This window comes from Streptomyces sp. NPDC048479, assembly GCF_040651435.1.
Classification (GTDB): Bacteria; Actinomycetota; Actinomycetes; order Streptomycetales; family Streptomycetaceae; genus Streptomyces.
Genome location: NZ_JBEZKA010000020.1, coordinates 111,482 through 168,014, shown reverse-complemented (window position 1 = coordinate 168,014; position 56,533 = coordinate 111,482). Strand labels below are relative to the sequence as shown.

53 protein-coding genes, 1 tRNA gene and 2 pseudogenes (2 of these 56 cut by a window edge) are annotated in these 56,533 nt (G+C 69.5%); 42 read left to right on the top strand and 14 right to left on the bottom strand.

Annotated elements, in window-relative coordinates; translation table 11 throughout:
* The 16 genes from AB0D12_RS28430 to AB0D12_RS28355 all read left to right on the top strand — a co-directional run.
* A protein-coding gene (locus AB0D12_RS28430; protein ID WP_362688691.1) for a hypothetical protein crosses the window boundary here: on the top strand, positions 1-22 show its 3' end. It extends 758 nt beyond the left edge of the window; only the last 22 of its 780 coding nucleotides appear in the window; the start codon falls outside the window, past its left edge; it ends in the stop codon at positions 20-22.
* A 236-nt stretch (positions 23-258) separates the two neighbouring features.
* Complete coding sequence (gene uvrC, locus AB0D12_RS28425; protein WP_362688662.1) at positions 259-2,256, top strand: excinuclease ABC subunit UvrC; 1,998 nt, start codon at positions 259-261, stop codon at positions 2,254-2,256.
* Positions 2,253-3,191, top strand: a complete 939-nt coding sequence (gene rapZ, locus AB0D12_RS28420; protein ID WP_362688661.1) for an RNase adapter RapZ — start codon at positions 2,253-2,255, stop codon at positions 3,189-3,191. The genes uvrC and rapZ overlap by 4 nt, the downstream gene beginning before the upstream one ends.
* Positions 3,188-4,222: a uridine diphosphate-N-acetylglucosamine-binding protein YvcK gene (gene yvcK / locus AB0D12_RS28415; protein WP_362688658.1), complete on the top strand. Its 1,035-nt coding sequence runs from the start codon at positions 3,188-3,190 to the stop codon at positions 4,220-4,222. Before rapZ ends, yvcK begins: the two co-directional genes overlap by 4 nt.
* Complete coding sequence (whiA, locus tag AB0D12_RS28410) at positions 4,213-5,202, top strand: DNA-binding protein WhiA (RefSeq protein ID WP_215093490.1); 990 nt, start codon at positions 4,213-4,215, stop codon at positions 5,200-5,202. The genes yvcK and whiA overlap by 10 nt, the downstream gene beginning before the upstream one ends.
* A gap of 164 nt (positions 5,203-5,366) precedes the next feature.
* Positions 5,367-8,315: a M14 family zinc carboxypeptidase gene (locus AB0D12_RS28405; protein WP_362688654.1), complete on the top strand. Its 2,949-nt coding sequence runs from the start codon at positions 5,367-5,369 to the stop codon at positions 8,313-8,315.
* A gap of 216 nt (positions 8,316-8,531) precedes the next feature.
* A complete protein-coding gene (gap, locus tag AB0D12_RS28400; protein WP_362688651.1) occupies positions 8,532-9,536 on the top strand; it encodes a type I glyceraldehyde-3-phosphate dehydrogenase in 1,005 nt (334 codons plus the stop codon).
* Between the two features lie 99 nt (positions 9,537-9,635).
* On the top strand, positions 9,636-10,847 hold the full coding sequence (locus AB0D12_RS28395) for a phosphoglycerate kinase (protein ID WP_362688648.1): 1,212 nt from the start codon (positions 9,636-9,638) through the stop codon (positions 10,845-10,847).
* Positions 10,848-10,854: 7 nt separating this feature from the next.
* Positions 10,855-11,643 carry a triose-phosphate isomerase gene (tpiA, locus tag AB0D12_RS28390; protein ID WP_362688645.1) on the top strand — a complete coding sequence of 263 codons (789 nt, stop codon included), beginning with the start codon at positions 10,855-10,857 and terminating at the stop codon, positions 11,641-11,643.
* A gap of 107 nt (positions 11,644-11,750) precedes the next feature.
* A complete protein-coding gene (secG, locus tag AB0D12_RS28385; protein WP_360873765.1) occupies positions 11,751-11,987 on the top strand; it encodes a preprotein translocase subunit SecG in 237 nt (78 codons plus the stop codon).
* A gap of 135 nt (positions 11,988-12,122) precedes the next feature.
* Complete coding sequence (locus AB0D12_RS28380; protein WP_078947476.1) at positions 12,123-12,458, top strand: RNA polymerase-binding protein RbpA; 336 nt, start codon at positions 12,123-12,125, stop codon at positions 12,456-12,458.
* A 102-nt stretch (positions 12,459-12,560) separates the two neighbouring features.
* Entirely contained in the window at positions 12,561-13,772 is a 1,212-nt protein-coding gene (locus AB0D12_RS28375; RefSeq protein WP_362688640.1) for an MFS transporter, read from the top strand.
* A gap of 51 nt (positions 13,773-13,823) precedes the next feature.
* Positions 13,824-15,473: a glucose-6-phosphate isomerase gene (pgi, locus tag AB0D12_RS28370; RefSeq protein ID WP_362688637.1), complete on the top strand. Its 1,650-nt coding sequence runs from the start codon at positions 13,824-13,826 to the stop codon at positions 15,471-15,473.
* A 4-nt stretch (positions 15,474-15,477) separates the two neighbouring features.
* Entirely contained in the window at positions 15,478-15,978 is a 501-nt protein-coding gene (locus AB0D12_RS28365) for a PH domain-containing protein (protein WP_362688634.1), read from the top strand.
* A complete protein-coding gene (locus AB0D12_RS28360) occupies positions 15,975-17,528 on the top strand; it encodes a PH domain-containing protein (protein WP_362688631.1) in 1,554 nt (517 codons plus the stop codon). The genes AB0D12_RS28365 and AB0D12_RS28360 overlap by 4 nt, the downstream gene beginning before the upstream one ends.
* Positions 17,525-17,935 (top strand): DUF3052 domain-containing protein, encoded by a 411-nt coding sequence (locus tag AB0D12_RS28355; RefSeq protein WP_362688628.1) that lies wholly within the window; start codon positions 17,525-17,527, stop codon positions 17,933-17,935. Before AB0D12_RS28360 ends, AB0D12_RS28355 begins: the two co-directional genes overlap by 4 nt.
* A gap of 203 nt (positions 17,936-18,138) precedes the next feature.
* Here AB0D12_RS28355 and pgl read toward each other — a convergent pair whose 3' ends face one another.
* From pgl to tkt, 5 genes are read right to left on the bottom strand one after another with little or no spacing between them, the layout of a single operon-like run.
* Entirely contained in the window at positions 18,139-18,921 is a 783-nt protein-coding gene (gene pgl, locus AB0D12_RS28350) for a 6-phosphogluconolactonase (protein ID WP_362688625.1), read from the bottom strand.
* Positions 18,918-19,958: a glucose-6-phosphate dehydrogenase assembly protein OpcA gene (opcA, locus tag AB0D12_RS28345; RefSeq protein WP_362688622.1), complete on the bottom strand. Its 1,041-nt coding sequence runs from the start codon at positions 19,956-19,958 to the stop codon at positions 18,918-18,920. Before opcA ends, pgl begins: the two co-directional genes overlap by 4 nt.
* On the bottom strand, positions 19,955-21,487 hold the full coding sequence (gene zwf / locus AB0D12_RS28340; protein WP_362688619.1) for a glucose-6-phosphate dehydrogenase: 1,533 nt from the start codon (positions 21,485-21,487) through the stop codon (positions 19,955-19,957). The genes opcA and zwf overlap by 4 nt, the downstream gene beginning before the upstream one ends.
* 5 nt (positions 21,488-21,492) lie before the next feature.
* Positions 21,493-22,611, bottom strand: coding sequence for a transaldolase (tal, locus tag AB0D12_RS28335; RefSeq protein ID WP_362688616.1), 1,119 nt, complete (start codon positions 22,609-22,611; stop codon positions 21,493-21,495).
* A gap of 34 nt (positions 22,612-22,645) precedes the next feature.
* Positions 22,646-24,766: a transketolase gene (gene tkt / locus AB0D12_RS28330; RefSeq protein WP_362688613.1), complete on the bottom strand. Its 2,121-nt coding sequence runs from the start codon at positions 24,764-24,766 to the stop codon at positions 22,646-22,648.
* Positions 24,767-25,083: 317 nt separating this feature from the next.
* Here tkt and AB0D12_RS28325 point away from each other — a divergent pair, with 317 nt between their 5' ends.
* From AB0D12_RS28325 to AB0D12_RS28315, 3 genes are all read left to right on the top strand, one after another.
* Positions 25,084-26,031, top strand: a complete 948-nt coding sequence (locus AB0D12_RS28325) for a heme o synthase (protein WP_362688610.1) — start codon at positions 25,084-25,086, stop codon at positions 26,029-26,031.
* Between the two features lie 144 nt (positions 26,032-26,175).
* The gene (locus AB0D12_RS28320) at positions 26,176-26,496 is read left to right on the top strand and encodes a hypothetical protein (protein ID WP_362688607.1); all 321 of its coding nucleotides are present in this window, start codon (positions 26,176-26,178) and stop codon (positions 26,494-26,496) included.
* Between the two features lie 65 nt (positions 26,497-26,561).
* Positions 26,562-27,647, top strand: a complete 1,086-nt coding sequence (locus AB0D12_RS28315) for an amidohydrolase family protein (RefSeq protein ID WP_327322855.1) — start codon at positions 26,562-26,564, stop codon at positions 27,645-27,647.
* A gap of 136 nt (positions 27,648-27,783) precedes the next feature.
* Here AB0D12_RS28315 and AB0D12_RS28310 read toward each other — a convergent pair whose 3' ends face one another.
* The 4 genes from AB0D12_RS28310 to AB0D12_RS28295 form a co-directional block, all read right to left on the bottom strand.
* Entirely contained in the window at positions 27,784-28,752 is a 969-nt protein-coding gene (locus AB0D12_RS28310) for a COX15/CtaA family protein (protein ID WP_362688688.1), read from the bottom strand.
* 63 nt (positions 28,753-28,815) lie between these two features.
* Positions 28,816-29,925 carry a hypothetical protein gene (locus AB0D12_RS28305; protein WP_362688605.1) on the bottom strand — a complete coding sequence of 370 codons (1,110 nt, stop codon included), beginning with the start codon at positions 29,923-29,925 and terminating at the stop codon, positions 28,816-28,818.
* 49 nt (positions 29,926-29,974) lie between these two features.
* Positions 29,975-30,760 carry an ABC transporter permease gene (locus tag AB0D12_RS28300; RefSeq protein ID WP_327322852.1) on the bottom strand — a complete coding sequence of 262 codons (786 nt, stop codon included), beginning with the start codon at positions 30,758-30,760 and terminating at the stop codon, positions 29,975-29,977.
* Between the two features lie 88 nt (positions 30,761-30,848).
* Positions 30,849-31,775: an ABC transporter ATP-binding protein gene (locus AB0D12_RS28295; RefSeq protein ID WP_362688603.1), complete on the bottom strand. Its 927-nt coding sequence runs from the start codon at positions 31,773-31,775 to the stop codon at positions 30,849-30,851.
* Positions 31,776-31,923: 148 nt separating this feature from the next.
* On the opposite strand from AB0D12_RS28295, the gene AB0D12_RS28290 reads away from it, so the two are divergent.
* The 9 genes from AB0D12_RS28290 to AB0D12_RS28250 all read left to right on the top strand — a co-directional run bounded on the left by AB0D12_RS28290 (position 31,924) and on the right by AB0D12_RS28250 (position 38,902).
* The gene (locus AB0D12_RS28290) at positions 31,924-32,664 is read left to right on the top strand and encodes an ArsR family transcriptional regulator (RefSeq protein ID WP_362688600.1); all 741 of its coding nucleotides are present in this window, start codon (positions 31,924-31,926) and stop codon (positions 32,662-32,664) included.
* Positions 32,661-34,082 carry a Fe-S cluster assembly protein SufB gene (gene sufB, locus AB0D12_RS28285; protein WP_362688597.1) on the top strand — a complete coding sequence of 474 codons (1,422 nt, stop codon included), beginning with the start codon at positions 32,661-32,663 and terminating at the stop codon, positions 34,080-34,082. The genes AB0D12_RS28290 and sufB overlap by 4 nt, the downstream gene beginning before the upstream one ends.
* Positions 34,083-34,143: 61 nt before the next feature.
* Positions 34,144-35,325 carry a Fe-S cluster assembly protein SufD gene (sufD, locus tag AB0D12_RS28280; protein ID WP_362688594.1) on the top strand — a complete coding sequence of 394 codons (1,182 nt, stop codon included), beginning with the start codon at positions 34,144-34,146 and terminating at the stop codon, positions 35,323-35,325.
* On the top strand, positions 35,325-35,645 hold the full coding sequence (locus AB0D12_RS28275) for a non-heme iron oxygenase ferredoxin subunit (RefSeq protein ID WP_215093443.1): 321 nt from the start codon (positions 35,325-35,327) through the stop codon (positions 35,643-35,645). The genes sufD and AB0D12_RS28275 overlap by 1 nt, the downstream gene beginning before the upstream one ends.
* A 7-nt stretch (positions 35,646-35,652) precedes the next feature.
* Entirely contained in the window at positions 35,653-36,417 is a 765-nt protein-coding gene (sufC, locus tag AB0D12_RS28270; protein ID WP_327322846.1) for a Fe-S cluster assembly ATPase SufC, read from the top strand.
* On the top strand, positions 36,414-37,670 hold the full coding sequence (locus AB0D12_RS28265; protein WP_362688590.1) for a cysteine desulfurase: 1,257 nt from the start codon (positions 36,414-36,416) through the stop codon (positions 37,668-37,670). Before sufC ends, AB0D12_RS28265 begins: the two co-directional genes overlap by 4 nt.
* Positions 37,671-37,681: 11 nt before the next feature.
* The gene (sufU, locus tag AB0D12_RS28260; protein ID WP_362688587.1) at positions 37,682-38,146 is read left to right on the top strand and encodes a Fe-S cluster assembly sulfur transfer protein SufU; all 465 of its coding nucleotides are present in this window, start codon (positions 37,682-37,684) and stop codon (positions 38,144-38,146) included.
* Positions 38,143-38,481 carry a metal-sulfur cluster assembly factor gene (locus AB0D12_RS28255; RefSeq protein WP_326649154.1) on the top strand — a complete coding sequence of 113 codons (339 nt, stop codon included), beginning with the start codon at positions 38,143-38,145 and terminating at the stop codon, positions 38,479-38,481. The genes sufU and AB0D12_RS28255 overlap by 4 nt, the downstream gene beginning before the upstream one ends.
* Before the next feature lie 55 nt (positions 38,482-38,536).
* Positions 38,537-38,902 carry a VOC family protein gene (locus AB0D12_RS28250; protein ID WP_362688584.1) on the top strand — a complete coding sequence of 122 codons (366 nt, stop codon included), beginning with the start codon at positions 38,537-38,539 and terminating at the stop codon, positions 38,900-38,902.
* A 31-nt stretch (positions 38,903-38,933) separates the two neighbouring features.
* On the opposite strand, the gene AB0D12_RS28245 is transcribed toward AB0D12_RS28250, so the two are convergent.
* Together AB0D12_RS28245 and AB0D12_RS28240 are read right to left on the bottom strand one after the other, a co-directional pair.
* A complete protein-coding gene (locus AB0D12_RS28245; protein ID WP_362688581.1) occupies positions 38,934-39,944 on the bottom strand; it encodes a hypothetical protein in 1,011 nt (336 codons plus the stop codon).
* Between the two features lie 118 nt (positions 39,945-40,062).
* Positions 40,063-40,566, bottom strand: coding sequence for a MarR family transcriptional regulator (locus AB0D12_RS28240; RefSeq protein WP_362688578.1), 504 nt, complete (start codon positions 40,564-40,566; stop codon positions 40,063-40,065).
* Between the two features lie 111 nt (positions 40,567-40,677).
* Here AB0D12_RS28240 and AB0D12_RS28235 point away from each other — a divergent pair, with 111 nt between their 5' ends.
* The 4 genes from AB0D12_RS28235 to dapD all read left to right on the top strand — a co-directional run bounded on the left by AB0D12_RS28235 (position 40,678) and on the right by dapD (position 42,988).
* Positions 40,678-40,998, top strand: coding sequence for a multidrug efflux SMR transporter (locus AB0D12_RS28235; RefSeq protein ID WP_327322840.1), 321 nt, complete (start codon positions 40,678-40,680; stop codon positions 40,996-40,998).
* The gene (locus tag AB0D12_RS28230; protein ID WP_362688573.1) at positions 40,998-41,534 is read left to right on the top strand and encodes a TetR family transcriptional regulator; all 537 of its coding nucleotides are present in this window, start codon (positions 40,998-41,000) and stop codon (positions 41,532-41,534) included. Before AB0D12_RS28235 ends, AB0D12_RS28230 begins: the two co-directional genes overlap by 1 nt.
* 50 nt (positions 41,535-41,584) lie before the next feature.
* Complete coding sequence (locus AB0D12_RS28225; RefSeq protein ID WP_362688570.1) at positions 41,585-41,911, top strand: hypothetical protein; 327 nt, start codon at positions 41,585-41,587, stop codon at positions 41,909-41,911.
* Between the two features lie 87 nt (positions 41,912-41,998).
* Entirely contained in the window at positions 41,999-42,988 is a 990-nt protein-coding gene (gene dapD, locus AB0D12_RS28220; protein ID WP_362688567.1) for a 2,3,4,5-tetrahydropyridine-2,6-dicarboxylate N-succinyltransferase, read from the top strand.
* Between the two features lie 318 nt (positions 42,989-43,306).
* Here dapD and AB0D12_RS28215 read toward each other — a convergent pair whose 3' ends face one another.
* Positions 43,307-43,798 carry a hypothetical protein gene (locus AB0D12_RS28215; protein ID WP_362688564.1) on the bottom strand — a complete coding sequence of 164 codons (492 nt, stop codon included), beginning with the start codon at positions 43,796-43,798 and terminating at the stop codon, positions 43,307-43,309.
* A gap of 228 nt (positions 43,799-44,026) precedes the next feature.
* Here AB0D12_RS28215 and AB0D12_RS28210 point away from each other — a divergent pair.
* Positions 44,027-44,494: pseudogene (locus AB0D12_RS28210) on the top strand (ricin-type beta-trefoil lectin domain protein); the annotation flags it as partial.
* Positions 44,495-44,597: 103 nt separating this feature from the next.
* On the opposite strand, the gene dapA reads toward AB0D12_RS28210, so the two are convergent.
* Positions 44,598-45,494 (bottom strand): 4-hydroxy-tetrahydrodipicolinate synthase, encoded by an 897-nt coding sequence (gene dapA, locus AB0D12_RS28205; RefSeq protein ID WP_362688561.1) that lies wholly within the window; start codon positions 45,492-45,494, stop codon positions 44,598-44,600.
* A 254-nt stretch (positions 45,495-45,748) separates the two neighbouring features.
* Between dapA and AB0D12_RS28200 the strand changes: the two genes are divergently transcribed.
* Together AB0D12_RS28200 and AB0D12_RS28195 are read left to right on the top strand one after the other, a co-directional pair.
* Positions 45,749-46,414, top strand: a complete 666-nt coding sequence (locus tag AB0D12_RS28200) for a hypothetical protein (RefSeq protein ID WP_362688558.1) — start codon at positions 45,749-45,751, stop codon at positions 46,412-46,414.
* Between the two features lie 87 nt (positions 46,415-46,501).
* Positions 46,502-47,236, top strand: coding sequence for an antibiotic biosynthesis monooxygenase (locus AB0D12_RS28195; protein WP_362688555.1), 735 nt, complete (start codon positions 46,502-46,504; stop codon positions 47,234-47,236).
* Between the two features lie 42 nt (positions 47,237-47,278).
* Here AB0D12_RS28195 and AB0D12_RS28190 read toward each other — a convergent pair whose 3' ends face one another.
* Positions 47,279-49,129 (bottom strand): endonuclease/exonuclease/phosphatase family protein, encoded by a 1,851-nt coding sequence (locus AB0D12_RS28190; protein WP_362688552.1) that lies wholly within the window; start codon positions 49,127-49,129, stop codon positions 47,279-47,281.
* Between the two features lie 262 nt (positions 49,130-49,391).
* Between AB0D12_RS28190 and AB0D12_RS28185 the strand changes: the two genes are divergently transcribed.
* The 7 genes and pseudogenes from AB0D12_RS28185 to AB0D12_RS28155 form a co-directional block, all read left to right on the top strand.
* Positions 49,392-50,840 (top strand): hypothetical protein, encoded by a 1,449-nt coding sequence (locus AB0D12_RS28185; RefSeq protein ID WP_362688549.1) that lies wholly within the window; start codon positions 49,392-49,394, stop codon positions 50,838-50,840.
* A 568-nt stretch (positions 50,841-51,408) separates the two neighbouring features.
* Positions 51,409-52,857 (top strand): alkaline phosphatase PhoX, encoded by a 1,449-nt coding sequence (locus AB0D12_RS28180; RefSeq protein WP_362688546.1) that lies wholly within the window; start codon positions 51,409-51,411, stop codon positions 52,855-52,857.
* A gap of 188 nt (positions 52,858-53,045) precedes the next feature.
* Positions 53,046-53,115, top strand: a tRNA-Lys gene (locus AB0D12_RS28175).
* A gap of 343 nt (positions 53,116-53,458) precedes the next feature.
* On the top strand, positions 53,459-55,036 hold the full coding sequence (locus AB0D12_RS28170; RefSeq protein WP_362688543.1) for a TROVE domain-containing protein: 1,578 nt from the start codon (positions 53,459-53,461) through the stop codon (positions 55,034-55,036).
* Positions 55,037-55,125: 89 nt separating this feature from the next.
* Positions 55,126-55,782, top strand: a complete 657-nt coding sequence (locus tag AB0D12_RS28165) for a GntR family transcriptional regulator (RefSeq protein ID WP_362688540.1) — start codon at positions 55,126-55,128, stop codon at positions 55,780-55,782.
* A 23-nt stretch (positions 55,783-55,805) separates the two neighbouring features.
* Positions 55,806-56,310 (top strand): annotated as a pseudogene (locus tag AB0D12_RS28160) (pyridoxal-phosphate dependent enzyme).
* A 39-nt stretch (positions 56,311-56,349) separates the two neighbouring features.
* Positions 56,350-56,533 carry the 5' portion of a hypothetical protein gene (locus AB0D12_RS28155; protein ID WP_215093417.1) on the top strand. The gene runs 47 nt beyond the window's last position, so the window shows 184 of its 231 coding nt (coding positions 1-184); the start codon lies at positions 56,350-56,352; its stop codon lies off the right edge, out of view.

The window sequence follows — 56,533 nt, the reverse complement described above, 5'->3', positions numbered from 1 at the left end:
CCGTCTGCGCCGCCGCGCCTGATCACCGGAGGCTGGGCCCCGGACCGCGGACGACCTTCGGTCGTGCCCTCGGACGCCGGACGGGCCGAATTTCAGCCCCTCCGGCGCTTGAGGTGGGGGTCCCCCACGCCCACCAGGCGTAGGGGGGAGGGATTCGGGGCGGAGTCCCGACGAGCCCCGGGCGCCCGGCGCTTCCCCCACGGTGCCGGGCGCCCGGACATGACCGCACTGTCACTGCCCGCCAGTAGGGTGGTCGACATGGCAGACCCCTCCAGCTACCGCCCCAAGCCGGGACAGATCCCCGACTCCCCGGGGGTCTACAAATTCCGCGACGAGCACCGCCGGGTGATCTACGTCGGGAAGGCCAAAAGCCTGCGCCAGCGCCTGGCCAACTACTTCCAGGACCTGGCGAATCTGCACCCGCGCACCCGCACCATGGTCACCACGGCAGCCTCCGTCGAGTGGACCGTCGTCTCCACCGAGGTCGAAGCGCTGCAGCTGGAGTACTCCTGGATCAAGGAGTTCGACCCCCGGTTCAACGTCAAGTACCGGGACGACAAGAGCTATCCGTATCTCGCGGTCACCCTCAACGAGGACTTTCCGCGGGTCCAGGTCATGCGTGGCGCCAAGAAGAAGGGGGTGCGCTACTTCGGTCCGTACGGACATGCCTGGGCGATCCGCGAGACCGTCGACCTGATGCTCCGCGTCTTTCCCGTACGCACCTGCTCCGCCGGGGTCTTCAAGAACCACGCACAGAAGGGCCGGCCCTGCCTGCTCGGCTATATCGGCAAGTGCTCGGCGCCCTGCGTGGGCCGGGTCACCCCCGAGGAACACCGCGAACTGGCCGAGGATTTCTGCGACTTCATGGCCGGCCGCACCGGCACGTACATCCGCCGCCTGGAGAAGCAGATGATGGCGGCCGCCGACGAGATGGAGTACGAGAAGGCTGCCCGGCTGCGCGACGACATAGGGGCCCTCAAGCGGGCCCTGGAGAAGAACGCCGTCGTGCTGGCCGACGCCACCGACGCCGATCTGATCGCCGTCGCCGAGGACGAGCTCGAAGCCGCGGTACAGATCTTCCACGTCCGCGGCGGACGCGTCCGCGGCCAGCGCGGCTGGGTCACCGACAAGGTCGAGGCCGTCGACACCGCCGGCCTCGTCGAACACGCCCTGCAGCAGCTGTACGGCGAGGAGCGCGGCGATGCCGTCCCCAAGGAGGTGCTCGTCCCCGCCCTCCCCGAGGACACCGATGCGGTCACCCAGTGGCTGAGCGACCGCCGCGGCTCGCACGTCTCGCTCCGCATCCCGCAGCGCGGCGACAAGAAGGACCTGATGGCGACGGTCCAGCGCAACGCCGTACAGGCGCTCGGCCTGCACAAGACCAAACGCGCCAGCGATCTCACCACCCGCTCCCGCGCACTGGAGGAGATCGCCGAGGCCCTCGGCCTCGACTCGGCGCCGCTGCGGATCGAGTGCTTCGACATCTCGCACCTCCAGGGCGAGGACGTCGTGGCGTCCATGGTGGTCTTCGAGGACGGCCTGGCCCGCAAGAGCGAGTACCGCCGCTTCCAGATCAAGGGCCGTGTCGGAGACGAGCAAATCTGGCACGGCGAGGGGCAGGACGACGTCCGGTCCATGCACGAGGTGGTCGCCCGCCGCTTCAGGCGGTACCTCGCAGAAAAAGACAAGACGGGGGAGTGGATCGGTGACGACACTCCCGACGACGACGGAAAGCCCAAGCGCTTCGCATACCCGCCCCAGCTCGTCGTCGTCGACGGCGGACAGCCCCAGGTGGCCGCCGCCCAGCGTGCCCTCGACGAGCTCGGCATCGACGATGTCGCCGTCTGCGGCCTCGCCAAGCGCCTCGAAGAGGTCTGGCTGCCGCACGACGCCGACCCCGTGGTCCTGCCCCGCTCGAGCGAGGGCCTGTATCTGCTTCAGCGGGTCCGTGACACGGCTCACGACTTCGCCATCCGCTACCAGCGCTCCAAGCGGCGCCATCGCATCAGGACAAGCCCGCTGGACGCGATCCCCGGCCTCGGCGACACCCGGAAGCAGGCTCTGATCAAGCATTTCGGCTCGGTGAAGCGGCTGAAGCAGGCGACAATCGAGCAGATCTGCGAGGTACCGGGCATGGGCCGGAAGACGGCGGAGGCCGTCGTAGTGGCCCTCGCCCAGGCGGCTCCTGCCGCACCTGCCGTGAATACGGCAACAGGAGAGATCATTGAAGAGAGCGACGGGGGCAGCACGACATGACTGAGCACGATGGAGACGGAGCAGCAGACGTGAGTACGGGCACCACGACCGAGCCCGGCGGAGCCGCTGACGCGGCCATCCCCGAGCTGGTCATCATCTCCGGAATGTCGGGCGCCGGGCGCAGCACGGCCGCGAAGTGTCTCGAGGACCTCGGCTGGTTCGTCGTCGACAACCTGCCGCCCGCGCTGATCCCCACCATGGTGGAGCTCGGCGCCCGCTCGCAGGGCAATGTCGCCCGGATCGCCGTCGTCGTCGACGTACGCGGTCGGCGGTTCTTCGACAACCTCCGCGAATCCCTCTCCGACCTCGACTCCAAGCAGGTCACCCGGCGGATCGTCTTCCTCGAGTCGTCCGACGACGCCCTGGTCCGCCGTTTCGAGTCGGTCCGCAGGCCCCACCCCCTCCAGGGCGACGGCCGGATCGTCGACGGCATCGCCGCCGAGCGTGATCTGCTGCGTGAGCTGCGCGGCGACGCCGATCTGGTGATCGACACCTCCAGCCTGAACGTCCATGAACTGCGCGCCAAGATGGACGCCCAGTTCGCGGGCGACGAGGAGCCGGAGCTGCGCGCCACGGTGATGTCGTTCGGATTCAAGTACGGACTGCCGGTCGACGCGGACCTCGTCGTCGACATGCGCTTCCTGCCGAACCCGCACTGGGTCCCGGAGCTGCGCCCCTTCACCGGCCTCAACGAAGAAGTCTCGAACTACGTCTTCAACCAGCCCGGCGCCAAGGAGTTCCTGGACCGCTACACCGAGCTGCTCCAGCTGATCGCCGCGGGCTACCGGCGCGAGGGCAAGCGGTACGTCACCATCGCGGTCGGCTGCACCGGCGGTAAGCACCGCTCCGTCGCCACGTCCGAGAAGCTGGCCGCCAGGCTCTCCTCGGCCGGGATCGAGACCGTCGTCGTCCACCGGGACATGGGGCGCGAGTGACCGGACGCAATCTCCGTCTGCGGCGGCTGCGCAGGTCCACGCACGCGCTGTCGGGACGGAAACGCGGCGCGCAGCCCAAGGTTGTCGCGCTCGGCGGCGGTATGGGCCTGTCCGCGTCGCTCACCGCCCTGCGCCGTATCACCGGCGACCTCACCGCGGTCGTCACCGTCGCCGACGACGGCGGCTCCAGCGGCCGGCTCCGCGACGAGCTCGGCGTGCTGCCGCCCGGTGACCTGCGCAAGGCCCTGGCGGCGCTGTGCGGTGACGACGACTGGGGCCAGACCTGGGCCCGGGTGATCCAGCACCGCTTCCAGTCCCAGGGCGAACTGCACGAACACGCGGTCGGCAATCTGCTGATAGTGGCCCTGTGGGAGCAGCTCGGCGACCATGTCCTGGCCCTGGACCTGGTCGGCAAACTGCTGGGTGCGCACGGCCGGGTGCTGCCGATGTCCGCCGTGCCACTGGAGCTGCAGGCGTTGGTACGGGGCCATGACCCGGCGCGCCCCGACGATGTGGACACGGTGCGCGGCCAGGCGACCGTCGCGCTGACACCCGGTGAGGTGCAGTCGGTACACCTCGTCCCGCACGACCCGCCCGCCGTCCCCGAGGCCGTTGCCGCCGTCCTGGACGCCGACTGGGTGGTTCTCGGCCCTGGCTCCTGGTTCTCCTCGGTGATCCCGCATCTGCTGGTGCCCGAGCTGCTGGACGCGCTGATCGAGACGAAAGCCCGCCGGGTCCTCTCGCTCAACCTTGCGCCGCAGCCCGGTGAAACCGATGGCTTCTCACCGCAGCGTCATTTGGAGGTTTTGGGACGACACGCGCCTAAACTCGCCCTGGACGTGGTGCTGGCCGACGAGGCCGCTGTGCCCGACCGCGAGTCCCTCGCCGACGCCGCCAGGCGGTTCGGCGCCGCGGTCGAGCTGGCGCCCGTGGCCTCGCTCGACGGAGTTCCGAAGCACGACCCGGAGCTGTTGGCCGCCGCGTACGACCGTATTTTTCGGATGCATGGAAGGATCGGCCCATGGCGATGACGGCAGCGGTGAAGGACGAAATCTCCCGGCTTCCCGTCACCCGGACCTGCTGCAGAAAGGCAGAGGTCTCGGCGATTCTTCGGTTCGCGGGCGGGCTGCACCTGGTCAGCGGTCGCATTGTGATCGAGGCGGAGCTGGACACAGGGATCGCGGCGCGGCGGCTCAAGCGGGACATCCTGGAGATCTTCGGGCACAGCTCGGAGCTGATGGTGATGGCGCCGGGCGGACTGCGCCGCGGCTCCCGTTACGTGGTACGGGTGGTGGCAGGCGGTGACCAGCTGGCGCGTCAGACCGGTCTGGTCGACGGCCGCGGCCGCCCGATCCGCGGACTGCCGCCGCAGGTTGTCTCCGGCGCCACCTGTGACGCGGAGGCCGCCTGGCGCGGCGCGTTCCTGGCGCACGGCTCGCTCACCGAGCCGGGCCGCTCCTCCTCGCTCGAGGTCACCTGCCCCGGTCCGGAGGCAGCCCTCGCCCTGGTCGGCGCGGCCCGCCGGCTCTCCATCGCCGCCAAGGCCCGCGAGGTACGCGGCGTGGACCGTGTCGTCGTACGGGACGGGGACGCGATCGGCGCGCTGCTGACCCGTCTCGGGGCGCACGAGTCCGTACTGGCCTGGGAGGAGCGGCGAATGCGGCGCGAGGTGCGTGCCACCGCCAACCGCCTCGCCAACTTCGACGACGCCAACCTGCGCCGCTCGGCCCGCGCCGCGGTCGCCGCCGGTGCCCGGGTGCAGCGCGCGCTGGAGATCCTCGGCGAGGAGGTGCCCGAGCATCTCGCCGCCGCCGGCCGGCTGCGGATGGAGCACAAGCAGGCCTCTCTTGAGGAGCTGGGGGCGCTCGCCGACCCGCCGCTGACCAAGGACGCGGTCGCGGGCCGGATCCGCCGGCTGCTGGCGATGGCCGACAAGCGGGCCCAGGACCTCGGCATTCCGGGTACGGAGTCCAATCTCACCGAGGAGATGGCGGACGGCCTCGTCGGCTGAGTGTCCGCTGAATGTCAGCCTCCACGTTTCACCGACCGCTGTCGGCGCCCTCGCGGCGCCGACAACGTCGTTGTGTCCACCTGTAAGCACTCTTGACATGATCATGAGGTGACATGAGCCTGGCGTCCGGCCACTTTCGTGGCACACAACAGCAAGGGGGGCTAATGAGACGCAGAGCGAGATCGATCCTCGCAGCGGCTTCACTGCTCGCAGCCGGACTGGCGGCGGCACCGATCGCCCAAGCTCAACAGGGGGGCGAGGGCGGCGACGGACTCTCCGTATGGCACGCGAAAGTCGTTAAGGCGCAGGTGCCGCTGATCCTCGCCGCAGGCGCCGACGCTCATGAACTGACCGAGCAGGTGCCCGACAAGGGCACCGCCACCGTCGAACTGTTCCTCACCAAGAAGCAGGCCGGCGAACTGCGCGGGCAGGGCGTCGACATCACCGAGCACACGGTCTCGGCCAAGTCCGAGAAGCGCGTGGCGGCCGCGGGCGACGGCGTCTTCCGCCCGTACAGCGGCGACAACGGCCTGCAGCGCGAGATCCTCGCCACCGGACAGGCCAACCCGAACCTGACCAAGGTCGTCAGCATCGGCAAGACACTCAAGGGCCAGGACATCCTCGCTCTCAAGATCAGCAAGGGTGCCAAGAAGTACAAGGACGGCTCCAAGCCCTCCACGCTGTACGCCTCCAATCAGCACGCCCGCGAGTGGATCACCCCCGAGATGACCCGGCGGCTGATGCACTACTACCTCGCCAACTACGGCAAGGACCCGCGGGTCACCAAGATCGTGGACTCCACCGAGCTGTGGTTCGTGATCTCCGCCAACCCCGACGGCTACGACTACACCTTCACCGGCACCGACCAGCGCCAGTGGCGCAAGAACCTGCGCGACAACAACGGTGACGGCAAGATCGCCCCCGGCGACGGCGTGGACCTCAACCGCAACTTCGCCTACAAGTGGGGCTACGACAACGAGGGTTCGTCCCCCGACCCGGCCGACGAGACCTTCCGCGGCACCGGCCCTGCCTCCGAGCCCGAGACCAAGGCCCTCGACGCCTTCGAGAAGCGCATCGGTTTCGAGTACGGCATCAACTACCACTCCGCGGCCCAGCTGCTGCTGTACGGAGTCGGCTGGCAGGTCGCGACCCCGACGCCGGACGACGTCCTCTACAAGTCCCTCGCCGGTACGCCCGAGAAGTCCGCGGTTCCCGGCTACCGCCCGCAGGTCTCCTCCGAGCTCTACACCACCAATGGCGAGGCCGACGGACACGCCGCCAACGTCAACGGGATGATGATGTACACCCCGGAGATGTCGACCTGCGGAACCGCCTCGCGCGTCGACCCCAACGACCCCTGGAACGCGGCCGACTGCGCCTCGGTCTTCACCTTCCCGGACGACGAGAAGCTGATCCAGCAGGAGTTCGCCAAGAACATCCCGTTCGCGCTCTCCGTCGCCGAGACCGCCGCCCACGCCGACCAGCCGTCCTCCTCGCTGGGGCTGACGGCCGCGGACTTCACCCCTGACGCCTTCACCACCTCCTACGCGCGCGGCGGCGACCAGGAAGTGTCCGTCGTCGCCCGCAAGTCGGTACGCGACAAGGAGCTCAAGTACCGCGTCAACGGCGGCCGTACGCACGACCAGGCACTCAAGGCCTGGGAGGGCGGCGAGACCTACGGCGGCCATGACAACATCCGCTTCGACGAGTACCGCGCCAAGGTGCAGGACGGCGACGTCGGAGACAAGGTCGAGGTCTGGTTCACCGGCGAGACCAGGGCCGGAAAGCCCACCGCCAGCGAGCACTTCACGTACACGATCGCCGAACGGCCGCGCGGCGACACGCTGGTGCTCGCGGAAGAGGGCGGCACCGTCGCGGCGCAGCACACCGCCGCATACACCAAGGCCCTCGCCGACAACGGCCACAAGGCCGCCGTCTGGGACGTCGCCACACAGGGCGTCCCGAACGCCCTCGGCGTACTCGGCAACTTCGAGACGGTCGTCTGGTACACCGGCGCCAACCAGCCCTCCGCGGCGACCACCCGGGCCGTACGGGACTTCCTCAACGAGGGCGGCAAGCTGATCAACGCCGGTGAGCAGGCCGGCGGCAATATCGACCTCGGCGGCGCCGACTCCAACGACTTCTCGCAGTACTACCTCGGCGCCTACAACCGGATCGGTCTCAAGTCCCCGCCGTCCTTCGCGGGCGCCGGGAAACTCGCGGGTGCGAAGGCCTCTCTCGCCGATGCGCCCGGCAACCCGCTCGACCTGGCCGGTGCGTACACCGTCACCTCGGACACCCTGAAGCCCGACCAGTTCCCGAAGTTCAGGAGCGCGCCCGCGGGCGACTTCCCAGGCATCCGCACCCCGTTCGAGCCGGCCGAAGGCTCCTGGTTCGCGGCGGCGAAGCACCAGGACAACGCGTACATGCGACTGGCACGGACCGTGGACCTGTCCGGGACGGCGGCCGGCGCCAAGCCGAGCCTGCAGTTCCAGCTCAGCTACGACACCGAGCGCGGCTACGACAACGTCATCGTGGAGGCGCACACGGTCGGCCAGGACGACTGGACGACCCTGCCGGACGCCAACGGCGGCACCACCACCACGGTGCCCGTCCAGTGCGAGGAAGGCTTCTATGTGGCGGGCCACCCCTTCCTCGCCCGCTATCTGACCGTCGCCGACAGCGGCTGCACGGCGACCGGCACCAGCGGCGCCTGGAACCGCTTCACAGGCTCCTCCAACGGCTGGCAGCCGGTCTCCATCGACCTCAGCGCCTACGCGGGCAAGCAGGTCGAGCTATCCGTCTCCTATGTCTCGGACCCGGGCACCGGCGGAATCGGCGCCTTCGTCGACGACACCAGGCTCGTCGTCTCCGGGACCGGGCAGGGTTCCGAGGGCTTCGAGACCGCCCTCGGACCGTGGAGCGTCCCCGGACCGCCGGCCGGCAGCCCCGGGAACGCGGGCGACTGGGCGCGTGCCCAGGCGCTCTTCCACGCACAGGCGGCCGTCACCACCCGGGACACCGTGCTGCTGGGCTTCGGTCTGGAGCACGTGCCCGGCGCGGCCGACCGCAAGCAGGTCATCGGAAAGGCGCTGAGCGCCCTCCGGCGCTGACGCTGCGTAGCCGGGACCGGGTCGGCCACAACGCCCTGGTCCCGGCGGAGGTCCGGCGGCTCTCACCCCTACTGGGGGGTAGGTTCCGCCGGGGCACGCACGGACCCTCTCGATGTCACTCCGGCGCCGCCAGGGGGGTAGGGTCGTAGGCGGTCGGGGACATCCCATACAGCTCGCCGGCGTCGAAAACCGGCGTACCAACGAGGAGATCGGTTCGTGACGATCCGCGTAGGCATCAACGGCTTTGGCCGCATCGGTCGTAACTACTTCCGCGCGCTGCTGGAGCAGGGTGCTGACATCGAGATCGTGGCTGTCAACGACCTTGGTGACACTGCGACCACCGCCCACCTGCTGAAGTACGACACCATCCTGGGCCGCCTCAGGGCCGACGTGTCGCACACCGAGAACACCATCACCGTCGACGGCCGCACCATCAAGGTGCTGTCCGAGCGCAACCCCGCCGACATTCCGTGGGGCGAGCTGGGCGTCGACATCGTGATCGAGTCCACCGGTATCTTCACGAAGAAGGCCGACGCCGCGAAGCACATCGCCGGCGGCGCGAAGAAGGTCCTCATCTCGGCTCCGGCCAAGGATGAGGACATCACCATCGTGATGGGCGTCAACCAGGACAAGTACGACGCGGCCAACCACCACATCATCTCCAACGCCTCCTGCACCACGAACTGTGTGGCGCCGATGGCCAAGGTTCTCCTCGAGAACTTCGGCATCGTCAAGGGCCTGATGACGACGGTTCACGCGTACACGAACGACCAGCGCATCCTGGACTTCCCGCACTCGGACCTGCGCCGCGCCCGCGCCGCCGCCGAGAACATCATCCCGACCACCACCGGTGCCGCCAAGGCCACCGCGCTGGTCATCCCGGAGCTGGCGGGCAAGCTCGACGGCATCGCGATGCGCGTCCCGGTCCCCACCGGCTCCGTGACCGACCTGGTCATCGAGCTCGAGCGTGAGGTCACCAGGGACGAGGTCAACACCGCGTTCCAGAAGGCCGCAGAGGGTGAGCTCAAGGGCATCCTGGACTACACCGAGGACGCGATCGTCTCCTCGGACATCGTCAACTGGCCGGCCTCCTGCACCTTCGACTCCTCCCTGACCATGGTCCAGGGCAAGAACGTCAAGGTCATCGGCTGGTACGACAACGAGTGGGGCTACTCCAACCGTCTGGTCGACCTCACGGTCTTCGTCGGCGGTCAGCTCTAATCAGCAACGAGAGCAGCAACATGTGAACGACAGGGCTCGGGCAGCGCAACGCAGCGCAGTCCGAGCCCTGTCGCACGTCCAGCCCGAGGAGCCCTATTCATGAAGACGATCGACGAACTTCTCGCCGACGGGGTCGCCGGCAAGCGGGTATTCGTCCGCGCCGACCTCAATGTGCCGCTCGACGGCACCACCATCACCGACGACGGCCGTATTCGAGCTGTTGTGCCGACTGTCGCCAAGCTCGCCGAGGCGGGCGCGCGCGTCGTTGTCGCCTCCCACCTGGGCCGCCCCAAGGGTGCTCCGGACCCGGCCTTCTCGCTCGCCCCGGCCGCGAAGCGCCTCGGTGAGCTGCTCGGCGCCGAGGTCGCGTTCTCGACCGACACCGTCGGCGCTTCGGCCAAGGCCGTCGTCGCGGGCCTCGCCGACGGCCGGGTCGCCGTTGTCGAGAACCTCCGCTTCAACGCCGGTGAGACGTCCAAGGACGACGCGGAGCGCGGCGCTTTCGCCGACCAGCTCGCCGAGCTCGCGGATGTGTACGTCGGCGACGGCTTCGGAGCCGTACACCGCAAGCACGCTTCGGTGTACGACCTGCCCGCCCGCCTGCCGCACGCCGCCGGCTACCTCATCGCCACCGAGGTCCGTGTCCTCGAGAAGCTCACCAAGGAGGTTGAGCGCCCCTATGTCGTGATCCTCGGCGGCGCCAAGGTCTCCGACAAGCTCGGTGTCATCGACTCGCTGCTCGGCAAGGCCGACCGCATCCTCATCGGCGGCGGCATGGCCTACACCTTCCTCAAGGCCAAGGGTTACGAGGTCGGCATCTCCCTCCTCCAGGAGGACCAGATCCCGACCGTCACCGAGTACATGGAGCGCGCCGAGAAGAACGGCGTCGAGCTGGTGCTTCCGGTCGACGTGCTGGCCTCGGGCGAGTTCCCCGACCTGAAGACCAAGGCCCCGGCCGACTTCATCACGGTCGACGCGGACAAGATCCCCGCCGACAAGGAGGGCCTGGACATCGGCCCGAAGTCGCGCGAGCTCTTCGCGTCGAAGATCGCCGACGCCGAGACCGTCTTCTGGAACGGTCCGGTCGGCGTCTTCGAGCACCCCGACTATGCCGAGGGCACCAAGGCCGTGGCTCAGGCGCTGCTCGACAGCAACGGCTTCACCGTCGTCGGCGGCGGCGACTCGGCCGCTGCCGTACGCACGCTGGGCTTCGACGAGAACGCATTCGGCCACATTTCCACCGGTGGTGGCGCCAGCCTCGAGTACCTCGAGGGCAAGACGCTCCCCGGCCTCGCCGCACTGGAGGACTGACCCCCTTATGACTGATATTGCTCAGGGCCGTTTCCCGTTCATGGCGGGCAACTGGAAGATGAACCTCAACCACCTCGAGGCCATCGCGCACGTCCAGAAGCTCGCCTTTGCCCTGGCGGACAAGGACTACGACGCCGTCGAGGTCGCCGTCCTGCCGCCCTTCACCGACCTGCGGTCCGTACAGACCCTGATCGACGGCGACAAGCTCAAGATCAAGTACGGCGCCCAGGACTTCTCGGCGCACGACTCCGGTGCGTACACCGGTGAGATCTCGGGCTCGATGCTGTCCAAGCTGAAGTGCACCTACGTCGTCGTGGGCCACTCCGAGCGCCGGCAGTACCACGCCGAGACGGACGAGCTCTGCAACGCCAAGGTGAAGGCGGCCTACAGGCACGGCCTGACCCCGATCCTCTGCGTCGGCGAGGGCCTGGACATTCGCAAGGCGGGCAACCAGGTCCAGTACACGCTGGCGCAGCTCGACGGCGGGCTGAAGGACATCCCGGCCGAGCAGGCCGAGTCCATCGTGATCGCGTACGAGCCGGTGTGGGCCATCGGTACCGGCGAGGTCGCGACCCCCGAGGACGCGCAGGAGGTCTGCGGGGCGATCCGCGGGCGTCTTGCCGAGCTGTACTCCCAGGAGCTGGCCGACAAGGTCCGCATCCAGTACGGCGGCTCGGTGAAGTCCGGGAACGTCGCCGCGATCATGGCGCAGCCCGATGTGGACGGTGCTCTGGTGGGCGGTGCGTCGCTGGACGCCGAGGAGTTCGTCAAGATCGTCCGGTTCCGCGACCAGTAAGTATGCGGTAGCGCAGATCCGTCGTACCCTTGCGGGGGCCGAGCAGGCATCATGGATATGCCACTCGGCCCCCGTCATCCATTCAGTCCGAGGAAGTTGGTCCAGCCGTGATTGTCGGGTTCTCGATTGCCCTGATCGTCTTCAGCCTGCTGATGATGCTGCTGGTGCTGATGCACAAGGGGAAGGGCGGCGGTCTCTCCGACATGTTCGGTGGCGGTATGCAGTCCTCGGTCGGTGGTTCCTCGGTCGCCGAGCGCAACCTCGACCGCATCACTGTGGTTATCGGTCTGCTGTGGTTTGCGTGCATTGTCGTACTTGGTCTGCTGTTGAAGCTGGACAGCTGACCCGCGCCTTCCGCGTCCCGGGGTCGGGTGTAACTCCAATCACTGGACGAGCGTTGGGCCTTACGTAGACTGGGGCACTCGCGGCGCAGCCGCTGTGAGACGCTGTGCAGCACCATCACGCAGGGAGTTACGACCGTGGCAAGTGGCAACGCGATCCGGGGAAGCCGGGTCGGAGCGGGGCCGATGGGCGAGGCTGAGCGAGGCGAGTCCGCGCCACGTCTCCGCATCTCCTTCTGGTGCTCCAACGGGCACGAGACGCAGCCGAGCTTCGCCAGTGACGCACAGGTCCCGGATAACTGGGACTGCCCGCGCTGCGGGTTCCCGGCCGGTCAGGACCGGGACAACCCGCCGGACCCGCCGCGCACCGAGCCGTACAAGACGCACCTCGCGTACGTACGCGAGCGGCGCAGCGACGCGGACGGCGAGGCGATCCTCGCCGAGGCGCTCGCCAAACTGCGGGGCGAGATCTAGAAGTTGCGGTCCGGCCGGACACCCAAGGTGCCCGGCCGGATTTTTTGCTTCGGTGTCAGTGGCACCCCTTAGGTTCTGAATCACGGACCGGAAGGGGATGTTGTGACGGCGACCGAAGCGGCACAGGCGCGAACACCCGCATGGCGCGGGGGGTTCGGACGGCTGTGGACGGCGGCCGTCGTCTCGAAGTTCGGCGACTCGCTCCAGATCGCCGCGATGCCGCTGCTCGCCGCCTCACTGACCGACGACCCGCTGCTGATCGCCTCGGTGACGGCCTGCGGCTATCTGCCCTGGCTGCTGTTCGGACTGCTCGGCGGCGCGGTCGCCGACCGGGTTGACCAGCAGCGGGCGATGTGGGCCGTCGATCTGCTGCGGGGCGCGCTGATGGCCGCCTTCGCCGTCGCGGTGTGGCTGGATCTGGGCTCGATGGCCCTGCTGTTCGGACTCGCCTTCGCGCTCACCACGCTCCAGACGCTCTTCGACAACGCAGCCACCGCCCTGCTGCCCTCGCTGGTGCCGACCGAGGCGCTGGGCAGTGCCAACGCCAGGCTGATGACCGCACAGCAGATCGTCGGCGGCTTCCTGGCCGCGCCGGTGGTACCAGTGCTGCTCGTCGTGGGCGCCGCCGTGCCGTACGCGGCGGATGCGGCGACGTATTTCGTGGCGGCGGCCCTCGTCGCCTCACTGCGGGTCACTGCGCCATCGAGGGCTACCGGAGCGACGGGCAGCACCCTGCGCGGCGAGGTCGGGGAAGGGCTGCGGACGCTGTGGCGGGACCGCGCGCAACGCGGACTCTGTATCGCCACCACCCTCTGCAACATCGGAATGGGCGCCCTCATCGCCACCCTCGTCGTCCATGTCACCGGCTGGCTGGACGCCGGGAACGGCGGGTATGCGGCGGTGATCACGGCCGTCGGGGCGGGCAGCGCGGTCGGCGGTCTGCTGGCCCGCAGGCTCTCCGAGCGCCTCGGCAGAATACGGAGCGTGTTCGCCGCCGGAGTCGTGCAGACCGGATGCCTGGTCGCGATGGGATCGGTGCGCGAGCTGTGGGTGACGATCACCGCTATGGCGGTCTTCGGGGTCATGGGCATGGTGTGGAACGTCAATCGGACGACGCTGATGCAGGAGCGCAGTCCAGCGGCGATGCTGGGCCGGATCAGCTCCGCCTTCCGTACGCTCGCGGTCGCCGGAGCCCCGCTCGGCGCACTGCTGGGCGGTGCGGCGGCCGCCGCCTGGGGACCGAACACACCCGCTCTGCTGGCGGCCGGACTCTTCGTGTCGGCTGTCGCGTCGCTGACCCCGCTGATCAATTAGGTTGGAGACGCAGTGGGGCATGCAGGCAGGTACGAGAAGAAGTGGGCTGAGATGAACGCAGAAGGCCGTACCAGGCTCAACCGGACGCCCGAATGGACTGCTCTCGGCAAGCACCGCGAGCAGTTGGGGGAGACGCATCTGCGGGAGCTGTTCGCGGCCGATACGGCGCGTGGCACCGGGTACACCCTCCAGGTCGGCGATCTGTACCTCGACTACTCCAAGCATCTGGTGACCGACGAGACGCTGGCGTTGCTGCGCGAGCTGGCCGTTGCCACCGACGTATCCGGGCTGCGGGACGCGACGTTCCGCGGCGAGAAGATCAACACCACCGAGGACCGCGCCGTTCTGCACACGGCGCTGCGCGCCCCGCGTGACGCCGTGATCGAGGTGGACGGCGAGAACGTGGTGCCCGCGGTGCATGCGGTGCTCGACAAGATGAGCGCCTTCTCCGACCGGATCAGGTCGGGCGAGTGGACCGGGCACACCGGCAAGCGCATCAAGAACGTCGTCAACATCGGCATCGGCGGCTCCGATCTGGGCCCGGCGATGGCGTACGAGGTACTGCGCTCCTACACCGCACGCGAGCTGACGTTCCGCTTTGTGTCGAACGTCGACGGGGCCGATCTGCACGAGGCCGTAAGGGACTTGGACCCGGCCGAGACGCTCTTCATCGTCGCCTCCAAGACCTTCACCACCATCGAGACCATCACCAACGCCACATCAGCCCGCGACTGGCTGCTCACCGGTCTCCAGGCCGGCCAGGAGGCCGTCGCCAAGCACTTCGTGGCGGTGTCGACGAACGCCGGGAAGGTCGCCGGCTTCGGCATCGACACGGCGAACATGTTCGAGTTCTGGGACTGGGTCGGCGGGCGGTACTCCTACGACTCCGCCGTCGGCCTCTCGCTGATGATCGCGATCGGCCCGGACCGCTTCCGGGGGATGCTCGACGGCTTCCACCTGATCGACGAGCACTTCCGTACGGCCCCGGCCGAGGCCAATGCGCCGCTGCTGCTGGGTCTGTTGGGGGTCTGGTACGGCGAGTTCTTCGACGCGCAGACGCATGCGGTGCTGCCGTACTCCCACTATCTGAGCAAGTTCACTGCCTACCTCCAGCAACTCGACATGGAGTCCAACGGCAAGTCCGTGGACCGCGAGGGCAATCCGGTGGACTGGCAGACCGGTCCGGTGGTCTGGGGCACGCCCGGTACCAACGGCCAGCACGCGTACTACCAGCTCATCCACCAGGGCACGAAGATGATCCCGGCGGACTTCATCGGCTTCGCCAATCCGGCCGCGGACCTGGCGCCGGGTCTGGTCGCCCAGCACGATCTGCTGATGGCCAACTTCTTCGCGCAGACGCAGGCGCTCGCCTTCGGCAAGACTCCGGAGGAGGTACGGGCGGAGGGCGTGCCCGAGGAGCTGGTGCCGCACAAGACGTTCCGGGGCAACCACCCGACGACGACGATCCTCGCCGAGGAGCTGACGCCGTCCGTGCTGGGGCAGTTGATCGCGCTGTACGAGCACAAGGTGTTCGTCCAGGGCGCGATCTGGAACATCGACTCCTTCGACCAGTGGGGTGTCGAGCTCGGCAAGGTTCTCGCGAAGAAGATCGAGCCGGTGCTGACCGAAGGAAGGGGCGAGCAGCTGGACAGCTCGACCTCGACGCTCGTCGCCAAGTACCGCACGCTACGCGGTCGTTGAGCCGATGACGGGGGAGGGTGCGGTGCGGCTGAGGCCACCGGACAACACGCTCAATGAGCGGGTCGTCGGCTGGTGGCGGGTGCAGTGGCTGCTGACGACCGCCGTACCGGTGGCGGTCCTGGCCGTGCTGGGCGCACTGATCGCGCCCGTACGGCCGTGGCTGCTGACGGTCGCCTGGGTGCTGGGGGTGCTGGGCCTGGCCTGCACCGCCTTCTTCCCCGCGTGGTGGTTCCGGGTGCACCGCTGGGAGGTCACGGACGAAGCGGTCTATGTCCGTACGGGCGCGTTCTGGCAGGAGTGGCGGATCGCACCCATGTCCCGGATCCAGACCGTGGACACGCTGCGCGGGCCGCTGGAACAGGCTTTCAGGCTCGCCACGGTCATCGTCACCACCGCCTCCTCCAAAGGTGCGATCAAGATCGAGGGGCTCGACCATGAGCTCGCAGCGGAGCTCGCCGAGCAGCTGACCCGGATCACCCAGGCCACGCCCGGGGACGCGACATGAGTTCCCCGCAGGACGGCTGGCGGCGACTCGACCGGCGTACGGTCCTGGTCACCGCGCTCGTCATGGCGGGCGTGGCCGCGGGCGCCGGGCTGCCCATCGGCCTCGGCCTCGCGGGCGCCATGCCGCTGTGGCAGGCGTTCGGCCGGGTGCTGGCCGGGGCGCTTCTGCTCATCGCCGCGGGCACAGGCGCGGACTACGTACGGTGGCGCCGGACCCGCTACCGCATCGGCCCCGAGCGCGCCGAACTCCACACGGGACTGCTGCTGGTCCAACGTCGTTCGCTGGCCCGTGAGCGCATCCGCAGCGTCGATCTGACCGCCAACCCGCTGCTGCGTGTCCTCGGCCTGGTCAAGGTGCGTATCGGCACCGGCGAGCACAGTGCGGGCGGCGAGTCCACGCTGGAGCTGGACCCGGTCAGCAGGGCGGAGGGCGAGCGCCTGCGCAGGGAGCTGCTGGCGCGGGCCGCCGGCCCGTCCGGCACCCACCGCGAGGGCACGCTCGCCGCACTCGACCCGTCCTGGATCCGGTATGCGCCGGTCTCCTTCGTCGCCCCGCTGCTGGGCGGCGCGGCGGTCGGCGGTGTGATGCAGGTCAGCGAGTGGTTCGGGGCGCAGGGCAAGGTCATCGACTGGGTCGGGGACCGTTTGCGGGACACCCCGGTCGTCTGGATGCTCATGGTGCTCGTCGTCGCGGCCGGAGTCGCGGGCGTCGTCGGCGCGCTCGGCCTCTGGATCGAGATGTGGTGGAACTACCGCCTGGAACGTGAGCCCGGCGGCACGCTGCGGGTGCGGCGTGGTCTGTTCACCGCCCGCTCGATCTCCATAGAGGAGAGGCGACTGCGCGGCGTCGAACTCGTCGAGCCGCTGGGCGTGCGGATGTTCGGCGCCGCCCGGGTGGACGCCGTCGCCACCGGGCTCGTCAAGGACGACGATGACAAACGCGCGGACCTCAAGGTGCTGCTGCCGGCCGCGCCGCGTGCGGTGGCCGACGAGGTGTCCGCGCAGGTGCTGCGCGAGACCATGGCCCCGACGAGCGCGGCCCGGCTGACCGGCCATCCACGGGCGGCGCGCACCCGCCGGCTGCGATGGGCGCTGGCAGCGTCGCTGCCGCCGGTGCTGGTGCTCGCTGTCCTGGGCGCCCGAGTCACTCCCGTCCTGCTGTATCTCGCGGCCGCCTGCGCGGCGGTGGCGGTGCCGATCGCGGTGATCCTCGCGCTGGACGCGTACCGCAACCTCGGCCACGGCATCAGCGGCGCCTATCTGGTCGCCCGCTCCGGCACTGTCCGTCGCGCGACAGTCGCGCTGCAGCGGAGCGGGGTCATCGGCTGGACGCTGAAGCAGTCGGTCTTCCAGCGTCGGGCCGGAGTGCTGACACTGACGGCGACGACGGCCGCGGGGGCCGGGTCCTATTCGGTGTACGACGCGGCGGAGGGCGAGGGCCTGGCCTTCGCCTTGGAAGCGGTACCGGGACTGCTGGAGCCGTTCCTGATACGGGAGGAGCGGACGACGGGCTGCGGTGCGGCCGAGGACGGCGCGACAATCCCCGTATGACCACATCCGGCTACTCGGGTACTCCGCTGGCCAAGAAGCTCGGCATCAAGCCGGGCCAGCGCGTCGCGCTCAGGCACCGGCCCGGGGACTGGACGATTCCCGAGCTGCCCGAAGGTGTCAGGGTCGGCGAGCGCGGTTCACGGGACGCCGATGTGACGCTGGCCTTCTACCGTACGCACGGCGATCTGGCAGCCGATGCGACGACGCTCGTCGAGCACCTGGCGGACCCGGCGATGCTCTGGATCGCATGGCCGCGCAAGGCCGCCGGCCATACGAGCGACATCACCGAGAACGCGCTGCGGGACCTGTTCCTCCCGCTCGGCATCGTCGATGTGAAGGTCGCCGCGCTGGGGGAGGACTGGTCCGGGCTGAAGTTCGTGCGGCGCGTGGAGAACCGGGCGGGGTGAGCGCCTGCGGCGGGGCTTGTTCCGCTACCCGCCCCTTCCCCGTGACGGGGGGCTGCGCCCCCGGACTCCGGACGCCCTTCCGGGGGCCCTCACGCCCTCAGGGCGTAGGGGGTGTGTCCTCACACGCCGGACGGGCTGATTCGGCAGGACAATTCAGCCTCGCCGGCGATTGAGGCGCGGCGTCCGGGGCGGAGCCCCCACGGTCAGGGCGACGCCGGCGGGTACAGGTCGCGCGGCAGCTGTGCGGCCGCCGCGGCGTCCAGCAGCCACAGCGTACGGCTGCGTCCGTACGCGCCTGCCGCGGGAGCCTGCACCTCGCCCGCGCCCGACAGCGCGATCCGCGCCGCCTTCGCCTTGTCCTCGCCCGCCGCCAGCAGCCACACCTCGCGTGCCGCGCGAATCGCCGGGAGCGTGAGCGAGATACGGGTCGGTGGTGGTTTCGGCGCGCCGTGGACGGCGACCACCGTGCGCTCCGTCTCACGGACCGCAGGCAGTTCCGGGAAGAGCGACGCCACATGCGTGTCCGGGCCGACGCCGAGCATCAGTACGTCGAACGTCGGCACCGGGCCGTGGTCCTCCGGGCCCGCCGCGGCGGCGAGATCGGCTGCGTACGCGGAAGCGGCCGCGTCCGCGTCGTTGCCGTACTCGCCGCCGGACGCGGGCATCGCATGCACCCGGGCCGGATCCAGCGGCACCCTGTCCAGCAGAGCCTCACGGGCCTGCGTGACATTGCGCTCCGGGTCGCCCTCCGGGAGGAACCGTTCGTCGCCCCACCACAGGTCGAGCCGCGGCCAGTCGATCGCGTCCCGGGCCGGTGAGCTGTCGAGGGCGGCCAGCAGGGCGTTGCCGTTGCGGCCGCCCGTCAGGACCACCGACGCCGAGCCGCGCGCGGACTGGGCGTCCACGATCTTCGTGATCAGCCGGGCCGCGGCGGCCTGCGCCATCAACTCCTTGTCACGGTGGACGACGAGTTGCGGAGCACTCACTTGGCCGCCGCCTTCTTGGCCGGAGCGGCCTTCTTGGCGGCGGCGGAGGCGGGCTTGGCATCGGACTTCGACGCACCGGACCTCGACGTATCGGCAGCCCCGTCCTCCGCCGGAGTGGCCAGCCGGTCCACGCCGAACCGCAGCGCCGACGCGTAGATGTCGTCCGGGTCGAGCCGCCGCAGTTCCTCCGCCATCAGCTCTGCCGTCTCACGCCGCTGGAGCGCCACCGCCCGGTCCGGCTGGCCCTGGATCGACAGCGTCGCCAGCGAGCCGTCCGCCCGGTCCAGCACGATCGGACCGCAGGAGGTCTCCATCCGTACGGCGGTGAGGCCGGGACCGGCGGAGAACGAGCGCTTCACCGGCACCTTCAGCCGGTCCGCGAGCCACATGGCGAGCAGCTCGCAGCTCGGGTTGAACTCCTCGCCCTCCACCTCCGCCGCGGTGACCTCGCAGCTGACCTGGTCCAGAGCGGCCGCGAGCATCGAGCGCCACGGTGTGATCCGGGTCCAGGCCAGATCGGTGTCGCCGGGGGTGTACACCTCGGCACGCCCCGCCAGCTCCTGCACCGGCTGCTCGGAGGCGTACGTGTCCGTCACCCGGCGCTGTGCCAGCGCACCCAGCGGGTCCTTGGCCGGGTCGGTCGGCGCGTTCACCGGCCACCAGACCACCACCGGCGCGTCCGGCAGCAGCAGCGGCAGCGCCACCGACTGGGCGTGGTTGATGACCTCGCCGTACAGCCGCACGACGACCGTCTCGCCGGTGCCCGCGTCGGCGCCCACCCGCACCTCGGCGTCCAGGCGCGCCTTCGCCCGGTCGCGCGGCGAACGCGAGACCCGCTTGATGACGACGAGCTTTCGCGAGGGGTGCTCGCGGGACGCGTCGTTGGCCGCCTTCAGCGCGTCGTAGGCGTTCTCCTCGTCGGTGACGATGACAAGGGTGAGCACCATGCCGACGGCCTGCGTGCCGACGGCCCGCCGCCCCTGCACCAGCGCCTTGTTGATCTTGCTGGCTGTGGTGTCCGTAAGGTCGATCTTCATGGCCGACGCCAGCTCCGTCCGTCTCGTGCGAGCATTTCGTCCGCCTCGACCGGACCCCAGGTCCCGGCCGGGTACTGCGCGGGCTTGCCGTGCTTGTCCCAGAACTGCTCGATCGGGTCGAGGATCCTCCAGGAAAGCTCGACCTCCTCCACGCGCGGGAAGAGGTTGGAGTCGCCGAGCAGGACATCGAGGATGAGGCGCTCGTACGCCTCGGGGCTGGACTCCGTGAAGGACTCGCCGTACGCGAAGTCCATCGAGACGTCCCGCACCTCCATCGAGGTGCCGGGCACCTTCGAGCCGAACCGCAGGGTCACGCCCTCGTCCGGCTGGACGCGGATGACCAGGGCGTTCTGGCCCAGCTCCTCCGTGGCCGTGTGGTCGAAGGGGGAGTGCGGGGCGCGCTGGAAGATCACCGCGATCTCCGTGACGCGGCGGCCGAGCCGCTTGCCGGTACGGAGGTAGAACGGGACTCCGGCCCAGCGGCGGTTGTCGATCCCCAGCTTTATGGCCGCGTAGGTGTCGGTCTTCGACTTGGGGTCGATGCCGTCTTCCTCGAGATAGCCGACGGCCTTCTCGCCGCCCTGCCAGCCCGCCGCGTACTGTGCGCGCACCGTGTTCCTGGACAGATCCGTGGGCAGCTTCACCGCGCCCAGCACCTTGGTCTTCTCGGCCGCGAGCGCGTCCGCGTCGAAGGAGGCGGGCTCCTCCATCGTGGTCAGCGCGAGCAGCTGGAGCAGGTGGTTCTGGATGACGTCACGGGCGGCGCCGATACCGTCGTAGTAGCCGGCGCGGCCGCCGATGCCGATGTCCTCGGCCATGGTGATCTGAACGTGGTCGACATACGACCGGTTCCAGATCGGCTCGAAGAGGGTGTTGGCGAAGCGCAGCGCCAGAATGTTCTGGACGGTCTCCTTGCCGAGGTAGTGGTCGATCCGGAAGACCTCGTTGGGCGGAAAGACCTCGTGCACCACCTGGTTGAGCTCCTTGGCGGAGACCAGGTCGTGGCCGAACGGCTTCTCGATGACCGCGCGGCGCCAGGAGCCTTGCTTCTGGTCCGCGAGCCCGTGCTTCTTGAGCTGCTGGACAACCTTCGGGAAGAACTTCGGCGGTACGGAGAGATAGAACGCGAAGTTGCCGCCGGTGCCCTGCTTCTTGTCGAGGTCCTCGATGGTCGACTTCAGCTGCTCGAAGGCGTCGTCGTCGTCGAAGTCGCCCGAGACGAAGCGCATCCCCTGGATGAGCTGCTGCCAGACCTCCTCGCGGAACGGCGTACGGGCGTGGGCCTTGACGGCGTCGTGGACCACCTGTGCGAAGTCCTCGTCCTTCCACTCACGGCGGGCGAAACCGACGAGCGAGAAGCCCGGCGGCAGCAACCCGCGGTTGGCCAGGTCATAGACGGCTGGCATCAACTTTTTACGTGACAAATCGCCCGTGACACCGAAGATGACCAGGCCCGACGGCCCCGCGATACGCGGGAGCCGTCGGTCTGCGGGGTCACGGAGCGGGTTGGCTCCGCTGAGACCGGACAAGTTGGTCAGCCCTCCGAAGGAGCGAGGCGCTTGAGCTCGGCCTCGGTCGAGTTGAGGAGATCGTTCCAGGACGTCGCGAACTTCTCGACGCCCTCGTCCTCGAGCAGCTGCACGACCTCGTCGTAGGAGATCCCGAGCTTCTCGATGGCGTCGAGCTCGGCGCGAGCCTGCTCGTACGTGCCGCGCACCGTGTCACCGGTGATCTGACCGTGCTCGGCGGTGGCCTCCAGCGTGGCCTCCGGCATGGTGTTCACCGTGCCCGGGGCGACCAGCTCGTCGACGTACATCGTGTCCTTGTACGCCGGGTCCTTGACGCCCGTCGAGGCCCACAGCGGACGCTGCTTGTTGGCCTGCGCCTTGTCGAGCTCGGCCCAGCGGTCGCTGCTGAAGACCTCTTCGTACGCCTGGTACGCGAGACGGGCGTTGGCCAGGGCGGCCTTGCCGCGGGCCTCCTTGGCCTCCGGGGTGCCCAGGGCGTCGAGCCGCTTGTCGATCTCGGTGTCCACACGGGACACGAAGAAGGACGCCACGGACTGGATCTTGGAGAGATCCAGTCCGGCGGCCTTCGCCTTCTCCAGACCGGCCAGATAGGCGTCCATGACCTCGCGGTAGCGCTCCAGGGAGAAGATCAGCGTGACATTGACGCTGATGCCCTTCCCGATGACCGCGGTGATCGCCGGCAGGCCGGCCTTCGTCGCCGGGATCTTGATGAGCGTGTTCGGACGGTCCACCAGCCAGGCCAGCTGCTTGGCCTCGGCGATGGTCGCCGCGGTCTTGTGCGCCAGGCGCGGGTCGACCTCGATGGAGACCCGGCCGTCCTTGCCGCCGGTGGCGTCGAACACCGGTCGCAGGATGTCGGCGGCGTCGCGGACGTCCGCCGTCGTGATCATCCGTACGGCTTCCTCGACGGTCACCCTGCGCACGGCGAGGTCGGCGAGCTGCTGCTCGTAACCGTCACCGCTGCTGATGGCCTTCTGGAAGATCGAGGGGTTGGTGGTGACGCCCACGACGTGCTGCTGGTCGATCAGTTCGGCGAGATTGCCGGACGTGATCCGCTTGCGCGACAGGTCGTCGAGCCAGATCGCGACGCCTTCGTCGGAGAGGCGCTTGAGTGCGTCTGTCATGAGAGTTGCATCTCCTACTTGTCGTATACCGGCGTCAGCGCGCGGCGGCTTCCAGCCCATTGACAGTTTCAAGCGAGTCCCGGGCGACAGCGGCCACGTTCTCGGCAGTGAAGCCGAACTCGCGGAAGAGGACCTTGCCGTCGGCCGAAGCTCCGAAGTGCTCCAGCGAAACGATGCGTCCCGCGTCGCCGACGAAGCGGTGCCAGGTCAGACCGATACCGGCCTCGACCGCGACACGGGCCTTCACGGCCGGCGGCAGGACGCTGTCCTTGTACGCCTGGTCCTGCTCCTCGAACCACTCGACGGACGGCATCGAGACCACCCGGGTCGGGACGCCCGCGGCCTGCAGCTGCTCGCGCGCCTCCACGGCCAGCTGGACCTCCGAGCCGGTGCCGATCAGCAGGACCTGCGGCGCCGTGCTCTGCCCGTCGGGCCCTTCGGCGTCGAACATGACGTAACCGCCCTTGGCGGCATCCTCGTTGGCCTCGTACGTCGGCACACCCTGGCGGGTCAGCGCAAGGCCGTGCGGGGCGCCCTTGCCGAACTCCTTGGTGTAGCGCTTGAGGATCTCGCGCCAGGCGATGGCGGTCTCGTTGGCGTCGGCCGGACGGACGATGTTGAGGCCCGGGATGGCGCGGAGCGAGGCCAGGTGCTCCACCGGCTGGTGGGTGGGGCCGTCCTCGCCGAGACCGATCGAGTCGTGCGTCCACACGTACGTCACCGGCAGGTGCATCAGCGCCGAGAGCCGCACGGCGTTGCGCATGTAGTCCGAGAACACCAGGAAGGTGCCGCCGTAGATACGGGTGTTGCCGTGCAGCGCGATGCCGTTCATGGTCGCGGCCATGGCGTGCTCACGGATGCCGAAGTGGATCGTGCGGCCGTACTTGTTCGCGCCCGGCAGCGGGTTGCCGTCGGGCAGGAACGACGACGTCTTGTCGATCGTCGTGTTGTTCGAGCCAGCCAGGTCGGCGGAGCCGCCCCACAGCTCGGGAATGACCGCGCCGAGCGACTGCAGGATCTTGCCGGAAGCGGCGCGGGTGGCGACACCCTTGCCGGTCTCGAACTCCGGGAGCTCCTCCTCCCAGCCCGCCGGGAGCTCGCCCGAGCGGATCCGGTCGAACTCGGCGGCGCGCTCCGGGTTGGCGGTGCGCCACGCGGCAAACGTCTTCTCCCACTCGCCCTGGGCCTCGCGGCCGCGGTCGAGCGCCTCACGGGTGTGCCCGAGGACCTCGTGGGAGACCTCGAAGCTCTTCTCCGGGTCGAAGCCGAGGACGCGCTTGGTGGCCGCGACCTCCTCTTCGCCGAGCGCCGAGCCGTGCGCGGCCTCGGTGTTCTGCGCGTGCGGGGCGGGCCAGGCGATGATCGAGCGGACCGCGATGAAGGAGGGGCGCTCCGTCTCGGCCTGCGCCGCCTTCAGGGCCTTGTAGAGACCGGCCGGGTCGAGGTCGCCGTTGGGCTTCTGCTCGACACGCTGGACGTGCCAGCCGTACGCCTCGTACCGCTTGAGGGTGTCCTCGGAGACGGCCGTCTCCGTGTCGCCCTCGATGGAGATGTGGTTGTCGTCCCACAGCAGCACCAGATTGCCCAGCTTCTGGTGCCCGGCCAGCGAGGACGCCTCGGCGGAGATGCCCTCCTGGAGGCAGCCGTCACCGGCGATGGCCCAGATGGTGTGGTCGAACGGCGAGGTGCCCGGAGCTGCGTCCGGGTCGAACAGGCCGCGCTCGTAGCGGGAGGCCATGGCCATGCCCACCGCGTTGGCGACGCCCTGGCCGAGCGGGCCGGTCGTCGTCTCTACGCCCGGCGTGTGCCCGTACTCCGGGTGGCCCGCGGTCCTCGAACCCCAGGTCCTGAAGGACTTGAGATCGTCGAGCTCCAGGCCGTACCCGGCCAGGTAGAGCTGGATGTAGAGGGTCAGAGACGAGTGCCCCGCGGAGAGTACGAACCGGTCGCGGCCGGTCCAGTCCGGATCGGCGGGGTCGTGCCGCATGAGCTTCTGGAACAGAACATAGGCGGCGGGCGCGAGGCTCATGGCCGTACCGGGGTGGCCGTTGCCGACCTTCTGTACGGAATCCATGGCCAGGACGCGGGCGGTATCAACGGCCCGCTGGTCCAGATCGGTCCACTCGAGGTCTGTGGTGGTCGGCTTGGTGCTCACCCTGGGTCAGGGCTCCTCTCCACATGTTCGTATCCCGGTGACGACGGAAGCACCGGGCGTTGTCGAGCCTACCCCCGGAGCAACGCACCTCTTTTCGAGTGCATGCCTTTCAAAAAGTCGGACACAGCCAGGGTGCCGTCACAGCGTCGTCTCCGCCTGTCGGCGGTGTATACGCGCGCCGTGCGGCAGCCGCTCAACACGAGCCCACCCCCGCGAAGATCGGCGTCTGGGCAACGTCTAGAGTGGCGTGGTACGCGCAAGTCTTTACCGGGTCTTCACGCCGGGAGCTTGCTGGGATTTCTCTGTCAGGGGTGTGCGTGACGGCCGTCGAGTCCCGACCCGCAGGGGTCGTCTTGACTCCCAGCCCGGGGGGCCATCGTCCGTTCGGGGCCCGCGTCAAGGCATTCGTGGCGCTGACCAAGCCGCGGATCATCGAGCTGCTGCTGATCACCACCGTTCCGGTGATGTTCCTGGCCGCGCAGGGCGTTCCCGACCTCTGGCTCGTGCTCACGACGTGCATCGGCGGCTACCTCTCCGCAGGCGGCGCCAACGCGCTGAACATGTACATCGACCGCGACATCGACGCCCTGATGGACCGTACGTCGCAGCGTCCGCTGGTCACCGGAATGGTGTCGCCGCGCGAGTGCCTGGTCTTCGGTCTCGCCCTCGCCGCCGTCTCCACGCTCTGGTTCGGGCTCCTCGTCAACTGGCTGTCCGCCGCGCTGGCGCTGGGCGCGCTGCTCTTCTACGTCATCGTGTACACGATGATCCTTAAGCGCCGTACCGCACAGAACATCGTCTGGGGCGGCATCGCCGGCTGTATGCCGGTCCTGATCGGCTGGTCCGCCGCCACCAACTCGATGTCGTGGGCCGCGGTCATCCTCTTCCTGGTCATCTTCTTCTGGACGCCGCCGCACTACTGGCCGCTGTCGATGAAGGTGAAGGAGGACTACGCGCGGGTGGGCGTGCCGATGCTTCCGGTCATCGCCCCCAACACGGTGGTGGCCCGGCAGATCGTCCTCTACAGCTGGGTGATGGTCGCCGTCTCGCTGCTGCTGACGCCACTCGGCTACACCGGCTGGTTCTACACCGCGGTGGCGCTGGTCACCGGTGGTTGGTGGCTCTGGGAGGCACACTCGCTGCAGCGCCGTGCCAAGTCAGGGGCGACGGGCGGCAAGCTCAAAGAGATGCGGCTCTTCCACTGGTCCATCACCTATGTGTCACTGCTCTTCGTGGCGGTCGCGGTGGATCCCTTCCTGAGCTAGCGGCCGGTACATCCAGCCCGTCCGGCGGCAGCAGTTTCCAGCCCGTCCGGCGTTTGAGGTCCAGGGTCCGGGCGGAGGCCCAGTGGCCCACACCACGTGGCCCCGGCGTCGCCAGGGCGCCGTACCCGCAAGTAGCATCGCTGCATGGCAGATACCAAGCAGGCAGAGCGCAAGGCGGCCAAGCTCGCCAAGCAGATCGGCGCCTTCGCCAAGGCGCACGGCGGCGCCGAGGGGCAGCTCGAGTACATCGGTCAGGTGGGCACCCGCATCGTGCTCGTCGGCGAGGACGGCGCCTGGGGCGACCTTGTCGCGCCCACCCACCCCATCGCGCAGGCCGCGGCCGAGAAGGCCGGGATCACGCTGCACGAGTCCTTCGACGGCGAGTTCGCGGCGAAGGTCCGCACTGGGCCGTACGAGTGGACCCGGATGGCGGGCATCCAGGTCGGCGGTCCGTCCAACGACTGAGCAACACCTCGTCGGGGTGTCACCCGTTAGGACTGTGGAAGCACGGTCCATGACAGGGAGACCGGATGATCGACACCCCGACCCTCGTGGACCAGTACTGCCACGGAGTGCTCCGTACGGAGCTGGGCCTCGGCACCTTCGAGGCGCATCTGGGCAGGACCGCGGGGCCGCCCGCGCCGGGCACCACGTTCTTCGACACCCAGACCGGCTTCGCCGTACGGCGATGGTGCCCGCCGCTGCTGGGTCTTGAGCCGCACTGCCCGCCCGCCCGCTATCTCGCCCGCCGCCGCGAGCTCGGCGTGCTCGAGGCGGGCAGACGGCTGCTGCGGGGCAGCGGAATCTCCACGTATCTGGTGGACACCGGGCTGCCGGGGGATCTCACGGGCCCGCGCGAGATCGCCGCGGCCGGCTCGGCCGAGGCGCGCGAGATCGTACGTCTCGAACTCCTCGCCGAGCAGGTCGCCGACACCTCGGGCACCGTGGAGAGCTTCCTCGCGAACCTCGCCGAGGCCGTGCACGGGGCCGCCGCCTCCGCCGTCGCCTTCACCTCTGTCGCCGCCGTGGGCCACGGACTCGCCCTCGCCCCCGAGCCGCCGGGCCCCGGGGAGGTGCGCGGGGCCGCCGGGCGCTGGCTGGCCGCGCGGCAGGTCGGCGGGAGGCTCACCGATCCCGTACTGGTGCGGCATCTGCTGTGGATCGCGGTCGCCTCCGGGCTGCCGCTCCAACTGCACGTCGGGGTGGAGGATCCGATGCTGCTCACCGGCTTCGCGGCCGCCACCGCCGGTCTCTCCACCGATCTGGTGCTGTTGCACGGCTATCCGTACCACCGGCACGCCGCGCATCTGGCAAGCGTCTTCCCGCATGTGTACGCCGATCTCGGGCCCGCTCTCGTACACACAGGGGCTCGGGCCGCCGCCGTACTCGCGGAGATCCTGGAGCTCGCACCGTTCGGGAAGCTGCTCTTCTCCAGCGGTGCGCGCGGGCTGCCGGAGCTGCATGTGGTGGGCGCCCGGATCTTCCGGGAGGCGCTCAGCCGGGTGCTCGGCGGCTGGGTCGGCGACGGCGCCTGGGCCCGTGCGGACGCGGAACGGGTCGCCGGGATGATCGCGGCGGGCAACGCCCGCCGCGTCTACGCACTGTCGGACGCCTGACGGCCAGGCCCTGACAGCCGGACGATTTCCCGTCGGATGCCTGACGGCCAGGCTCTGACAGCTGGACGATTTCCCGTCGGACGCCTGCCCGTCGGACGACTGCCCGACGGACGCCTGCCTGTCAGATGCTTGTCCGTCAGACGCTGGAGAGCGCCGAGTCGGTCCGGGCCGGGATCTCCGCGTGGGTCTGCGGACGCTCGCGCAGGCTCAGCGCGAGGCGCACTACCGCGATCCACATCAGCGCGGAGCCGAGCATATGGGCGGCGACCAGCGCCTCCGGGACCTGCGTGAAGTACTGGACATAGCCGATGGCGCCCTGGGCGAGCAGCACGATCAGCAGGTCGCGGGCGCGCGCCCGGGTGTCGTCGGGGGCGTCGACCACCCGTAGCACCAGCCACATCGCCACGGCCAGCGCGCAGACCGCCCAGGCGGCGAAGGCGTGGACATGTGCGGCGGCGGCCCAGTCCCACGGCATCCGCGGTACGTCGCTGCTGTCGCCGGCGTGCTTGCCGGAACCGGTCACCGTCGTGCCCAGCGCGACGAGCAGCCCCGAGACGGCGACGATCGCCCAGGACAGCTTGCGGACCGGGCGCGGGACGCGCGGGCGCGGTGTGCCGTCGCCCTCGCGGGTGCGCTGCCAGGTAATGGTGGCGACCGTGAGCAGCCCGGTGGCGAGCAGGAAGTGCCCGGCCACGGTCCAGGGGTTGAGGCCCGCCCAGACCGTGATGCCGCCGAGCACGGCGTTGCTCATCACGATCCAGAACTGTGACCACGCGAGCCGGGTCAGCCCGCGCCGCAGCGGCTTGGTGGCGCGGGCCGCGACGATCGCCCAGCCGACCGCCGCCGACAGGACGTATGTCAGCATCCGGTTGCCGAACTCGATCGCGCCGTTGATGCCCTGCTCGGGGGTGGCGAAGAGGCTGTCGTCCGTGCACTTTGGCCAGGTGTCGCAGCCGAGACCGGAGCTGGTCAGCCGGACCGCGCCGCCGGTGACGATGATGACCACGCTCATCACGACGGCGGAGAGCGCGGCGCGCCGGAGCGTTTGGGGCGTGGGCGTCCAGCGCTCGGCGATATGGGCGAGAGGGGTCTGCACGGGCCCTATCGTAGGCGGACGATTGTGCACGTTTTCACGAGGGGTCCGGTCCGGCGGATCCTGCCGGTGCGGTCAGGACGGCGGGTACGCCAGCCGGAAGCGCGAGCCGTCGAGATGGTCCTCCTCCTCCCACCACACGGCGATCCGCCAGTGCACCGAGGACGGCGGGCGGTCGGGCGAGTGCAGGAACGCGTCGGTCAGCTCCGCCGCCACCGCCTCCGCGCTGCGGTCCGTGACGGCGTCCGTGCCACGCCACGGGTACGTCATCGGGGTCCAGGACCCATCGGCGCCGTCCCGTACGTCGAACCGCCACACCGCCCGCCACGACCGCGCCCGCAGGATCCGCCGGACCTCCGCGCCGTCCAGCCCCAGCCCTTCGGCGATCACATCCGGATCCACGCCCTCTATCCGTGCCGCCAGGACCGCGAGCGGCAGCAGCCGCTCCGGAAGCAGGTCGTGCGCCCGCAGATGTGTCAGGCCGCCGTCGAAAGGGCAGCGCCGCAGTCTGCGTTCCAGCTGGTCGTCAAGGTGCTCAAGGGCCACATCATGCGCCGCCTCGCGCGGGTCGGGCGCAGACCACAGGGCGTGGAACTCACGCTCGGCCCGTACGGCCCAGGACGCAGCCTCCACCGGCAGGCCCAGCTCCTCCAACCGGTCGCCGAGGAAGGCATGCGCCTGAGCGAGGCCCTCCTGGTTGCGCGGGTCCGAGCGTTCGAGGCGCTCCCAGACCTTGATGGCACGGCGGGTTGCCGCCAGGGCGGCGAGTCCGTCCTCGCGGTCACCGGACGAGGGCTGCTCGCCCATCGGATGGAGGGCGTAGCGAGGCAGACCCAGCTCGTCGCTGAGCGGCTCGGCCAGATAGACGGCCTGGCTGATCAGCGCGCGGGCGTACCAGCGGGCGTGCTCCTCGTCATGTCTGGCCGGCTCCTCGCAGCGCCGGATCGCCTCGTCGACGGCGGTCAGCGCGTCCTCGCGGCGACCGGTGTCGAAGTGGTGGCGGGCGAGGTCGCCGTACCGCAGGCTCAGCCGGGCGGTGAGCGAGAGGTCGTCCGCGGCGTGCGCGGCGAGCGCCGCGATCAGGTCGGTCAGCATGCGCTCGCGCTCCCGGGGGGAGGCTCCGGCCCTGCCGGACCTGACCTTCGCCCACTCCGCGTCCAGTCGCAGTGCGGCAGTCCGCTCCATCGAGGCCTCCCACCGTGCGGATCTTGGCAGGCTCATACTGGCCCGTGGGTCAGTCCCAGCGGAAGAGTCGCGCGGCGGCGCCGAGTCCGAGCACAGCCCAGACGGCGAGGATCCCGAGATCGCCCCACGGCACTCCCGCGCCGTGCTGGAGCACATCGCGCAGACCGTCCGAGAGCGCCGAGATCGGCAGCAGCGCGAGCACCGACTGGACGCCGTCCGGGAACCTGTCCAGCGGCACGATCACTCCGCCGCCCACCAGGAGCAGCAGAAAGACCAGGTTGGCGGCGGCCAGGGTGGCCTCGGCCTTGAGTGTCCCGGCCATCAGCAGACCGAGGCCGGAGAAGGCGGCGGTGCCGAGGACGAGCAGCAGGAGTACGGAGACGGGGTTGCCGTGCGGGGACCAGCCGAGCGCGAAGGCGATGACGGTCAGCAGCACGATCTGGAGGACTTCGGTGGCCAGGACGGAGAGCGTCTTGGCGCTCATCAGGGCCCATCGGGGGAGCGGCGATGCGCCGAGCCGCTTGAGCACTCCGTACCGCCGCTCGAAGCCGGTCGCGATGGCCTGGCCGGTGAAGGCGGTGGACATCACGGCGAGTGCGAGCACGCCGGGCGCCAGGAAGTCGACGGCTTTGCCGCTGCCGCCCGTTGTTTCCGTGGGCAGAGTGAGGATGTCGACCGTGGAGAAGAGGACCAGCAGCAGCGACGGGATGACGACGGTGAGCAGCAACTGCTCGCCGTTGCGCAGGAGCATCCTTGTCTCGAACGCGGTCTGCGCCGCGATCATGCGGGGCAGGGGTGCGGCGCCGGGCTTCGGCGTGTACGTACCGAGGCTCATGAACGCGGCTCCTTGCCGGTGAGCTCGAGGCTGTGTTTTCCCGGGGGGCAACCCCCGGACCCCCGGTCGAGACCGGTGTCGTCCCACTTCATGAACGCAGCTCCTTGCCGGTGAGCTCAAGAAAGACATCCTCGAGGGTGTGGCGCTCGACGGCGATCCCGTCCGGCATCACACCGTGCTGTGCGCACCAGGACGTGACGGTCGCCAGCAGCTGCGGACCGACCTCGCCCGTGATCCGGTACGCCCCGGGCGTGAGCTCGGCCGCCGCAGTACCGTCCGGCAGTGCCTTGAGCAGCGAGCCGACGTCCAGCCCCGGCCGCCCGGTGAAACGCAGCGTGTTCTCGGCGCCGCCCCGGCACAGCTCCTCGGGGCTGCCCTCGGCGATGACCCGGCCCGCGTCGATGATCGCGACATCGTCGGCGAGTTGCTCGGCCTCGTCCATGAAGTGGGTGGTGAGAACGGTCGAGACGCCGTCGGCACGGAGTTCGCGCACGAGGTCCCAGGTGGACCGGCGGGCCTGCGGGTCGAGGCCGGCGGTCGGCTCGTCCAGGAAGACCAGTTCGGGGCGGCCGACGACGGCCATCGCCAGCGCGAGCCGCTGCTGCTGGCCGCCGGAGAGCCGCCGGTAGGTCGTGCGGCCGCAGCTGCCGAGACCCAGCCGTTCTATCAGCGCGTCCACATCCAGCGGATGCGCGTGCAGCTTGGCCATATGGCGCAGCATCTCGTCGGCGCGGGCCCCCGAGTACACGCCGCCGGACTGGAGCATCACGCCGATCCGGGGGCGGAGTCTGCCGGCATCGGCGACGGGGTCGAGGCCCAGGACGCGTACCGCGCCCGCGTCGGCGCGCCGGTAGCCCTCGCAGGTCTCGATCGTAGTGGTCTTGCCGGCTCCGTTGGGGCCGAGGACGGCGGTCACGGAGCCCTGGCGGACCTCGAGATCGAGGCCGTCCACGGCCGTCTTGGATCCGTAACGCTTGACCAGGCCACGGATCTGGACGACGGGCTCGCTTCGCATGCCGGGAAGTCTAGGCGGGGGGCCGGGGGCCCAGGGGCGCGGGGCCCGGGAGGCTCCGGTGCTTAGGTAACCCTTAGTGATGAAGCGCACCGGATCACCCCTTGGACGTCGGTTGTCACGGTCAGAGGAATTACGCAACAATGGCGTTGTGAAAAACGTTGGCGAGGCTCCTCACGAGGAACTCGCGACCGGGGAGCGCTCCACACGCAACCGGGTCGCGCGATCCGTGCTGGACCACGGCCCGTCCACCGTGGCCGACCTCGCGACGCGCCTCGGTCTCACCCAGGCAGCCGTACGCCGTCACCTCGACTCGCTCGTCTCCGACAATGTCGTTGAGCCCCGTGAGCAGCGGATCTACGGCGCGCGCACCCGGGGGCGACCCGCCAAGGTGTTCGCCCTCACCGACTGCGGCCGGGACGCCTTCGACCAGTCGTACGACACGCTGGCCGTCGACGCGCTCCGGTGGATCGAGCGAGCCGCGGGTGGCGGAGCGGCGGGAGAGGCGGCCGTCGCCGCCTTCGCCCGGGACCGGATGGGCACGCAGGCGGACGCCTACCGCAAGGCGGTGGACGCCGTGGCACCCGAGGAACGCGCCGAAGCGCTGGCCAAGGCCCTGAGTGTCGACGGGTACGCTGCTACGGCGCGTAACGCACCGATCGGCCAGCAGCTCTGTCAGCACCACTGCCCGGTGGCCCATGTCGCCGAGCAGTACCCGCAGCTGTGCGAGGCGGAGACAGAGGTCTTCTCCCGTCTCCTGGGAACGCATGTACAGCGTCTGGCCACCATCGCCCATGGTGACGGTGTCTGCACGACGTTCATCCCGCACAGCTCACCCCAGACCACCACACCATCAGCATCTGCAAGCACGGCCGGGAGGAACCCCGCATGACTCTCCCCACGGAGACTGCCCACCCCGAACTCGAGGGCCTGGGTACGTACGAATTCGGCTGGGCCGACTCCGACGCGGCCGGTGCCGCGGCCAAGCGCGGCCTCTCCGAGGCGGTCGTCCGCGACATCTCGGAGAAGAAGAACGAGCCGGAGTGGATGCTGAAGCTGCGGCTCAGGGGCCTGCGGCTGTTCGACAAGAAGCCCATGCCGAGCTGGGGCTCGGACCTGTCGGGCATCGACTTCGACAACATCAAGTACTTTGTGCGGTCCACGGAGAAGCAGGCGGAGTCCTGGGAGGACCTGCCCGAGGACATCAAGAACACGTACGACAAGCTCGGCATCCCGGAGGCGGAGAAGCAGCGCCTGGTCGCCGGTGTCGCCGCCCAGTACGAGTCCGAGGTCGTCTACCACCAGATCCGTGAGGACCTGGAGGAGCAGGGCGTCATCTTCCTCGACACGGACACCGCGCTGAAGGAGCACCCGGAGCTCTTCCAGGAGTACTTCGGCACCGTCATCCCGGTCGGCGACAACAAGTTCGCCTCGCTGAACTCCGCCGTGTGGTCCGGTGGCTCGTTCATCTATGTGCCGAAGGGTGTGCAGGTCGACATCCCGCTGCAGGCCTACTTCCGTATCAACACGGAGAACATGGGCCAGTTCGAGCGGACGCTGATCATCGTCGACGAGGACGCCTACGTCCACTACGTCGAGGGCTGCACCGCCCCGATCTACTCCTCGGACTCGCTGCACAGCGCGGTCGTGGAGATCATCGTCAAGAAGGGCGGCCGCTGCCGCTACACGACGATCCAGAACTGGTCGAACAACGTCTACAACCTGGTCACCAAGCGCGCCGTGGCGTACGAGGGCGCGACCATGGAGTGGGTCGACGGCAACATCGGCTCCAAGGTCACCATGAAGTACCCCGCCGTCTACCTGATGGGCGAGCACGCCAAGGGCGAGACCCTGTCCATCGCCTTCGCGGGCGAGGGCCAGCACCAGGACGCCGGCGCCAAGATGGTCCACATGGCCCCGAACACCTCCTCCAACATCGTCTCCAAGTCGGTGGCGCGAGGCGGCGGCCGTACCTCCTACCGCGGTCTGATCGAAATCGGCGAGGGCGCGCCGGGCGCGAAGTCCAATGTGCTCTGTGATGCGCTGCTGGTCGACACGATCTCCCGCTCCGACACCTACCCGTACGTGGACGTCCGCGAGGACGACGTGTCCATGGGCCACGAGGCCACCGTCTCCAAGGTCTCCGACGACCAGCTCTTCTACCTGATGAGCCGCGGTATGACGGAGTTCGAGGCGATGGCGATGATCGTGCGCGGTTTCGTCGAGCCGATCGCCAAGGAACTGCCCATGGAGTACGCGCTGGAGCTCAACCGGCTGATCGAGCTGCAGATGGAGGGGTCGGTCGGCTAAGGCCCCGCCCTCCCAGAGCAGCGACTGTTTTTCGACGTAGGAAGAGAGCAAGACGACAGCCATGGCTGAGGCTCAGAACATTCCGGCGGGCTCCACCACTGCCGGTTCGATCGCGGTGGCCGCCGAGTCGACCGTCGCCACCCGCATGAGTGCGCCGCCGTCCTTCGACGTGGCGGACTTCCCGGTGCCGCACGGCCGCGAGGAGGAGTGGCGCTTCACTCCTCTGGAGCGGCTGGCCGGTCTGCACAACGGCACCGCCGTCGCGACCGGCAGCGCCATCAAGGTCGCGATCGACGCCCCCGAGGGCGTCATCATCGAGACCGTCGGCCGTGACGACGCGCGGCTCGGCAAGGCGGGCACCCCGGTGGACCGTGTCGCCGCCCAGGCGTACTCCTCCTTCGAGACGGCCTCGGTCGTCACCGTGCCCAAGGACATCGTGCTCACCGAGCCGGTCCGTATCGCCGTGCACGGCGAGGGCGGTACCGCCTACGCCCACCAGGTCATCGAGCTCGGCGCCTTCGCCGAGGCCGTCGTGGTCATCGACCACACCGGTGACGCGGTGCTCGCCTCCAATGTCGACTACCTGCTCGGCGACGGAGCGAAGCTCACCGTCGTCTCCGTCCAGGACTGGGACGACAAGGCAGTCCACGTCTCCCAGCACAATGCGCTGGTCGGCCGGGACGCCTCCTTCAAGTCGATCGTCGTCACCTTCGGCGGCGATGTCGTACGCCTGCACCCGCGCGTTTCCTACGCGGGCACCGGCGGCGAGGCCGAGCTCCTCGGTCTGTACTTCACCGACCAGGGTCAGCACCAGGAGCACCGCCTCATGGTCGACCACAACGCCCCGCACTGTCGCTCCAACGCCGCCTACAAGGGCGCGCTGCAGGGCCAGGACGCGCACGCGGTGTGGATCGGCGACGTCCTGATCGAGGCCAGGGCCGAGGGCACGGACACGTACGAGATGAACCGCAACCTCGTCCTCACGGACGGCGCGCGCGTCGATTCCGTACCGAACCTGGAGATCGAGACCGGCGAGATCGTCGGCGCCGGTCACGCGTCCGCCACCGGCCGCTTCGACGACGAGCAGCTCTTCTATCTGCAGTCCCGTGGCATCCCGGCCGACGAGGCGCGCCGCCTGGTGGTCCGCGGCTTCTTCGCCGAGCTGGTCCAGAAGATCGGCCTGCCCGACCTCGAGGAGCGCCTGCTCGCCAAGATCGACGCGGAGCTGGGGGCGTCCGTCTGATGGCAGCCTTCGTCCGAGCCTGTGGGCTGAGCGAGCTGGAGGAGGACACCCCGAAGCGGGTGGAACTCGACGGCACGCCGGTCTCCGTCGTCCGCACGTGCGGCGAAGTGTTCGCGATCAACGACATCTGTTCGCACGCGAATGTCTCGCTGTCCGAGGGCGAGGTGGAGGACTGCCAGATCGAGTGCTGGCTCCACGGCTCCAGCTTCGACCTCCGCACCGGCAAGCCGTCCGGACTGCCCGCGACGCGCCCCGTGCCCGTATACCCCGTCAAGATCGAAGGGGACGATGTGCTCGTCTCCGTCACCCAGGAGTCCTGAGTCACCCATGGCAACGCTTGAAATCCGCGACCTGCACGTTTCCGTCGAGGCCGAGAACGGCCCCCGGGAGATCCTCAAGGGCGTCGACCTGACCGTGAAGCAGGGCGAGACCCACGCCATCATGGGCCCCAACGGCTCCGGCAAGTCGACCCTCGCGTACTCCATCGCGGGCCACCCCAAGTACACGATCACCAGTGGCACCGTGACTCTGGACGGCGAGGACGTCCTGGAGATGACCGTCGACGAGCGCGCCCGCGCCGGCATGTTCCTGGCCATGCAGTACCCGGTCGAGGTCCCCGGCGTCTCGGTCTCCAACTTCCTGCGTACGTCGGCGACGGCGATCCGCGGCGAGGCCCCCAAGCTGCGTACCTGGGTGAAGGAGGTCAAGTCCGCGATGGAGCAGCTCCAGATGGACCCGGCCTTCGCCGAGCGCAATGTCAACGAGGGCTTCTCCGGCGGTGAGAAGAAGCGCCACGAGATCCTTCAGCTGGAGCTCCTCAAGCCGAAGATCGCGATCCTGGACGAGACCGACTCCGGTCTGGACGTCGACGCGCTGCGTCAGGTCTCCGAGGGCGTCAACCGCGTCCGTGAGACCGGCGAGGTCGGCACCCTGCTGATCACCCACTACACGCGCATCCTGCGCTACATCACGCCCGACTTCGTGCACGTGTTCGCGAACGGCCGCATCGCCGAGTCCGGCGGCGCCGAGCTCGCCGACAAGCTCGAGGCCGAGGGCTACGAGGCATACACGAAGGGTGGCGTATCCGCGTGACACAGCTGCCGGGCCTCCTCGACACCGAGGCGATCCGCAAGGACTTCCCGATCCTGGACCGCGTGATCCACGACGGGAAGAAGCTCGTGTACCTGGACAACGCGGCGACGTCACAGACGCCGCGCCAGGTGCTCGATGTGCTGAGCGAGTACTACGAACAGCACAATGCCAACGTCCACCGCGGCATTCATGTGCTCGCCGAGGAGGCCACGGCGCTGTACGAGGGCGCCCGCGACAAGGTCGCCGCCTTCATCAACGCGCCCAGCCGCGACGAGGTCATCTTCACCAAGAACGCCTCCGAGTCGCTCAACCTCGTGGCGAACATGCTCGGCTGGGCCGACGAGCCCTACCGCGTGGACCACGAGACCGAGATCGTCATCACGGAGATGGAGCACCACTCCAACATCGTTCCGTGGCAGCTGCTCGCGCAGCGCACCGGGGCGAAGCTGAAGTGGTTCGGCCTCACCGACGACGGCCGCCTCGATCTGTCCAACATCGACGAGATCATCACCGAGAAGACGAAGATCGTCTCCTTCACGCTGGTCTCCAACATCATGGGCACGGTCAACCCGGTCGAGGCGCTCGTGCGCCGAGCGCAGGACGTGGGCGCGCTGGTCCTGGTCGACGCCTCGCAGGCCGCGCCGCACATGCCGCTGGACGTACAGGCGCTCGGCGCCGACTTCGTGGCCTTCACCGGCCACAAGATGTGCGGCCCGACGGGCATCGGCGTGCTGTGGGGCCGCCAGGAACTGCTGGAGGACCTGCCGCCGTTCCTCGGCGGCGGCGAGATGATCGAGACCGTGTCGATGCACTCGTCGACGTACGCTCCGGCGCCGCACAAGTTCGAGGCCGGTACGCCCCCGATCGCCCAGGCCGTCGGCCTCGGCGCGGCCGTGGACTACCTCAACTCGATCGGCATGGAGAACATCGCCCAGCATGAGCACGTCCTCACCGAGTACGCGGTGAAGCGGCTGCTCGAGGTCCCGGACCTGCGCATCATCGGCCCCACCACGGCCGAGGAGCGCGGCGCGGCGATCTCCTTCGTGCTCGGCGACATCCACCCGCACGACGTGGGCCAGGTTCTCGACGAGCAGGGCATCGCGGTCCGGGTCGGCCACCACTGCGCGCGGCCGGTCTGCCTGCGGTACGGAATTCCTGCGACCACGCGAGCGTCGTTCTATCTGTACTCCACGCCGTCCGAGGTCGACGCTCTGGTCGACGGCCTGGAGCACGTCCGTAACTTCTTCGGATGAGGGACTGACGCGTGAAGCTGGATTCGATGTACCAGGAAGTCATCCTGGACCACTACAAGCACCCCCACGGGCGCGGTCTGCGGGATGGCGACGCCGAGGTGCACCACGTCAATCCGACGTGCGGCGACGAGATCACACTCCGTGTGCGGTACGAGGGCTCGCTCATCGCGGATGTCAGCTACGAGGGCCAGGGCTGCTCCATCAGCCAGGCCAGCGCCTCCGTGCTGAACGAGCTGCTGGTCGGCAAGGAGCTTGCCGAGGCGCAGAAGATCCAGGCGACCTTCCTGGAGCTGATGCAGTCCAAGGGGCAGATCGAGCCGGACGACGCGATGGAGGAGGTGCTGGAGGACGCGGTCGCGTTCGCCGGCGTCTCCAAGTACCCGGCCCGTGTGAAGTGTGCTCTGCTGAGCTGGATGGCGTGGAAGGACGCGACCGCCCAGGCACTGGGAGACGGCGCGGAGAGGGAGACGGCATGACCGAGAACGCAGGAGCCGCGCTGAAGCCGGCCTCCGAGGAAGAAGTCCGCGAGGCGCTGTACGACGTTGTCGACCCCGAGCTGGGTATCGACGTCGTCAATCTCGGCCTGATCTACGGCATCCACATCGACGACGCCAATATCGCCACCCTCGACATGACGCTGACGTCCGCGGCCTGCCCGCTGACCGATGTCATCGAGGACCAGGCGAAGGCGGCGACGGACGGCATCGTCAATGAGCTGAAGATCAACTGGGTCTGGATGCCGCCGTGGGGCCCGGACAAGATCACGGACGACGGTCGCGAGCAGCTGCGCGCGCTCGGCTTCAACGTCTGAGCCGGACACCTCGAGATCCGGCAAACGGCCATGCCCGCCAGGCAGACTGGCGGGCATGGCCGTTTCTCTGTACACCGTCGTCATCGACTCCCACGATCTGCCGGCGCTGGCCCGCTTCTGGAGCCAGGTCCTGGACTGGAAGGTGGTCTTCGAGGCCGAGGACGAGATCGTCATCGGGGCCGACGAGTCCGCCCTGCCGGGGATCACGTTTGTGCCTGTGGGCGAGCGGAAGACCGTCAAGAACAGACTGCACATCGATCTCACGCCCGACGACCAGACCGCCGAGGTCGAGAGGATCATCGGGCTCGGGGCGCGGCGGGCCGAAGTCGGGCAGCGGCCGGAGGAGACCTGGGTGGTGCTCGCCGACCCCGAGGGCAATGAGTTCTGTGTGCTGCGGCCGAAGAAGACGCTGATCGACTAGATGGACCGGATCGACGGTTCGACCGGATCGACTAGTACGCGGGAGGTACGGCGGCGGCCTCGGCGAGGGTCGGGGCCAGGTTCTCCTTGCGGATGCGCTGGTCGACGTAGAGCAGGCCGGCCACCAGCTGCGGGAAGGCGGCGACGAAGATCTGGCCGATCAGCTGGCTCACCATCAGCACGATCAGCAGGCCGCCCATGGAGACCACGACTTGCAAGGCCGTGGGATCGGAGCCCAGGTCCGAGGTGCCGATCGCGCCGGGGAACATTCCCAGCAGGTTCACCGGCAGCTGGATGAGGTAACTCGCCACCGCGGCGATGAGGAACGCGAGCAGCATGGTGCCGAAGATCCGCCACCAGCCGCCGCGTACGAGCTGCGAGGAGCGGCGCATCGCCGCGAGCGAACTCTGGCCCTCGAAGACGGCGGCAGCCGGTGCCAGGCTGAACTTCACCCAGAGCCAGGCCGCGAGCGGTGTGGTCACCAAGGAGCCCAGGAAGGCCAAGGGCGGCACGATGAGCGGCCCGGTACCCGCGGCGAGGAGCGCGATCATCATGGTGACGAAGGCCAGCAGGAACAGCGCGAACGGGACCAGCAGGATCAGGCCGGTGAGGAAGACCGTGCCGATCACCGCGGGGACGCGGGCGCGGGCCCGGCGCCAGATGGCGCCGAAGGTGGTCGGCCGGCCCAGTACCGCTTCCTGCACGATCGCCGAACAGCCGGCGTAGACCATCGTCGTGGCGAACAGCATCGCCAGCACGCCGATGAGCCAGACGCAGCCGAAGGCGATGAGCAGGGGCCGGACGTCCGCCCAGGCGGGGGTCCCTTCGTCGGCGAAGACGCGGGGGAGGTGGCTCCCCGCGACCGCATAGGCGGCAACCGTCGCCACGGCGACCACGGCGGCCGCCGCTCCGTAGGCGGCCGCGGCTATGCCGAACAGCTGCTTCCAGTAGCGGCCGATCGTCGCGAAGGCACCGCCCAGGACATCGCCGAGGCCGAGCGGAGCCAGCGGAATCACTCCGGGCTTGGGTGGCGGCGGAGGCATCCAGCCGCCCCAGCCTGGAGGGCCTGCGTGCGGCGTGTTTCCGTATGCCACTGGTGTGTCTCCCGCGCGTCTTGTGCCTGGTCGGACGGGACACCGTAGCGGGACGGCCCGGGACGGTTCACCGCGCCCCCTTCGCCCTGCCCTTCGTCGTGGCCCGCGCCCCGCTCCTGGTCTCGGCCGTCGCCTCGCGCAGCGCGGGCGCGGCCTGCTCGAAGTAGCGGAAGAGGACGCGCAGTTCATCGGCGCTGAAGCCGTCGAAGACCTCGGCCATCCGGCGGCGGGCCGCGCCGAACGCCGCCTCGTCCTGCTCGCGGGTGAGCGGCACGGCCTCGACCACGACCCGTCGGCGGTCGGCCGGATCGGGGCCGCGGCGCACCCAGCCGGCCCGCTCGAGGCGGTCGACGAGCCGGGTCGTGGCGCTCTGCGAGAGACCGATGCGTTCGGCGAGCCCGCCGGTGGTCAGGGGCCCCGCGAGTTCCAGGGCGTTGAGCGCATACACATCGGTGGGGTTCTGCCCGAGGGTCTCGGCCGCCGCCTGGCCGTGCAGGACGACGGCGGTGAGGTAGTCGCGGTAGATGCGTGCGAGCTGCCCGAGCAGTGGTCCGCGTTCCTGGTCGGACATCGTCCGCCGCCTTTCTGGGGATACATGGTCGTCTGTTGCTTGCGCCCGTACATATATTGCACGACCCGCCGTTGTGTACTGCTGTACGCAACGATGTGTACACTCGTACGCATGGGATACGGACTGCTGGCCGCGGCGATCGCGGCGGAGGTGGCCGGGACGACGGCCATGAAGTACAGCGAGGGCTTCACCAGGCTGTGGCCCTCGCTGCTCACCGTCGTGGGCTATCTGCTCGCCTTCTCGCTGCTCGCGCGCACGCTGAAGACGCTGTCGGTGGGCACCGCGTACGCGATCTGGGCGGGTGTCGGCACGGCCGCGATCGCCGTCATCGGCATGGTGTTCCTGGGCGAGTCGACCAGCCTGGTCAAGATCGCGGGCATCGCGCTGGTGATCGCCGGGGTCGTGGTGCTCAGCATGGGCGGAGCCCACTGATGGCGCGTCGGTACGACCCCGAACGGCGCGAGCGCCTCATCGACGCCGCGATCCGGGTGGTCGGGCGCAACGGGATCGCCGGGCTCAGTCATCGCACCGTGGCGGCCGAGGCGGATGTGCCACTCGGCTCGACGACGTACCACTTCGCCTCCCTCGACGAGCTGTTGGTTGCCGCGTTGCGCCAGGCCAACGAGGGGTTCGCGGCGGCGGTACGGGACAGTGGCGCGCTCGCCGACCCGGACGCCGATATCGCGGAGGAGCTCGCGCGGCTGATGGGGGATTGGCTCGCGGGTGAGCGCACCGGGGTTGAGCTGGAGTACGAGCTCTATCTGGCTGCCCTGCGGCGGCCCGCGCTGCGGCCGGTCGCGGAGGAGTGGTGCGAGGGACTTGCCGAGATCCTGGCCCGGCGGACCGATCCGGTCACCGCGCGGGCGCTGGTGGCGTTGATGGACGGCATATGCCTGCAGGTGCTGCTGACCGATGTGCCGTACGAGGCGGAGTTCGCGCGCGAGATGCTGGCGCGGATCATCGGCTGAGCGGAACGGCTGCCGGCGGCGCGCGGGCGTGTCCGGCGGGCGAGAGCGGGGTGCCTGACGTCGGCGCCGCCGGTCCCATTCCCGGTCCCGTTCCCGTCTGCGCGGCTGTCGCGGGAGCGGCCGACCACCGGCCCGTCAAGGACGCGATCGGCCGGCCCGCCCTGGCCGTGTACGAGCCCGGCTCCACGTTCACCCGTGACCTGAACCTGCGGGAGGAGCTGCTGCTCGACCCGAAGACATTCGAGTACCGCGGTGAGCGCAAGCTCTATCTCGCCGGTGGAAAGCTCGATGGAAAGGTCACCACGAAGGACACGCCGGTGAGGGGCAGCGCTCTCGTGAAGGCCGCCGTCCTCGACAATCACAGCCTGCGCCCCTGACCGGCCGGGGGTGGGACGGGGCGGACGCGCGACCGGCACCTGAGACCGGTTCGCACCCGCCCGCCCCGGCCGGTTAAGTTTTCTGTCATGACCGACACCACTGCTCCTCGCACCACCGGCGCCGTCGCCGCCGGGCTCGCCACGCTCACCGCCGACGGCACCGTCCTCGACACCTGGTTCCCCGCCCCCGAGCTGTCCACCGAGCCCGGCCCGGCCGGGACCGAGCGGCTGACCGCCGAGCGTGCCGTCGAACTGCTCGGCGAGGGCGCCGCCAAGGCGCTCGGCCCGGACGCCCGCCGCGGCGTCGAGGTCGTCGCCGTCCGTACGGTCATCGCCTCGCTCGACGACAAGCCGCTGGACGCGCACGACGCGTATCTGCGTCTGCACCTGCTCTCGCACCGCCTGGTCAAGCCGCACGGCCAGAACCTGGACGGCCTGTTCGGCCTGCTCGCCAATGTCGCCTGGACCTCGCTCGGCCCGGTCGCCGTCGACGACGTCGAGAAGGTCCGGCTGAACGCTCGCGCCGAGGGTCTGCACCTGGCCGTGACGAGCATCGACAAGTTCCCGCGGATGACGGACTACGTCGCGCCCAAGGGCGTGCGCATCGCCGACGCCGACCGCGTCCGCCTCGGCGCGCACCTCGCCGAGGGCACCACCGTGATGCACGAGGGCTTCGTCAACTTCAACGCCGGCACGCTCGGCACATCGATGGTCGAGGGCCGGATCTCCGCGGGCGTCGTCGTCGGCGACGGCTCCGACATCGGCGGCGGCGCCTCCACCATGGGCACGCTCTCCGGTGGCGGCAACGTCCGTATCGTCATCGGCGAGCGCTGCCTGATCGGCGCCGAGGCGGGCGTCGGCATCGCGCTCGGCGACGAGTGCGTCGTCGAGGCCGGTCTGTACGTCACCGCCGGTACCCGGGTCACCCTGCCCGACGGGCAGATCGTCAAGGCCCGTGAGCTGTCCGGCGCGAGCAACATCCTCTTCCGCCGCAACTCGGTCACCGGCGCCGTCGAGGCCCGCCCGAACAATGCGGTCTGGGGCGGCCTCAACGAGGTCCTGCACAGCCACAACTGACGCCCAACCGCACTGACCTGCGGCTGAGCTGTCGCCAGTTTTCATCGTCGGTCACCACTGAGCGCCCTCCCACGGCCCCTGGACGGCCCCGGGAGGGCGCTCCGCTGTCGCTGTGCCCCGTGAGTCCCCGCGCCGTCCGGCACGCCTGTGGCGCCCTGTGAACGGCCCCTGACCAGGAAAGTCGGTCAGGGGCCGTTCTCATGAGGTTGTCCGCGAGCGACCGCTGTTCCCTGCTGTTTCCCGACCGAACGGGAGAGCACGGGAAGGGCACGGCCGCTGAGATGGCCGAGCCGCTCGGAGGATGCTTCTCCTGCCCTGTCAGCGGATGACGCGGACGGTGAGCTGCGTATCCGTGGCATTGAGCATGACGGACTGGATGGAGCCGCGGGCTGTGCGGTAGGACCCGGTGCCTCCGGTGATCGCGACGCTGGCGTCGCCGGGGCCTGCAGCGGTAACGGTGAACCGACCTTGGAAGGTGATCTGCCCCTCGGTCAGGGTAAGGGAGCCCACGCACTGCAGGTCGAACTCATCGGCGGGGGCGGTTCGGGTGATTGTGCAGACCTCGCCGAAGTTGCCGACCGTGGCGCTGCCATGGATGAGATTCCCGCTGACGACGAATTCGTCTCCTTGGCTGGGCCCGGACGACCCGTCCACATCGATGGAACTGATCTGGGTCTGCCTCGCGATCAGCTGGTGGACGTTCTCAGGCCCGGGACCAGTACTGCTGGAAGCCGATGCCGGGTGAGAGCAGACAAGGAGGGCGACCAGTCCGGTGGCCGCGCTCAGACCGACATGCTTGAAGTGACGCACGCTGTGCTCCTGTGGGACCAAGGGGGCGGCTCACTGACCATGTGTCATGTGAGGTAACCGATTCCCAGGTCAGCCTCATGTGGATCACATGGTTCCGCGACTCGCGCCTACCCATCCAGGTGAAACGACCGGCGGCGCCCACCCGACGGAGAGGCGGATGAATCTTTTCCCGCCATTGCTTCCTGCCGCACCAGAGCGATCCTCAATGGCGACGGAAGGTTCCCTCACGTGCGCAAGAAATCCTGGGCAGCAGTGGCGGCGGGTGCCCTGGCGGTCGCGACCCCGGCGGTGGGGTCACCCTCCGCGAGCGCGACCGATGTCTACTCGAGGTTGGTGAACTACAAGAGCGGACGATGCCTCTCCCTGGAGGGCGGCGGTGGTACGGCCAACGGGACCAACGCCATCATCCGGAGCTGCGGCACCGGGCACGAGCAGTATCGGTTCCACGCCACGCCTTCCGGTGAAATCCGCAACCTCAAGAACGGCAAGTGCCTGTCGCTTGCGAGCGGCGGGGGTACCGCCAACGGAACCGAGGTCTTCCTGTGGACCTGCAACGGTCGCTCCGAGCAGGAGTGGAGCTACTCAGGTACTCACCAGTGGTACAACGTGAAGGCCGGGAAGCGCATGTCGACGGCGGGCGGCGGGGGCACCTCGAACGGCACCAAGGTGACCATCTACAACTGCCTCGGTTCGGACGAGCAGCACTGGGACTACGTGGCTAGGAAGATCGTGATGGGAGGCCTGCAACCTCCCACCGCCACAACCGAGGCGTCCTCAGGGCTCCGCCCGGACCCTGTCCTCAGACGCCGGCTGGGCTGGACGTCGGTGCGAGCAGCTCCTCGTACGCCCTGCGCAGGCCGTCGGTCGCCTCGCGGCCGGCGGGCTGCAGCGGTTCCCGGACCGGCCCCGCGTCGATCAGTGCCTTCACGGTCACCGTGCCGGGCAGGCCAGACGCCATCATCAACTCGGCCAGCGGGGCGATGAGTTGATTCAGGCGGGCGGCCTCGGCGACCTGCCCCGCGTCGTATGCGTCGAGCGCCGCCCGCAGCTGCCGCGGCGCGACATTCGCGACCGTGCTGACGAAGCCCGCACCGCCCACCGCGTACAGCGGAAGGTTCAGTTCCTCGCTGCCCGAGTAGTACGCCAGCGAGGTCCGGGCGATCACCTTCGTCGAGCCGAGCAGGTCGTACGCGCAGTCCTTGACGGCCACGATCCGCGGATGCCCGGCCAGGCGCATCAGCGTGTCCGGCTCGATACGGGTGCCGGTGCGGCCCGGGATGTCGTACAGCATCAGCGGGATGCCGACAGCGTTCGCGACCCGCCTGAAGTGGGCCTCGACAGCTGCCTGCGGCGGACGGCTGTAGTACGGCGTCACCACCAGCACCCCGTCCGCGCCCGCCGCCTCGGCGGCCTGCGCCAGCTCCACGGTGTGCCGGGTGTCCGCGCTGCCCACGCCCGCGACGACGGACGCGCGGTCGCCGACCGCCTCCACCACCGCCCGTACGAGAGCGGTCTTCTCCGCGTCCGAGGTGGTCGGCGACTCACCTGTGGTGCCGTTCACCACGAGGCCGTCGCAGCCCTCGGCCACCAGATGGTCCGCCAGATTCTGGGCGCCGTCCAGGTCCAGCTCACCGGCGTCGGTGAAGGGCGTGATCATCGCGCAGAGCGCGCGGCCGAAAGGACGGGATGTGGTCATACGGCAGTTTCGGTCGGGCAGAGCGTGAAGGTCCACTTAGATTTTCTTGCGGTGAGAGGCAAGCAGAGCTGAACTATTGAGTGTGCATGCCTGGAGGTGGTGTCGACGCGGTCTGTCCGTTCCGGAATCCGTCGTCGTGAGCCGGTACCGCCGGGCGCGCCGCCGGCGCGGGAACTGCGCACTCCGCTATCCGTCACCGAACGGTGATCGGGGCCACGGCCGGTTCTTTGTGCCGCGCCCGGCAGGCTGTGTCCATGATCCGAGCCGTGCGCCACCTCCCGCTGATTCTGCTGCTGCCTCTCCTCCTGACCGGCTGCGGTACCGAGAAGGCCGCCTCGGGAGCCTCGGAGCCCTCGGGGCCTGCAGGATCCTCGGAACCGTCGGGATCCTCACGACCGGCGCCCGACCGGTCCCAACTGGAGGCGCGGGCCCGGTATATGCAGTCCGCGATGGAGCACATCTACGTCATTGACGTCGACGGCTTCAATCTCGCGAAGCAGTCTGTCGGAGTCTCCGGCGGCGACGGCTTCTCCAGCGCGTATGTCTCCAAGAGCGGCGGCCGGATACAGCTGGAGGTCGACCGGGGAACGCTGACCGAGGCCAACTGCGCGGAGCGTTCCGTGTATCCGGCGGAGGGAGGGCCCGTGAAGTGCGAGCGGGACGGCACGTTCTGGTACCGGACGTCCGGCAACGCGCACGAGTACGCGCGGGCCGAGGACGGTCATGTCGTACGGATCGGCGCCGACGGGGCCGTGGACCGCGACACCCTGCGGCGCGCCGCCAAGGCCGCGCACCACGCGGACGACCGGGAGCTGGACGAGCTCCTGCCGCAGCAGGTGCCCACCGCGCCGGTCGAGCGCGGCGATCTGCCGCCGGTGGGGGACGGCGCACCCAACAACGATGTGGGCGTGGGTGGTTGACCGCGGTTGACCTCAACCATGGTTCACGTTTCAGGATGGCGATCGGCGGCGCGCCACAAGGGGCGTGCCGAGCGAGGAGGCATCGCCATGACTGTGACCGTGCAGCCCGACTCCCGGCCCGACCTCACCCGCGCCGGGGTCGGCCTCGTCGAAACGTCCACCTGGGACGTCGGTACCCCCGAGCGGCAGCGGGCCGCCGTCGAGGCCATCTCCAAGGCCTGGCAGAGCCGGGACTGGCCCTGTGCCGGACTGCTCTCGTACAGCGTCTGCGTCGGCGAGGACGGCAGGACGCTCCTCCACTACTCGCAGTGGCAGGACGAGGACGCCTACCAGGAGTTCCTCCGCGCCTACCAGGACGACAGGAATGAGGAGATCGACGCGGCCGTGCCCGGCATCCAGCGGCTCGCGCTGCACTCCTACGAGCTCTACCGCAGCGGCGGCCTCGGGACGGACGACCGGCGGATCCCGGGCTGTGTGGTGATCGTGGACGTGGAGTTCGAGGGGCCGGACGCCGAGCGCCAACGAGCCTGGGTGGACGGCGTCTTCGAAGCCCTGGGAACGGATCCGCACCCGAAGCCGGGCGGGATCTCCGGGCACTTCCACGCCAGCGTCGACGGGACCCGGGTGCTCAACTACGCCGAGTGGGAGAGCGCCGAGGCGCACCGCGAGGCGCTGGCCGCGCCCGGCGACGGGGTCGGGTCGAGGACTCCGCAGTGGGCGAAGGTGCGGAGCTTTCCCGGCGTGACAGGTGGCGGCGTGAACCGGTACACGCCCGCGCTGAGCCTCAGCGCGGGCGTGCAGCCGACGGTACTGCCGTACTGAACGTACTGCCGTACTGCGGTGTTTCGGCGGTACTGCGAGCGACTACGGGCGGAAGCGCAGGACCTGCGGGTCGTGATCGCTGTTCTGGTCCGCGAACTCCGCGTTGATGTGCACGCTGTCGTACGCGAAGTCATGGATCGACGGGCTCGTCAGGATCTGGTCGAGAACCTGGCTGTTGCCCTGGAAGACGTACGAGTAACGCTCCGAACAGGGCAGGGACTTGACCGCCGGGTAGAGCGCACCGCCGTCCGTCAGAGCCTTCGTCGTCGCGGAGAACTCGAAGTCGTTGATGTCCCCGAGGGTCAGGACATCGGCGCGGCGGTCGGCCTTCAGGATGTCCTTGACGAAGGCGTTCACGGCCTGCGCCTGCAGGAGGCGCTTGGTCTCGGAGGAACGGTTCGGCGGCTGGTGGTGCGAGGTCAGCGACTCGTCGCCGCCCTTCGAGCCGAAGTGGTTGGCTATCACGAAGACCGTACGGCCGCGGAAGGTGAACTCGCCGGCCAGCGGCTTGCGGCTGTCGCTCCAGGCGGCGTTGGACGGGTCGATCCGGCCGGGGGAGAGGGTCAGGGCCGCGTGGCCCCGCTCCTGTACGACAGCGGTCGCCGTCTTCGCGTCGCCGCCCGGGCGGTCGGTGAAGGAGACCCGCTCCGGGTTGAAGAGGAAGACCTGACGGATGTTGCCGCCCGGCTCGCCGCCGTCCTTGTTGTTCTCGGGGTTGATGGTGCGCCACTGGTACGCGGGACCGCCGGCCGCGGTGATCGCCGCCGTGAACTTCTTCAGCGTCTCCTCGGCCGAGACCGTGCCGTCGTTCTTGGCGCCGTTGTCGTCCTGGATCTCCTCCAGGGCGAGGATGTCGGGCGAAGCGAGGTTGGTCACGACCGCGCCCGCCAGCGCGTCGAACTTCGCCTGCGGGTCGGACGGGTCGAGGTTCTCCACGTTGTAGGTGGCGACCGCGAGCTCGCCGTCGCGCTGCTTGCGCGTCGCCTCACGCTTCAGGCCACGGTTCTGCACCGTGCCGAGGGTCCGCGCGGTCAGTGTGTAGCCGCCGAACTGGTTGAAGTCCAGGGGTCCTTCGTTTGTGCCGGACAGTACGTCCCCGACGTTCGCCGTGGGGAAGGGCTTCTCGGCGAGCGGCGTCAGCGACTGGATCTGGAGCCGCCCGGTGTTCTGCGCGGTGTACGAGTTGTAGAGCGTGCCGCCGCGCCGGACCGGGTTCTCGTGCGGCTTCACGGTCACCCACAGCTCGGCGTGCGGGTCGGTCGCGCCGACGACGCGCGAGGTGCCGATGCGTACGTTGCTGCCCTCGAGCGACTCGTAGTAGTCCAGGGCGTAGGCGCGGGGCTTCAGCGGCAGCGCGTTGATGCTGCCGGCGGCCGCCGAGTCACCGGCGGGGGCGTACGCCGAGGGGACCGACCGGGCGGAGACGGTGACCGGCGCGGGCAGCGGGTTCTGGGACGAGACCACGGTGACGGTCGGCTTGGCGATCTGGGTGAGCGACTGGTTGCCGGAGGAGGTGCCGCCGGGGATGTACTCGCCGACGGTGCCGGAGACCAGCACCTGGTCGCCGACGGCGACGGTCGGGTTGGAGCCGGTGTAGACGAAGACGCCCTCGCTGGTGGCGGGGTCCGCGTCGGCCTGCGGGTCCTGGAACCAGAAGCCCTTGGAGCCGTAGGTCCGTACGCCCGTGACGATGCCGGAGACCTCGGTCACCTGCTGCCCGACCAGCGGGGATATCCGGGTGGAGCCCTGGATGTCATGGATCCGGACCTCACCGGCGGAGGCGGCGGCGGACGCAGCGGAGGCAGCGGAGGAGCCTGCGAGCAGGCCTGCGGCCAGCGCGACGGCGACGACGGCCGAGACGGCGGTGGTTCTCGGTACGACGGAGGAAGGCATCAACGAACTCCGGGAGTGAGGGATGAGGGGTGGCGCAAAATGGTTCTACGCGCGTCAATCTCTTGGTTTTGTAGGGGAGTTGTCAAGGGTTGACGGGTGTACGGCGACCGACGGGCGGGTGAATCGGTACATGGGAGCCTGCGCGACGCCCGGCATGCCCTGCGCGTACTGCCCGGGCTCGGCGAAACCCGGTGAAATGCGTCTACGCTGGGGGCCGCCCACCGGGCCGCCCGCACCCGAACGCCCCGAGGAGAACCACCAGATGTCGGAAGACCGCCCCACCCTGCCGCCGGTGCGGCTGCACTCGGACGCGGAGCTGGCGCGGGACGCGCTGGCCACGCCGCTGCTGACCAGGGCCGTCCGGCTCGCCCGCTGGGCGGGTCCCGGGACGCGGGTCGGCGCCGGCGGCGAACTCGTCGACGAGCAGTTGCCCGTGGCCGCGGAGGAGCTGGGGCTCGATGCCGAAGGCGACGGTCCGGCGTACGCGAGCGAGGCATGGCGCCTCGCCGTCGACGCCGGGCTGGTGGAAGTCCAGGAGCCGCAGGACGACGATGCGGAGTACGGCACGGTCAGCGCGGGGGAGAACCTCGAACTGATTGTCTCGGGCGGACCGCAGGACATCCTCGCGATCTGGCAGGACGCCCTGGAGGCCGTGCACGCGGACGCCACCGCTCCTGTTCTGGAGGACCTGGCCGGCGCCATCGGCGAGGACGGCGAGATCGACTTCGAGACGCTCGACTGGGACCCGGAGGCGGAGTCCGAGTTCCTCGACGGGGTCCTCGGGAACCTGTATCTCCTGACGGTCTCCGACGGCGGCGCGGGCGATGAGCCGGTGCCGCTGCCCGCGCTGGCCGCGTCGATGATCGTGCCCGACGACATGGGCGAGCCCACCGACGACGTACTGGAGCAGGTGTCGGACGCGATGATGCGGCTGGACGACCAGTTCCGGCTGCTCGAGCCGATCGGTCTGGTCGAATACCGCCCGGTGGACGAGGCGTTGATGGCGGAGGAGGGCGAGGAGCCGGCGCCTCCGGTCGACGACGAGGACGTGTCCCGGTACGGGATGGTCAAACTCACTCCGCTCGGCCTGTACGGCGTCAGGGCCCGGATGCGGGAGGCGGGCATCAACGCGCCGGCGGTCGGGGACCTGGCGGACAAGGAGGCGGACGCACTTCTGGACGGGCTCGCGCACTACCCGGAGCTGTCGGCACGGGCCGAGACCGAGCAGTGGCTGGCCCGGCGCACCCCGGCCGAGTCCGCGCGCGAACTCCTCGCCGCGGCGCGCGGCGCGGACGCGGGAGCTCCACTGCGCCGCCTCCACTGCCAGCAGGCGCTGACCCTGGTGGGCCCGCAGGCCGAGCCGGCGGTCCGTGCGGTCCTCGACGACGCGGAACTGGGTGGCCTGGCCCGGGTATGGCTGGCGGAGCGTGGCGCGTCGGACGTGCCGCCGCCGCCGGAGTCGATGATCTTCTGGCTGGCGATCGACACGATCGCGGCGCAGTTGGACACGGAGGGGGACCTGGAGGAACTCCGGGACCTGGTGGAGGGGCTGGTCGGCCAGCACAGCGGCTTCTTCGATGCGGCGTGGCGGGTGGATCACCCGGCGACTGCGGACGTACTGGAGGCGATGGGCCGGCTGCACCCGGACAAGAGGGCGGCGAAGGAAGCCCGCAAGGCGGCGTTCAAGGCGCGGTCGCGGCCGGGTGGCTGAGGGGTTTTTCCCCTGCCGGCCCCTTCCCGTAACCGGGGGCAGGCACCCGGCCCCCCGGGCGGAGGGTGGGGGTACTCCGTACCCCCACCCCGGATACGCCGGCTTCGCGGCGCAGGCCGACGACTGGGGCAGGCCCCGGGGCGCCTCGCGGCGCAGGACGTGCGCACGGCGCGGTCGTGGGCCGGTGGTTGAGTGAATGCCGCCCGTGGCCGGGCGAGTTCCTCGGGCCCGGGGCCTCGGCTTTTGCCGCCCAGACGTGCGGCGGGGCAGGGACTGGGCCTCGGGGGCGTCGACTTCGCGGCGCGGCTGCGGGTCGGTGGTTGAGTGGATGCCGCCCGTGGCCGGGCGAGTTCCTCGGGCTCCCGGGCGTTGGGTTCGCGACGCGGGCCGACGAGTGGGGGCAGGCCCCGGAGCACTCCGGGGCGTCGGCTTTGCGGCGCAGACTGCGGCGGGGCAGGAATTGAGCCCCGGGGGCCTCGATGTCGGTCGGTGTTCAAGTGCCGTTTATGCGCGGGCGGAAGTGTGTGGCCGTCATCAGCCAGTCGGATGCGTCCCTCAGGAGACCTCGATGCCGCTCACCCGCAGGCAATTCAGCAGACAGTCCGCGCTCACCGGCGCGGGAGTCGTCCTCACCGGCGCCGTCGGTACGCTCGCCACCGCACCCGGCGCTCTCGCCGCGGAGGACGCCGCCGACACCGCGGAGCAGGCCGGACACGGGGGGCACGGCAGCCACGCCCCCGGCTACGGACCGCTGCTGTCCGACCCTGAGAAGATCCTCGCGCTGCCCGCCGGATTCTCGTACCGGATCATCACCCACAGCGGTGTCACCAAGCTGGAGTCGGGCGAGTTCACCCCCTCCAACCACGACGGCACCGCCACCTTCGAGGGCCCGCGCGGAGTGACCCTCCTCGTCAACAACCACGAGCTCAAGGGCCCCCGCTCCGGCTGGAAGTACCCGGTGCCGCTCAGCGAGGGCCTCGTCTACGACCCGGCGGCCTCCGGTGGCTGCTCGGTCGTCGAGGTGCACCGCAGCGGCGAGGTCGCCCAGTGGGTCGGCATCGCCGGCACCTCCACCAACTGCGCCGGCGGGCGCACCCCGTGGGGCACCTGGCTCACCTGCGAGGAGACCGAGGACCTCGCCGGCAAGAACGGTATGACCAAGGACCACGGCTATGTCTTCGAGGTCGACCCCTGCGACCGGCGCGCCAACCGCGCCCCGAAGCCCATCAAGGCCTTCGGCCGGTACGCCCACGAGGCCGTCGTCATCGACCCCAAGCGCGGCCACGCCTTTCTGACTGAGGACGCCTCCGGCCCCAACGGCCTGCTCTTCCGCTGGGACCCGCCGCACGGCTTCAGGCACGGCCGCGGACAGCTGCGCAAGCTCGCCGACGACGCCGGCGTACTCCAGGCGACCAAGTGCTACGACTCCGGCGGCCGCTTCGTCGACGATCTGTCCCGCGCCACGAAGATCGGCACGGTCTACGGCGTGGACTGGGTCGACGTGCCCGACCGCGACGGCCGCACCGTCTCCGTGCGCAAGCAGTTCGCTGACAAGGACATCACCCGCGCCCGCAAGCTCGAAGGCATGTGGTGGGGCGACGGCGGCGTGTACATCGTCTCCTCGTACGCCCGCGAGGAGAGCCCCGTCCAGCACGACGGCCAGGTCTGGTTCTACGACCCCAAGCGCCGCACCCTTACGCTGAAGGTGCTGCTCGGCGTCAACCCCGACCCGTCCAAGGACGGCGCCTTCGACGGCCCGGACAACATCACCGTCTCGCCGTACGGCGGCCTGGTCATCGCCGAGGACGGCGAGGGTGTCCAGCACCTCTTCGGCGCGACCGAGCGCGGCCGTACGTACCCGATCGCGCGCAACGAGCTGAACATCGGCACCGCAGTGGAGCCCGAGTACAGCGAGTTCACCGGAGTCGTCTTCTCGCCCGACGGCCGGACGCTCTACGCCAACATCCAGACCCCGGGCATCATGCTCGCGATCACGGGGCCCTGGAAGCGCCAGTAGCAGCACCTCTGACGTCACCTCTGACGGTGCCGTTGACGCCGCCCCGGTTGTACGCCCGTACCGTCCTCGTGCCGGTACGGGCGTACCGGCACGCCGCGGCGAGGCGTTCACGCATCGTCTTCACGGCGACCGTCGCTGCCCCGGAAAACCCTTGGCGCACCCGGACGTTGCCCTCCTAAAGTGATGCTCGTCCAGGTGCGAAGGCAGGACCTACTTCCACTCTTAATGGGGAGGCCGCGGGTTCGAGTCCCGTCACCGGCTTCGGCCCGGTGTAGCTCAGTTGGCAGAGCACCTTGTCGGTTCCGCCGGCCTCGATCTCTGGACACACCACAATTTCATGCACCTCCCGGTGCGAAGGCCGCGGCTACTTCTTCCAACGAAATCACGCCGCAGCCACTCTTGATCTCGGGAGGCTCAGCATTCGGGGTGCCCGGTGCGCAGGCAACGGTTACTTCCTCGGACCGGGAGGCTGCGGGTTCGAATCCCGCCCAGCCACGGCTGGTGGTGAAATCCGGAATCACGCCCGGCACAAGTCCGTCGCCGACTCCTGATCTCGGGCACCCCTTTGCTGCGCTTCCCCCAGGAATTCGGGGGAATTCACATGGCACGCTTCAACACCCGTACCACCAAGGCAGGGGCCGTCTCGCCCGTGCGGTCGACCGGTCGCGCCGTCCGCACCCACCAGGGCGGCATCGGCGCCGAGCGCGACGCACGCTCCGAGCTCTTTCTGCTGGCAGTCGCCAACTTCGTTTCGCAGCAGACCTTTTACGAGTCCGGCGGCGACCGTGACAACCGCTTCACCACCCTCGTACGCCGACTCGCAGTCGAGGACCCGGAGTGGACCGCCGGCCTGCTCGCATGGCTGCGCGGCGAGGGCAACATGCGGACCGCCTCCATTGTCGGCGCCGCCGAATACGTCAAGGCACGCCTCGACGCGTCCGTGACTGCGGGTCCGACGAACCGTCAGGTCGTCAACTCCGTACTGCGGCGTGCCGACGAGCCCGGCGAAATGCTCGGCTACTGGACCTCGCAGTACGGCCGCAATGTCCCCAAGCCCGTCAAGCGCGGTATCGCGGACGCCGTGTCCCGCCTCTACAGCGGAAAGTCGCTGCTGAAGTACGACACCGCCTCCAAGGGCTACCGCTTCGGCGACATCCTCAACCTTGTTCACGCCTCGCCCGACCCCGGGAAGCCGTGGCAGGGCGCGCTGTTCCAGTACGCCCTCGACCGCCGGCACAACCCGGACACGGCCGAGCCGCCCGCCACGAACCGCACGCTCACCGCCCACCGGGCGCTGATGGCGGTGCCGGCCGCCGAGCGGCGCGCGGTGATCACCGCGCCCGACGGCGCGGCGCGCCTCGCCGAGGCGGGCATGACCTGGGAGGCGCTCGCGGGCTGGCTGCAGGGTCCGATGGACGCGGCGGCCTGGGAGGCCGTCATCCCGTCCATGGGTCCGATGGCGCTGGTCCGCAACCTGCGGAACTTCGACGAGGCCGGCGTCTCGGACCAGGTCGCCGCGCAGGTCGCCGCGGAGATCTCGGATCCCGAAGTGGTCGCCGCATCGCGGCAGTTCCCCTTCCGCTACCTCGCCGCGTACCAGCACGCGCCGTCGCTGCGCTGGTCGTACCCGCTGGAGCGGGCGCTCGGCCACTCGCTGGCCAATGTGCCCGCGCTGCCCGGCCGGACGCTGATCCTGGTCGACCGTTCGGGCTCCATGTGGGCGCGGCTCTCGGACCGCTCCGAGCTCAACCGCGCCGACGCGGCGGCGGTGTTCGGCGCGGCGGTGGCGATGCGGGCGGAGCGCGCGGATCTCGTCGAGTTCGGTACGAGCAGCGCGTCCGTGAAGTACCGCAAGGGCGAGTCCGTACTGAAGGTCCTTGAGCGCTTCGGCGACCTCGGTGGTACCAACACCACCGAGGCGGTCCGCAAGCACTACAAGAAGCACGACCGGGTGCTGATCGTCACCGACGAGCAGGCGGCGTACAGCTACCACGGCGACCCGACCGAGCAGGTCCCGGCGGACATCCCGGTCTACACCTGGAACCTGGCGGGCTACCGGGCCGGCCATGCGCCGTCGGGCAAGCCGAACCGGCACGCCTTCGGGGGACTCACGGACGCGGCCTTCCGCATGGTGCCGCTGCTCGAGCGGGGCCGGGATGCCGACTGGCCCTGGAAGTGAGCCCTGGTCCTCGGCGTGAGCCCGGGAAGTGAGCCAGGGATGAGTGCGTCTGTTGTGCGCCTGTGAATTGACATCTAACATGTCAGTTCATGGGTGCACTGCGGCCGGTACGGCGGACTCTGCTGCGCGACACGGCGTACGCGGCGATCCGGGACGCCATCGTGCGCGGCGAGCTGCCGCCGGGAGATCCCGTGCGCGACGCCGACCTAGCCGAGCGGCTGGGGCTCTCGCGCGCCCCGGTGCGCGAGGCGCTCGCACGGCTCGCGGAGGAAGGGCTCATCGAGGCCAAGCCGCAGAGCTATACGCGGGTGACGCGGCTCGACCCGCGCGCCGTGCGCGAGGCCGCTGTCGTCGTGCGCGCCATGCACGAGCTGGCCGCGAGTGCCGCTGTACCGCTGCTCACGGGCGAGGACATCGCCGAGATACGCGAGGCGAACAGCCGCTTCGAGAGCGCGACCCGCACCGGTGCCGTCGGCGAGGCGCTGCAGGCCGACGACGAGCTGCATGACGTACTCGTACGGGCCTGCGGCAACCGAGCCGTCGCGGCGACGATCGCGCGCCACACCCCGCTGATCCGCCGACTGGAGTGGCGGCAGTTCGCCGAGGCGAGCGCGCTGCGGTCGGCCGAACTGCATGTGCGGCTCATCGAAGCGTGCGCCGCCGGCGATGCCGACGAGGCGGTCCGGGCCACCGCGCGGATCTGGCGCGCGCTCGAAGAGCTTGCGGACGAACCGGACCTTCTCTGATCATCCGAATCAAGGGAGTCAGCGTGTCGATCACGTCGTACGAGCGCTATCCGCTGCTGTTCGGCCCCTCGCCGGTGCACCGGCTCGACCGGCTGACCCGCCACCTCGGCGGTGCGGAACTGTGGGCCAAGCGCGAGGACTGCAACTCCGGCATCGCCTACGGCGGCAACAAGACGCGCAAGCGTCGACGCTTCGGCCGCCCCGGAGCGGACCCGGGAGCAGATCGGGCGCATCGCACGCAATACCGCCTCACTCATCGGAGTGGAGCGGGAGCTACCGGATCAGGACATCGAACTGGACGCGCGGTACCACGCGGGGACATACGGCATCCCGGACGCCACGACGCTGGCGGCGATGCGTCTTGCGGCCCGTACGGAGGGGATGGTGACGGATCCGGTGTACGAGGGGAAGTCGATGGCCGGGATGACAGACCTGGTCACACGTGGTGAGATTGGGTCCGAAGCGACCGTGCTCTACGCCCATCTCGGCGGCCAGCCCGCGCTCAATGCTTATAGCGCGCTGTTCTGACGTGGCGTGGCGGGGGCCCGAGGGCGCATACTCGAGGTAATGACAAAGTCAGCCGGATCCCGGCGCTACCTGCCCTCCAGTCCCTTCAACAAACCGGCCGCGGCTGCCCCACCCATTGAGCAATACGAAGTGGGGGACCGGGTCTCGCATGACCAGTTCGGACTCGGAAGAGTCATCGCAGTCGAGGGCGACAACGCCGCTGTGCTCGTCGACTTCTCGGGGC

Excerpts from the sequence above, each read along its gene's own strand:
- uvrC (WP_362688662.1), top strand. The coding sequence starts at position 259 with ATGGCAGACCCCTCCAGCTACCGCCCCAAGCCGGGACAGATCCCCGAC.
- rapZ (WP_362688661.1), top strand. The coding sequence starts at position 2,253 with ATGACTGAGCACGATGGAGACGGAGCAGCAGACGTGAGTACGGGCACC.
- whiA (WP_215093490.1), top strand. The coding sequence starts at position 4,213 with ATGGCGATGACGGCAGCGGTGAAGGACGAAATCTCCCGGCTTCCCGTC.
- AB0D12_RS28405 (WP_362688654.1), top strand. The coding sequence starts at position 5,367 with ATGAGACGCAGAGCGAGATCGATCCTCGCAGCGGCTTCACTGCTCGCA.
- AB0D12_RS28395 (WP_362688648.1), top strand. The coding sequence starts at position 9,636 with ATGAAGACGATCGACGAACTTCTCGCCGACGGGGTCGCCGGCAAGCGG.
- tpiA (WP_362688645.1), top strand. The coding sequence starts at position 10,855 with ATGACTGATATTGCTCAGGGCCGTTTCCCGTTCATGGCGGGCAACTGG.
- pgi (WP_362688637.1), top strand. The coding sequence starts at position 13,824 with ATGAACGCAGAAGGCCGTACCAGGCTCAACCGGACGCCCGAATGGACT.
- AB0D12_RS28365 (WP_362688634.1), top strand. The coding sequence starts at position 15,478 with ATGACGGGGGAGGGTGCGGTGCGGCTGAGGCCACCGGACAACACGCTC.
- AB0D12_RS28360 (WP_362688631.1), top strand. The coding sequence starts at position 15,975 with ATGAGTTCCCCGCAGGACGGCTGGCGGCGACTCGACCGGCGTACGGTC.
- AB0D12_RS28355 (WP_362688628.1), top strand. The coding sequence starts at position 17,525 with ATGACCACATCCGGCTACTCGGGTACTCCGCTGGCCAAGAAGCTCGGC.
- opcA (WP_362688622.1), bottom strand. The coding sequence starts at position 19,958 with ATGAAGATCGACCTTACGGACACCACAGCCAGCAAGATCAACAAGGCG.
- tal (WP_362688616.1), bottom strand. The coding sequence starts at position 22,611 with ATGACAGACGCACTCAAGCGCCTCTCCGACGAAGGCGTCGCGATCTGG.
- AB0D12_RS28320 (WP_362688607.1), top strand. The coding sequence starts at position 26,176 with ATGGCAGATACCAAGCAGGCAGAGCGCAAGGCGGCCAAGCTCGCCAAG.
- AB0D12_RS28315 (WP_327322855.1), top strand. The coding sequence starts at position 26,562 with ATGATCGACACCCCGACCCTCGTGGACCAGTACTGCCACGGAGTGCTC.
- AB0D12_RS28305 (WP_362688605.1), bottom strand. The coding sequence starts at position 29,925 with ATGGAGCGGACTGCCGCACTGCGACTGGACGCGGAGTGGGCGAAGGTC.
- AB0D12_RS28300 (WP_327322852.1), bottom strand. The coding sequence starts at position 30,760 with ATGAGCCTCGGTACGTACACGCCGAAGCCCGGCGCCGCACCCCTGCCC.
- AB0D12_RS28295 (WP_362688603.1), bottom strand. The coding sequence starts at position 31,775 with ATGCGAAGCGAGCCCGTCGTCCAGATCCGTGGCCTGGTCAAGCGTTAC.
- sufB (WP_362688597.1), top strand. The coding sequence starts at position 32,661 with ATGACTCTCCCCACGGAGACTGCCCACCCCGAACTCGAGGGCCTGGGT.
- sufD (WP_362688594.1), top strand. The coding sequence starts at position 34,144 with ATGGCTGAGGCTCAGAACATTCCGGCGGGCTCCACCACTGCCGGTTCG.
- AB0D12_RS28275 (WP_215093443.1), top strand. The coding sequence starts at position 35,325 with ATGGCAGCCTTCGTCCGAGCCTGTGGGCTGAGCGAGCTGGAGGAGGAC.
- sufC (WP_327322846.1), top strand. The coding sequence starts at position 35,653 with ATGGCAACGCTTGAAATCCGCGACCTGCACGTTTCCGTCGAGGCCGAG.
- AB0D12_RS28255 (WP_326649154.1), top strand. The coding sequence starts at position 38,143 with ATGACCGAGAACGCAGGAGCCGCGCTGAAGCCGGCCTCCGAGGAAGAA.
- AB0D12_RS28250 (WP_362688584.1), top strand. The coding sequence starts at position 38,537 with ATGGCCGTTTCTCTGTACACCGTCGTCATCGACTCCCACGATCTGCCG.
- AB0D12_RS28245 (WP_362688581.1), bottom strand. The coding sequence starts at position 39,944 with ATGCCTCCGCCGCCACCCAAGCCCGGAGTGATTCCGCTGGCTCCGCTC.
- AB0D12_RS28240 (WP_362688578.1), bottom strand. The coding sequence starts at position 40,566 with ATGTCCGACCAGGAACGCGGACCACTGCTCGGGCAGCTCGCACGCATC.
- AB0D12_RS28235 (WP_327322840.1), top strand. The coding sequence starts at position 40,678 with ATGGGATACGGACTGCTGGCCGCGGCGATCGCGGCGGAGGTGGCCGGG.
- AB0D12_RS28230 (WP_362688573.1), top strand. The coding sequence starts at position 40,998 with ATGGCGCGTCGGTACGACCCCGAACGGCGCGAGCGCCTCATCGACGCC.
- dapD (WP_362688567.1), top strand. The coding sequence starts at position 41,999 with ATGACCGACACCACTGCTCCTCGCACCACCGGCGCCGTCGCCGCCGGG.
- dapA (WP_362688561.1), bottom strand. The coding sequence starts at position 45,494 with ATGACCACATCCCGTCCTTTCGGCCGCGCGCTCTGCGCGATGATCACG.
- AB0D12_RS28200 (WP_362688558.1), top strand. The coding sequence starts at position 45,749 with ATGATCCGAGCCGTGCGCCACCTCCCGCTGATTCTGCTGCTGCCTCTC.
- AB0D12_RS28195 (WP_362688555.1), top strand. The coding sequence starts at position 46,502 with ATGACTGTGACCGTGCAGCCCGACTCCCGGCCCGACCTCACCCGCGCC.
- AB0D12_RS28190 (WP_362688552.1), bottom strand. The coding sequence starts at position 49,129 with ATGCCTTCCTCCGTCGTACCGAGAACCACCGCCGTCTCGGCCGTCGTC.
- AB0D12_RS28185 (WP_362688549.1), top strand. The coding sequence starts at position 49,392 with ATGTCGGAAGACCGCCCCACCCTGCCGCCGGTGCGGCTGCACTCGGAC.
- AB0D12_RS28180 (WP_362688546.1), top strand. The coding sequence starts at position 51,409 with ATGCCGCTCACCCGCAGGCAATTCAGCAGACAGTCCGCGCTCACCGGC.
- AB0D12_RS28170 (WP_362688543.1), top strand. The coding sequence starts at position 53,459 with ATGGCACGCTTCAACACCCGTACCACCAAGGCAGGGGCCGTCTCGCCC.
- AB0D12_RS28165 (WP_362688540.1), top strand. The coding sequence starts at position 55,126 with ATGGGTGCACTGCGGCCGGTACGGCGGACTCTGCTGCGCGACACGGCG.